Raw genomic sequence first — 55,362 nt, 5'->3', positions numbered from 1 at the left:
ACGGTGATCCAGCCCACGAATTCCGTATCCGCTTCCAGCAGTTGAGCGGGCCTGTGATGGCGAAGGCGACGGAGGATACGCTATTTTACCGCTATAACAGGTTGCTTGCCGCCAACGAGGTCGGCAGCGAACCCGGCAAGGCGCCCGACGGTCCGGACGGATTCCATCGTCGCATGGCCGAGCGGGCGCGGCTGCAGCCGCACGGGCTGTCGGCAACCGCCACCCACGATACCAAACGCGGCGAGGATGCGCGCGCAAGGCTCTATGCGCTGAGCGAGGGCGCGGATGTGTTCGTGCAGGCGCTGGCGCGCTGGCGTGAGATGAACCGGCCGTGGCTGAAGGACCTGCCGGATGGCGTAGCGCCGGAGCCGAATATCGAATGGATGCTCTATCAGGCGCTGGCCGGCATCTGGCCGGAAGATTTCGACAGAGGACAGATGGAAGAGCTTCGTCAGCGCTTGACCGATTACGCGGTCAAGGCAGTGCGCGAGGCGAAACTCCACACTGATTGGGTGGAACAGGATTCCGCTTACGAAGAAGCGGTGACGACCTATGCAGCGGCGCTGGTGTCGCCCGAGAATGACGCCTTCCTTGAGGATTTCGAAAGGGTGCTGCAGCCCTTCATCGCAGCCGGCTACCTCAACAGCCTGTCGCAGACGCTGCTCAAGCTGACGGCGCCGGGCATTCCCGACATCTACCAGGGCACGGAAGGCTTCGATTTCAGTCTTGTCGATCCCGACAACCGACGCCTGGTCGATCATGCACGGCTGACCGCCTGGCTTGATGAAGCCGGACCGATCGCCAAGCTACAGGCGGCGGCGTTAAAGCAGCGCATCGTCGGGATCGGCCTGCAGCTGCGCCAGCGGCATCCGGACCTCTTTATAAGAGGCGACTATCTGCCGCTGAAGGTGACGGGCAGCCGGCGCGATCATGTGCTGGCTTTTGCCCGGGTGCATGCCAGTGATTTTGCCATCGTCGCCGCACCCCGGCTGATGTTCGGCTGGCTCGACCCGGGCGTGCTGTTTGCCGGCCCGGAATTTTGGGAGGATACGGCGATCGCCGTCCCCTCCCCTCTTCACGGGCTGAAGGCGGATCTGGTGACCGGAAAGACGATCGAACCCGGCGGCAGCATCTCGGTCGCCGCCCTGCTCGGCAGCCAGCCGGTCGGGTTGATCAGCCCGATCTGAGGATCGGGCTGCAGACAAAAATCATCTCCGTCAAAATTAGCGCTTGACCTTCCAGTCGCTGGAAGGTGGATAAGCCTCTCCAACTGCCCCTCGGGCATAGGAGATGGCAATGAATATCAAACACGATCACGACCATCATCACGGCAACGCCCATAACGGCGATCACAGCTGTTGCGGCCATAGCCCGACTACCCCCGCGCCGGTTCGTGACGCCGTCTGTGGTATGACCGTCGATCCAGAGGCCGGCAAACCCTCGCTTGATCATGCGGGCCGCCTCTATCATTTCTGCTCCGAAGGCTGCCGGACGAAGTTTGCAGCTGCGCCGCAGGATTACCTGACCGCGAAAGATCCGGTTTGCGGCATGGACGTCGATCGTTCGACGGCAAAACATTTTCTGAAAGTCGAGGGTGAGAAATACTACTTCTGCTCGGCCGGCTGCCAGACAAAGTTCGAAGCCGATCCCCCAGTCTATCGCGACGGCAAACGCCCTCCGGCAAAGCCGGCACCGAAAGGCACGCTCTATACCTGCCCGATGCATCCGGAGGTCATCAGCGATCGCCCCGGCGACTGCCCGAAATGCGGCATGGCGCTGGAGCCGGCAGGCATTCCTCCGGCCGACGAAGGTCCAAGTCCGGAACTTGTCGATTTCGTCAGACGGCTTTGGGTCAGCGCCATCCTGGCCGTGCCGCTGCTCGCCCTCGGCATGGGTCCGATGCTCGGCCTGCAGCTCCGGGAAATGATCGGCGAACCGCAGGCGACCTATGTCGAACTGCTGCTGGCAACGCCGGTCGTGCTTTGGGCGGCCCTCCCCTTCTTCCGCCGCGCATGGGCCTCGCTCGTCAACCATAGCCCGAACATGTGGACGCTGATCGGTCTCGGCGTCGGCACCGCCTATGTCTACAGCCTCGTCGCCACGCTTGCGCCCGGCATTTTCCCGATGAGCTTTCGTGGCCATGGCGCGGCTGTGCCCGTCTATTTCGAGGCGGCGGCCGTCATCGTCGCCCTGGTTTTCGTCGGCCAGGTGCTGGAACTGAAAGCACGCGAACGCACCGGCTCGGCCATCCGCGCTTTGCTCGACCTTGCGCCGAAGACGGCGCGGCGTATCGATGCCGATGGCGGCGAGAGCGACGTGCCGGTCGAGCAAATCCAGACCGGCGACCGGCTGCGGGTGCGCCCCGGCGAGCGGGTTCCGGTGGACGGCTCCGTCCTCGAGGGCCAGTCGACCGTCGACGAATCGATGATCTCAGGCGAACCCTTGCCCATCGAGAAATCGACGGGCGATGCGCTGACTGGCGGCACGATCAACAAGAACGGCTCTCTCGTCATGTCGGCCGAGAAGGTCGGCGCCGACATGGTGTTGTCGCGCATCGTCGACATGGTCGCCAAGGCGCAACGCTCGCGGGCGCCGATCCAGGGTGCGGTCGACCGGGTGTCGGCCTTGTTCGTGCCGGCGGTCGTTGCCGCGGCCATCCTTGCCTTTATCGTCTGGGCAGCGATCGGTCCGGAGCCAAGCTTGGCGAATGGCCTGCTTGCCGCCGTCGCCGTTCTGATCATCGCCTGCCCCTGCGCGCTCGGTCTTGCGACGCCGATGTCGATCATGATCGCCACAGGACGCGGCGCTGGGGAAGGCGTGCTGATCAAGGACGCCGAAGTGCTGGAGCGTTTTTCCAAGGTCGATACGCTGATCGTCGACAAGACCGGTACACTGACCGAGGGAAAGCCGAAGCTTACCGACATCGTCGCTTTCGGCGGAATCGAGGAAACCCGGCTGCTGTCGCTGGCGGCAAGCCTGGAGCGCGGCTCCGAACATCCGCTGGCCGACGCGATCGTTTCCGGCGCCGAAGAGCGCGGTGTCGCCTTCGTCGAGATCACCGGTTTCGAGGCGAAGACCGGCAAAGGTGTTCAGGGCCTCGCCGGCGACACAAACATAGCGCTCGGCAATGCGGCGATGCTCGCCGATCTCGGCATCGATCCGTCGGCGCTTGCCGAGAAGACCGAAGCCCTGCGCCGCGAGGGCAAGACGGTGATGTTCGTGGTATTGGATGGCGCGCTTGCCGGTCTCGTCGCCGTTGCCGACCGGATCAAGCCGACGACATCAGCCGCCATCAAGGCGCTGCATGACAGCGGCCTGAAGATCATCATGGCGACGGGAGACAACGAGCGCACGGCGCGTGCGGTGGCAAAAAGCCTCGGCATCGACGAGGTCCGCGCCGACCTGTTGCCGGAGGGCAAAAGCGCGCTGATCGACGAGCTGCGTGCAAAAGGCGCGGTCATCGCCATGGCCGGAGACGGCGTCAACGACGCGCCGGCGCTTGCTGCCGCCGATGTCGGCATCGCCATGGGCACCGGCGCGGACGTTGCGATGGAAAGCGCCGGCATCACCCTGGTAAGGGGCGATCTCACCGGCATCGTCAGGGCGCGGCGGCTGGCGGAGGCGACGATGCGCAACATCCGCCAGAATCTCGGCTTCGCCTTCGGCTATAATGCGCTCGGCGTGCCGGTCGCAGCCGGCGTGCTCTACCCGATCTTCGGGTTGCTGCTGTCGCCGATGATCGCGGCGGCGGCGATGAGCCTCTCGTCCGTCTCGGTGATTTCAAATGCGCTGAGACTGCGTTTTGCAAAATTATAGGAGATGGCGATGAATATCGGCGAAGCATCGGAACGCTCCGGCCTGCCTTCGAAGACCATCCGCTACTACGAGGATATCGGCCTTATCCGCCCTGAAAGGGGCGGAAACGGCTACCGCGATTATGCCGCGACCGACGTTCACAAGCTGCGCTTCCTGCAGCGCTCGCGCGGCCTCGGCTTTTCCGTCGACGAGTGCCGGCAATTACTGGCGCTCTACGAGGACAAAAGCCGGGCGAGTGCCGACGTCAAGGACATCGCTGAGAGCAAGCTTGCCGAGATCGACCGCAAAATCCGCGATCTCTCGGAATTGCGCCGCACGCTGGAACACCTCGTGCATGCCTGCCATGGCAATGACCGGCCGGACTGTCCGATCCTCGAAGGGCTTTCGGACGGGGGCTGACATTTCAGGAGGGCGGCCGGCGCGCTTCAGGAAAGCTGCGGCATGTTCTGGTTGGCCGCCTGCGCCGATTGAGCCCGCTCGTCGGGCTCCTCGTCTTCGCCGTCATCCAGCACGCCGTCATCCAGCCGATGTTTGATCGCAAGCGCATAGATCACGTCGAGAATATTGCGGTCCCTGAGATGAGGATCGGTCAGGGCGAGAAGCGAGGCCCGGACGATCTTCCTGCTGGTGGCCTTTGGACAACGCGCCTTGACGAAATCATAAAGCGCCTGATCCGTCAGCCCTTCCATGGCGCCGTCTACGAGAGCTTCGTAGACCCGCTTCTTTTCCTTCATTCTTGAATTTCCCCTTCAAATCAGCGGCGTCATGATCTGTCATGTAATTGTCATAAACAACCGCGGATTTCGGGCGCCGGTCCGCTGGAGAGGCTAATTGAAGACGGTATTCTCGGCCGGCATGATTTTTTTATTCTCGCCGGGAATAAGATCTGCCGCACTGACGTATACTCAATCATGGAACGCAAAGAACGCCCCTTCGACGTCATCGGACAGCTTGCAGCGCTCAGGCGCTACGCACGCTCGCTGGTGCGCAATTCGGACGAGGCGGAGGATCTGGTGCATGATGCGCTGGTGCGGGCGCTGGAGAAGAAGAAGAGCTTCCGCAGCGGCGGCAATCTTCGCACCTGGCTGCTCTCCATCCTGCACAACGCTCATATCGACCGTCTGCGCCAGAACCGGTCGCTGACGCGCCGCCACGACGAGGCGGCTGTCGAAGCCGAGCAGTCGCTGCCGGCCGGCCAGGAACATGCCGTGCGCCTGCGGCAGGTGCGCAACGCCTTCTTCGGCCTGCCGGAGGAACAGCGCGAGGCCCTGCATCTCGTTGCGATCGAAGACCTGTCCTACCAGGAAGCCGCCAATGCGCTCGGTATTCCGGTGGGGACGCTGATGTCGCGCATCTCCCGCGCCCGCGCGCAATTGCGCGAATTCGAGGAGAAGACGCCGCGTGTTTCGCATCTGAGAATTATCGGAGGGGACGGCAATGAAAGCAATTGATCCGATCCTCGATGCCGATCTCGACGCCTATGTGGATGGCGAGCTCGATGTCGCCCGCCGCATCCAGGTAGAATCGTATCTTTCCGACCACCCGGCGATTGCCGCCAAGGTCATGGCCGACCTCAGCGTGAAGGGCGAGCTGCGCTTGGCGCTTGCCGGCGAAAGTGCCTTCGGCCGCCCCGAGACCCGCGACGCCGCCCGCCGGCTGGAACGTGGCCTTTCCTACGGCCGCATTTTTCATTCCATGCAGCGCATTGCCGCTGTCGGTATCCTGATTACCGCCGGCTGGGTGGCGCACAATTCCTTCGGCGCTTTTTCGGCAACCGAGGTATCGGCCTCCGTCCCAGCGCCCGCCTATGTCGAGGATGCCGTCCGCGCCTATCAGACCGCCGCATTGCGCCAGTCGATGCCGCCGCAGACGCCGGCCACCTATAGCGCTGACGATATTCGCGCCGCCACCGCGATCGTGATGCCTGAACTGCCGAAGGACTGGAAGGTCGCCGACGTGCAGATCTTCCCGTCCGAATTCGGCCCCAGCGTCGAGATGGCGATCGAGGTGCCGGAGGGAAAGCGGCTGTCGCTTTTCGCCGTCCGTCCAGGCGCCTTCGAGGTCAAGCCGGTCAGCCATCTCGCATTGGCAAAAGCAGAAGCCGCCTATTGGCAGATCGGCGAGGTCGCCTATGCGCTGATCGCCGACGAAAGCGGTCTCAATCTCGACCAGGCGGCCGAACGGCTCGCCCGCTCGCTCTATTAGTTCAAACCGAGGAGATCAGCATGAACCCGATCAATCCCCGCTACGGCGCCGTGGCCGGCACCCAGGCCGTCTTCGACGAAGGCCTGCGCCAGCACATGCTGCGCGTCTACAATTACATGTCTCTTGGCCTGGTCATAACCGGCCTCGTCGCCTTCGTTGTCGGCTCGACGCCGGCCCTATACGTGCCGATCTTCGGCTCGCCGCTGAAGTGGGTGGTGATGCTGGCACCGCTCGCCTTCGTATTCTTCTTCTCGTTCCGCATCCAGACGATGTCGGCCAGCACCGCGCAGATCACCTTCTGGGCCTTCTGCGCCGTGATGGGCCTGTCGCTTGCCTCCGTCTTCCTGGTGTTCACCGGAATGAGCATCGCGCGGACCTTCTTCATCACCGCCACGATGTTCGGCGCCACCAGCCTTTACGGCTATGCGACCAAGCGTGACCTATCGCGCATGGGCTCGTTCCTGATGATGGGCCTGTTCGGCGTTATCATCGCCAGCGTCGTCAATATCTTCCTGGGTTCGAGCGCGCTGCAGTTCGCCATCTCGGTGATCGGCATCGTCGTCTTCGTCGGCCTCACCGCCTACGACACGCAGAACATCAAGGAACAATATTCGGAAAACTTCGATCAGGAATCGAACCAGAAGCTCGCCGTCTTCGGCGCACTCTCGCTCTACCTGAACTTCGTCAACATCTTCCAGCTTCTGCTCAACTTCACGGGCGAGCGGGAATAGGGACCGCGCTTCTGGGGGCAAAGGAAGCGCAAGAGCGCCCGGTCTGCACTCTGTGACAGGATGGCAGACCGGGTGTTCACCTAAATGCCTATCGCCCGGAAGTGTGCAGCGGTTCCGGGCGATAGGCATAAGTAAAGAGCTGGAGCGGCCGGGTCATCCCCGGCCGCTCTTATTTTCAGATGATGCCCCACGCGCGGTAGCGGCCGCGGCCGGTGATTTCACGAATGCCGATCTCGTTGACGAGGTTCAGAGCGCCGCGCGGCGTGATGCGCAAATGGCGGGCAACCATCGCCGCCGAGACCATCGGCCGCGACAGGATGAAATCGGCAAGGTCCGGCAGGCTGCTGTTCGAACGGCGGCCGCGAAAGCGCAGTTCCATCTGTGTACGGGCGAGCGACAACCGGTCGAGTTCCTTGAGTCCGGCCGCAGCACCGAGATGCATCGCCTCCAGGAAGGCCTGCAGCCGTGTGGCCCGGTCGCGCGCCCGGCGACGTTCATGGCGCACCAGCTTCAGCCCACCGTAAAAAGAGAAGAGATGCGAGGTGACCTTGCCGCGGGCGCGCAGATGGCTTGCGACCAGAAGACCGCCGAGCCAGTGCTGACGTCGCAACGGCTCGATCCTTTCCCAGGCTTCGAAAAGGATGACGGCGCCGAGAACCGGCGGCAAACTTTCGGCCAATGGCTGTACGCTCCGCCACTCCGCAAGCCGCTGTTCCTCATCCCATTCGTCATCACCCAGCAAGCCGAGAGGATCGTCATTGCGCCTTGCCGGGGCAACCGCGGCCGTTTCGCTTGCCGGGGCTTTGCCGGTATGGATATCGAGCAGCTTCTGCGAGCGGGCAAGAAGCGCATCGATCTCCGCCATCTCGGCCGCGAGCGGCCCGTCCTCATCGCCGCCCTCTTCTTCGGTCTCGAGCGTAACGGCGAGGCTGTTTACCTCCGGCACTTTCCCCTCCCCTTCCCCGAGCGTCGCGGTTAGCGTCGCAAGTCCCGAAGCTCCCAGCGCCCAGGTCGGCTCGCCGGTCCAGATGCGCCGACGTGCCCGCAGCACCGAGTGAGCGATCGTCAGTTCGTGGCTGGGTGCCCGGCTATCCATATGCGCATCGTGCAAAACCAGATCCTCGACATGCACGAGTTCGCCGGCCACCCAGAGCGCGCCGGCAGCATCGAAGAAATGGCTGCGTTCGGCAAAGCCCTCACCGACCGGCGCGCGCAACACCCGCTCGTCCAAGCGTGCCACGGCGTCCTCCGCCGCAGCAAGGGACGGAAGCAGGGTTTGAAGCATCACACCGTCGATATCGTAGCGCATTGTTAAGCTTTACGGTTTTTCACAAATGGAAGCAAAACCTATGTTTCCTTCCGCCATCTATGACATGGTTAACGGCGCTTTTCAACAAAAGGCCACGAGGAAGCGGTCGAGTTTGCCTGGGCGACCGGCAGCATTCCCTTCTAGCTGTTGCACCTGGCGCGAAACGTTTTCAGCCCCGCTCATCCGGTTTTCCTTGCTGCCGGACCACTTGCCCGCATGAGCGCCATCAGCATCGGCCCAAGCGAGAATTCGCCGCGCTCTGCCCGCCGCGTCAGGTCTCGCAGATAGCCGCCGGCCGAGTTGATATGCCCGCCTCTTTCCAGGATGCAGGCGATCACCGTCGCGGCGTTCTCCGGTCCCATGACCTCGCAAGCCAGCTGATAGGCGCTGGGGCTGACGCCGAGCGTCGAGCGGACGATGACGGCAGCCGCCATCAGATCCCGCCAACTGCCGATCCCACCGCCTGGCCCATAAGCGACGATCTCCGGGCAGGCCTGCAGCACCATGGCAAGCGGGAAGGACTTTGGCGTCTCCCGCCACGGCTGCGGTTCTTCCTCCGGTTTTGCGCCCTGCTTCGGTTCGAAGCCTGGTTCAAGTTCAGATAGAGAGTGTGGGTTTGAATTATGTATGTGCCGACCGTTTTGGCCATCATTGGCGTCTGGTTTATGTGATTTCGTCTTCAATTCCAGCGTCTTGATGATCATTTCGCGGAAGGCTTCGAGATCAGTCAGCAGGCTCTCCATCTCGGCGGACGACGGGCGCCGCGGCAGGCTTGCCGAGAGAAGATTGAAATGCTTCTGCATCTCGATCCATTCGCCGGCAATTTCTTCTTCCAGCGCGATCTCGATGAGTTTGGCGATGTCACGCCGGCAAAGTGTCAGACGCTCCCGCAGGCGCTTCCATTCGAGCTTGCCGGCAAGCACCTGAGCCGCCTGCGCCTCGATCTCGCCAGCGCGCACCAGGAGCGGCGCCAGGCTGAAGCCGAAGGCCTCTCCAAGCCCGCCCTGACCGTTACGACGGGCAAAACGTTTACCGTTCGGGCTATCCCGCCGGATAATCAGGCCGGCCTCCACCAGCATCGCCAAGTTCCGCCGCAGCGTCGTGCCGGCCATGCCATGCGTGCGCAGCGACAACTGCTCGTTCGACGGAAAGACGACGAAACCGTTGGCCTCGGCAATCTCGTTCTTCGGATAAAAGGTCAACAGCGCGTTGAGAACAGCGAGCGCACGGTCCGATACGCCGACCATGTCCTTTGCTTCGCAGAGCGCGCGAAAGATCTTCCACTTATCGACCGATGCGTCCGGATCGACCTTACTGGCATTTTCCTGGCTTGCCAGCATGCCAAGCGTCATCGATCGCCGCCCAAAGGGCGTCGATACATATTGAGGCTCCATGTCCCTCACCTTTTCTCAAGGCAAAAGAAATCTGCCACCCAAAAGGATGCCGAAGATGCTTGACAGCGATTCGAGGAAGTGCGATTCTCAGATTGTCCAGATATGAGAAAGGCTTCCGCGACGGCAACGTTCGGAGGCTTTTTCTTTTGCGGCCTACTCTCCTGCTTGCAACTTGCCGGCCCGATAGGCTTCGTAAAGCTCATCGAGACGACGTGAAATGTAAGCGCCGAAATCCGGCGCATCGCCGGTTTTCAACGCAATCGTAAAGGAATTGCCGGCGCTCTTGATTCGGCCGGCAATCTTGCCGCCGCTCTTCGGCTTCCAGTCATATTCCGTGGGTTCGGGCTTCGCCTCTTTCCTGGCGAGCTCGGCAACCAAAAGCTCGAAGCGACGGTCGCTTTCCTCAGCCGTGAACCGTTGCGAACCGATGAGCTTGGCAAGCCGCGCGGCTGTCATTCCGTTCCAGTCCTGGGCAAGCGCCATCCATTTACGACGCCCGATACCGGGTGCGGCTCCGACCGACCTGACGATGTCGGCCGGGATCGCTTTGGCGACGGAGATCAGCTTCGACAGCTCGGTCTTGTCGGTCGACAGTGCCTTCATGATGACGGGACGCTCGAACCCCTTGAGTTCGAGATTGAGGGCAAAGACAGCCCGCTCGATATAGGAAAGGTTCCGGCGCGCTGAATTCTCGATGCCTTGGGCGATGACGACATCGGTATCGTCGAGCTTACGGACGATCGCCTGCACCTTGCGCCCCAGCAGCTTGACGGCCTGCAGGCGGCGGTGACCGTAAGCGATCTGATAGCGCTCGTCGTCATCGGGATGGCGGCGCACAAGAACCGGCACTTCCTGACCGTTCTCGGCAATCGACTGCACCAGCTCGTCCTCGATATCGAGTGGATGATCGGCGAGGCGATCGCGGACGAAGGAGGAATCGATCAGATCTGGATCGAGCTCGACGATGCGTTCGCCGGAGAGCAAAGCCTCCTGCATCGCCCTGCTCTCTTCCTCCATGCGTCCAAGCGTCAAGGCCATCGTCCGAACCGGCCCGGCCGATCCGCGCAAAGACGTCTCTTCGTAGTTGGCCGCGGCCAACTCCTGCGCCGTATCGTCGAAAAGACCTTTCAGGCGATCGCGTCTGCTCATGTGCGGCCCCAGGCTTTGTGAATACCGGCGAGAACTTCGCCGTTGGCGGCATTGACCGATTCCAGCGCCCGATCATAGGTCGAGCGGCGCACCTGCCCCTTCTCGATCTCGAAGAGCGTCTGCTTGGTCAGGCCGGCATCGGCGATCGCCGTCGATTTGAGAATTGTCGCCGTCAACACGTCATCGCTGAACAGGCTGCGCAGCAGCGCGACGATCTGCGACTGCGGGGCATCGAAGGGTTCGTGACGGGTCACGACATATTTGATGAAATCGTGTTGCAGATCGCCGCCCGCCTTGCGCACCACGGAGAGCAGATCCGAGGTCATCAGCAGGAATTGCGACATGGAGGCGACGTCAACCATCTGCGGATGGATGGTGATAAGCAGCGACGTGGCGGCACAGACGGCGCCGAGCGTCAGGTAACCGAGCTGCGGCGGGCAGTCGATCACCACGACATCGTAATCGGCCTCGACCTCGGCAATCGCCATGCCGACGCGGCGGAAGAACAGTTCGCCCGGCCGCTGGCGATCACTGAGCGCCCGCGGCGTCTCATGCTCGAATTCCATCAATTCAAGATTGCCCGGCACCAGATCGAGACCATCGAAATACGTCTTGCGGACAATGTCCTTCAGCGGCTTGCGATCGGCATCGTAGCGAATTGCGCCATAAAGCGTATCACCATCGGAAAGATCGAATTCGGGCTGGACGCCGAGCATCGAAGAGAGTGAGGCCTGCGGATCAAGATCGATGGCCAGCACCCGATAACCCGCCAGCGCCAGATACTGGGCCAGATAAAGCGTGGTCGTGGTCTTGGCCGAGCCGCCCTTGAAATTGGTGACGGCAACCGTCTGCAGCTTCTCGCCGGGGCGCCGCCAGGGAAGGTAGGACAGCGCATCCTTCGGCTTCAGCTTTGCCATATAATGGCGCAATTCATTGATCTGGCCAAGCGTATAGGAACGCCGGCCATTCTGGGAAAGTTCCGGCTGCGGCCCCTTGCCATCCAGCGAAAGCTGGCGAAGATAGCCGTCGGAGACGCCGATCATCTGAGCGGCCTCGCCGGAAGAAAATGTGCGCAGCGTCTTTTGCGACAGCGGCGGAAACAGCTTTTCGCGCAACAGCTTCAGTTGCCGCGAAAGCTGGTTCGCATGCCGCTCGATCCGCACATCTGTCGTCGATACGCTAATGTTGTCCAAAACACTCAATCCTTTTCGATGCGCTTTTTCGTCAACATAGCGTCAAAAAGCGTATTGAAGGTGACACGATTCGCAATTTGCGGCAACAATAGGGGCGGAGAAGCCGTTTCGGCCCGGTTGGCCGCGGCCAACTCTCTGCCATCGCCCTTGCGGAGCACCGGCTTTTTCGGCAAGACCGCCGGGACTCATGGGGACTATCGGCTTGAAGCACATCCATATCATCGGCATCGGCACAGGCAATCCGGAGCACGTCACCATACAGGCGATCAACGCGATGAACGCCGCCGATGTGGTCTTCTTGCCGGTCAAAGGGACTGGCAAGGAAGAGCTTGCCGAGATCCGCCGCGAGATCTGCGAACGATATATCACGCGGCCAGACACCAGGATTTGCGAATTCGCGGTGCCGCAGAGGCAGACGGCAGACAGAACCTATCCGCAAAGCGTCGATGCCTGGCACGGTGAGATCGCCCGCATCTATAGGGAGCTGATCTCCGGCCTGCCGGAAGACGGCGGCGGCGCTTTTCTCGTCTGGGGTGATCCCAGCCTCTACGACAGCACGATCCGCATCATCGAACGCGTGCGGCAGGAAACCGGTCTGGATTTCGATTACGGCGTTATTCCCGGCATCACCAGCATTCAGGCCTTGGCGGCCAGCCACAAAATTCCGGTCAACCTTGTCGGCAAGCCGATCGAGATCACCACTGGGCGCAGGCTGGCGCATGACGGGCTTTTGACCGACAGCACGATCGTCATGCTCGACGGCGAACAGGCTTTTGCAAAGATCGACGAAGCCGACGCCGAAATCTTCTGGGGCGCCTATCTCGGCACCAAGGACGAGATCGTCAGATCGGGACGGCTTGGGGATATCGCCACGGAGATTCTGGCGCTCCGCGCCGAGGCCAGGCAAAGGCACGGCTGGATCATGGATATCTATCTGCTGCGCAAAGGACGGGATTTCGAGGAATAGCTGGCCGGACCTTTTCCACATGTTTTGCCGGGCCGGCTGCGATCATGTAAGAAATGGTCAGAGGATCAGGAATGAGCATTGAGGCCGAAACGGCGATCGACAGAACAGGTAAAGCGGATCTGCACGGCCGCCCGGCGGCGGCGATGCGCAGGCGCGGCGCCTGCCCCGCCCTGGCAGCGCCTATGCCGACCGGCGACGGCCTGCTGGTGCGGCTGCGGCCGGCCGGCGGCGCGCTGACGTTGGCGCAATTCGCCGGACTTGCTCGCTCGGCCGCGGCACATGGAAACGGCATCCTCGAGATCACCGCGCGCGGCAATCTGCAGATCCGCGGACTGCTGGCCGAGACCGTCGGACAGCTTGCTGCCGATATCGATGCCGCCGGGATCACCGTGCCGGACGGGCCGGCGATCGAGATCTCGCCGCTGCATGGTATCGACCCGGAAGAGAAAAACGACCCGGCAGCAATGGAAATGGCCTTGCGCAGCACGCTCCACGATCTCATCACCTCGCCGCGGCTCGCGCCGAAGCTGTCGATCGTCGTCGACGGCGGCGGAGCCTTCGGGCTGTCGGCACTTTCCGCCGATATCCGCATCGTCGCGCAATCCGACGCAGATTGGCTTGTCGCGATCAATGGCGATGGTGAGACAGCAATGCCGGTGGCAATCGGTCCAGCCGAGACGGCGGTATCAGCCGTCGGCGAGGTTCTGAGCGTGCTGGCAGCCCTCGGGCAGGGCAGGCGGGCAAGGGATATCGACCCGGCGCTTCTGCGGGCGCGTTTTCCGGCTATGGATAACATCCGCTTCATTCCGTCGCGGGCGGCAAGCATACCGTTTCCGGGCCCGCATCGGCTTGCGGACGGCAAAATCGTGCTCGGCGTCCGGCCGGAATTCGGACAGATGCGAGCGTCGGATCTGATCGCTCTGCTCGATCTCGCCGACGCCCATGGTGCAACGGCCATCCGGCTGACGCCCGGTCGCGGTTTCTTTTTCATCGGCCTGCCGGCAGATACAGTGCCGGCTATGCAGATCGCCGCAGCCGGCCGTGGTTTCAGCGCGCAGCCCGGCGACAACAGCGAGCACATCGCCGCCTGCGCCGGGGCCGGCGCCTGCGGCTCCGCCTTCTACGAGACCAGAAGTCTGGCGCGCCGCATCCTTGCCGCAGCACCGGGCCTTTTCGACGGTTCGCTGATGCTGCATCTGTCCGGCTGTGCCAAGGGTTGCGCTCATGCGCGGCCGGCGCTGACCCTGACGGGTTCGGCGGCAGGTTACGACCTGATCCTCAACGGGTTGGCGGCGGATCGGCCGGACGAACGGATCGCTGGCGGTCGGATCGATTTCGCTATAGAGAGGCTCGCCCGGTCCATCGAAGACAACAGAGGCGCTGGCGAATCGGCTGCTGCCTGCCTTACACGGCTTGGCGCAACCGGTGTTTCGAAGGCGCTGCGACAGGAATAGGAATGCCAGACTACGATTATATCCGCAGCGGCGACGCGATCTACGAGCGTTCCTTTGCGATCATCCGCGCCGAAGCCGATCTTTCGCGCTTCACCGAAGATCAGGCCGAAATTGCCGTGCGCATGATCCATGCCTGCGGGCTGGTCGAGGCGGCCGAACATTTCCTGTTCTCCGCCGATCTCGTCAGTGCCGCGCGCGACGCGCTGAAGGGCGGGGCGCCGATCTTCTGCGACGCGGAAATGGTATCCCAGGGCGTGACCCGGGCGCGGTTGCCGGCGCTGAACGAGGTGATCTGCACGCTGCGCGATCCCGCCACCCCGGAACTAGCGCGCGAGACCGGCAATACGCGATCGGCCGCCGCCATGCATCTCTGGCTCGATCGGCTCGGCGGAAGCGTCGTGGCGATCGGCAATGCCCCGACCGCGCTGTTTCATCTGCTCGAACTCCTGCGCGACGGCGCTCCGAAACCCGCAGCAATTCTCGGCATGCCTGTCGGCTTTGTCGGCGCGGCGGAATCGAAGGATGCGCTGGCGGAGAATTCCTACGGCGTACCCTTTGCCATCGTGCGCGGCCGGCTCGGTGGCAGCGCCATGACGGCAGCCGCCATCAATGCATTGGCGAGGCCGGGCCTATGACCACAAGCGGCCGTCTTATCGGCGTCGGCACGGGTCCCGGCGACCCCGAGCTTCTGACCCTCAAGGCCGTACGCGCCATCGAAAGCGCTGACGTGATTGCCTATTTCGCCAAGCAGGGCAGGGGGGGCAACGGCAAGGCGATCGTCGAACCACTGCTGAAATCCGGCGTGACGCTGCTACCGCTTTACTATCCCGTCACCACCGAGATCGACAAGAACGACGAACGCTACCAGAGCCTGATCACCGAATTCTACGACCGGTCCGCCGAAGCCGTCGCCGGCCATCTCGATGCCGGGCTGACCGTCGCCGTGCTCAGCGAGGGCGATCCGCTGTTTTACGGCTCCTATATGCATCTGCATATCCGGCTTTCCCAGCGCTACCCGACCGAGGTCATCCCCGGCATCAGCGCCATGTCGGGTTGCTGGTCCCTGGCGGGCATGCCCATCGTCCAAGGTGACGATGTGCTTTCCGTACTGCCCGGTACGATGGCGGAGACCGAGCTGACGCGCCGTCTCGCCGATACGCAAGCCGCCGTCATCATGAAGGTCGGCCGCAATCTGCCGAAGATCCGCCGGGCCTTGGCGGCGGCCGGCCGGCTTGCCGAAGCCGTCTATGTCGAGCGCGGCACCATGGCGAATGCGGCGATGGAAAAGCTTGCCGACCGGACCGACGGCGACGCGCCGTATTTTTCGCTGGTGCTGGTGCCGGGCTGGGAGAAGAGCCGATGAGCGGCAGGCTTTTCGTGATCGGCACCGGCCCCGGTAATCCCGAGCAGATGACGCCGGAAGCGCTGGCCGCTGTCGAAGCGGCGACGGATTTCTTCGGTTACGGACCCTATCTCGACAGGCTGCAGCTCCGCGACGATCAGCTGCGGCATGCCTCGGACAATCGCGAGGAGTTGGGCAGGGCAGGGGCCGCACTTTCGATGGCGGCAGACGGCGCCATGGTTTGCGTCGTCTCCGGCGGCGACCCCGGCGTCTTTGCCATGGCTGCTGCCGTCTGCGAGGCGATCGAGAACGGCCCGGGAGCATGGCGGGCGGTCGATCTCACCATCCTACCCGGCATCACGGCGATGCTGGCCGTGGCGGCAAGAGCCGGGGCGCCGCTTGGCCACGACTTCTGCGCCATATCGCTGTCTGACAATCTAAAGCCTTGGAATATAATAGAAAACCGCCTTGAATTGGCAGCCAAGGCCGGTTTCGTGATCGCCCTCTATAATCCGATCAGCCGGGCGCGGCCTTGGCAGCTCGGCGAAGCCTTCAAGCTGCTGCGCGACCATCTGCCCGCAACGACGCCGGTTATTTTCGGGCGCGCGGCCGGGCGGCCGGACGAGCACATTGCCGTACAGCAGCTGTCGCAGGCCGATGCGTCGATGGCCGATATGGCGACCTGCATCATCATCGGCTCTGCCGAGACGCGGATCGTCACGCGGCCCGGCAGGCTGGACCTTGTCTATACGCCGCGTTTTATGGCGGGGGGAACGAGGTGATCGATCGTCGCCAGCGCCGCCTCGACAGTGTCGACCGTCTTGACTGTGGACGCCGAGGCGCGTGCCACCATCATTACCTCGATGCCGAGCAGGCGGGCTGCCTCAATCTTCGCATAGGTCGCGGCCCCGCCGCTGTTCTTGGCAATGATGGCGTCGATGTGGTGCTGCTTCAGCAAAGCGCTTTCGCCTTCCAGCGTGAACGGGCCGCGATCGAGGAGATAGTCGACATTCGCGAGCGCAAGCGGCCGTTCGACAGGATCAACGCTGCGGATGAGATAGAAATGCTGCGCCGCCGCCTCCGCGTGATGCGCACCCTGCCGGCCGGTCGCCAGAAAGACATGGCGGGGGGAGGGGCCGAGCGCTTCGATGGCAGCCGGGATGCTCTGCACCTCGCGCCAGCGATCGCCCGGCTGGCGTTGCCATTCGGGACGGCGCAGAGCGATTGTGGTTATGCCGCTGGTCTCGGCGGCAAAGGCGGCATTGGCGGAAATGCGCTCGGCGAAAGGATGCGTGGCGTCGATCAGCAGATCATATCCGCCGGCCTTCAGAAAATCGGCGAGCGCCGCAGCACCGCCGAAACCGCCGATGCGAACCGGAACCGGCTGCGCGGCCGGTTTTTCGGTGCGGCCGGCCAGCGACAGAAGAACATCGCAATTTCCCCGTGCCGCCAGGCTTCCGGCGAGCAGACGCGCCTCGCTGGTGCCGCCGAGGATCAGAATGCGAGGTCTTCCCATGTCTGATGTCTCTCCTCGTTGCGGCCCGCGTTGGCTGACTATTATCGGCATCGGCGAAGATGGTCTAGCAGGGCTCGGTGAAGAGGCGAGAAGCCTGATCGCGACCGCCCCTGCCGTCTTCGGTGGCGCGCGCCACCTTGCGCTTGCTGCATCGCTGATATCGGGCGAAAAGTTTTCCTGGCAGAGCCCGTTCGAGCGCTCAATCGATGCCGTCCTTCAAAGGCGTGGAACCCCGGTCGTCGTGCTTGCCTCCGGCGACCCGTTTCTCTACGGCGTCGGCGCAACGCTCTCCCGCCATGTCGCGACGGAAGAGATGCGCACCATCCCGGCGCCGTCGGCCTTCAGCCTAGCCGCGTCGCGTCTCGGCTGGCCGCTGCAGGACGTCGTGACGATTTCGCTGCATGGTAGGCCGATCAACCTGATCCGGTCGCATCTGCACCCCGGGCGGCGCATCATCGCGCTGACCTCGGACGAGGACGGGCCGGGCGATCTGGCTGCCCTGCTTGCCGCCGTGGGTTTCGGTCAGTCGCAGCTTACCGTACTCGAGGCGCTTGGCGGTGATCGGGAACGGCAGAGAAGCACCATGGCAGCCGATTTCGATCTCACCGACGTCGACCCGCTGAACGTCTGCGCACTCGAAATCGCGGCAGGAGAGGGGGCGCGCATTCTGCCTTGTGCCGCAGGAATCGAGGACGCGCTGTTCGAGCATGACGGGCAGATCACCAAACGCGAAATCCGGGCGGTGACGCTGTCGGCGCTGGCGCCGCGTCACGGCGAACTGCTCTGGGATATCGGCGCCGGCTCGGGATCGATCGGCATCGAGTGGATGCTGGCCGATCCGTCGCTGAAGGCAATCGCCATCGAACAATCGCCGGAGCGGGCCGCACGGATTGCCCGCAACGCCTCCACCTTCGGCGTACCGCATCTCGCCGTCGTCGAAGGCACGGCGCCCGATGTACTGACGGGCCTGCCGGAACCGGATGTAATCTTCCTCGGCGGCGGCGGCAGCGAGCCGGGTGTTGTCGATGCCGCGATTGCCGTGCTGAAGCCGGGAGGCCGGCTCGTTGCCAATGCGGTGACGCTGGAGATGGAAGCCGTGCTGCTTACCGAATATGCCAACCGCGGCGGCTCGCTCACACGGATCGAAATATCGCGCGCCGAGGCCATCGGCAGCATGAGCGGCTGGCGGCCGGCGATGCCGGTGACGCAGTGGCGCTGGACGAAAGGATAACGGGATGACGGTGCATTTCATCGGCGCGGGGCCGGGTGCTGCGGATCTGATCACGGTGCGTGGCCGCGACCTCATCGCTCAATGCCCGGTCTGTCTCTATGCCGGTTCGATCGTCTCGCCGGAACTGCTGCAATATTGCCCGCCGGATGCGCGTATCGTCGATACCGCGCCGATGTCACTCGACGAGATCGAGGCGGAATATCTGCGCGCCGCTGCGGCCGGACAGGACGTCGCCCGGCTGCATTCCGGCGATCTCTCGGTCTGGAGTGCGGTGGCCGAGCAGGTACGCCGGCTGCAAAAACACGGCATCGCCTATACGATGACGCCTGGTGTTCCGGCCTTTGCGGCGGCCGCCTCGGCGCTCGGGCGCGAGCTGACAATCCCATCAGTGGCTCAAAGCCTGGTGCTCACCCGCGTTTCCGGTCGCGCCTCGCCGATGCCGAACGACGAAACACTGGCGAAATTCGGCGCAACCGGAGCGACGCTGGCGATCCATCTGGCAATCCATGCGCTGAAGCAGGTGGTGGAGGAATTGACGCCGCTTTACGGTGTCGACTGCCCGGTGGCGATCGTCGTCAAGGCCTCTTGGCCGGACGAGCGCATCCTGCGCGGCAGGCTTTCCGATATCGAGGCAAAGGTTGCGGCCGAACCGATCGAGCGCACGGCGATCATCTTCGTCGGCCCTTCGCTCGCCGCGGAGGATTTTCGCGAGAGTTCGCTCTATGATCCGGCCTATCAGCGCCGGTTCAGAGGCCGGGAATAGCGGCTGCATAGTCCTGACGCCGTTGGCGGGATCAGGACGCTTTGCTCCGGTCCCAAACCCGCGCGGTCAGATAATCCATGCTGGCGCGAAGCGCGCCGGCCGGGTCCTTGACCGCATGCACTTCGGCTGCGAAGGGCTCGAAGGAGAACGGACCCTCATAACCCGCCTGCAGCAGCGCCTTGATCTGCCCGGCATTGTCGAGCCGGTCGTCGCCGTCGACGAGCACGCGATGGGAATCGCGCATATCGGCAACGGAAACGGCAGGGTCACTAACGCCGGAGATGTGCACGAGGCCGGAAAGCTCCGGGAAGGTCGCTGCTTCGCCGGCAAGGTGATGGTGGAAGGTGTCGTGGACGAGCTTGAAGGTCGATTGCGCGCCGAGTTCCTTGATCGCCTCGGCCGCCTCGCTCTTCGAGCGCAGCGAGCAGATCTCAAAGCCGAGCGGCTCAACGAGACCGATAATGCCGGCCTTTTCAAGCATCGGCTTCAGCGCCGACAGAGACTGGCGCAGATTGGCCTGCCGTTCACCGTCGGCACAGCCGGTGCCGTCGTTCTTCGGAACCAGCACGAGCGCCTTGGCGCCGCAGGCGCTGGCATAATCGATCAGTTCCTGCGCTTCCCCAGCGCGGGTTGCATTCCACTCGTTGAAACGCTGCAGGGCGTTGATCGAGATGATCGTCAGCCCATGGCGGGCGGCCGCTTGCCTGATCGCTTCGGGCCTGGTGCCGTCAAGGATGGCATTGCCGGAAAGGTCGTTGCGGATTTCGACCGAGTCGATGCCGAGCGATTTGGCCAGCGCGAAAAATTCGTCGATCGCAAGCGACGGCGCGGCCATATGGTTGAGCGCAAAGCGGATCGAAGTCATGACGGATATATCCTCCTCGTCTCCGCAGCATGAGCGGAGCAGTCCTGTGATTGGGTCGGCGAATCTCTATCGGAATTCGCGTGGCAATCCATCGGTCTTCGCCGCCGTCGGCTTTCATTTCTGAAAGAATTTCAGCCGAGATGATAGAATTCCATCATTTCTCAAATGTTCTCTGAGATATGAATATCGAAGGGCAGGAAGAACTGTCCGGGAACAGCCGTTTCGCTGTTTTCGATCGCGCTCGTCATCAGCACCATCAGCTCTTTGCAAAGCGCGGGCAGGGGCGTGCCGATCGCCATGGCGACGATATCGTCGGCAAGCCCCGCTTTGCTGTCTGGCGTCAGCTCATTGACGACGAGGACGATCTTGCCGCCGAGACTTTCTTCACGGATCGCCGAGATCGCGCCCTCCATGCCGCCGCCACAGACATAAAGGCCGACGAGATTGGGATGTTTCTGCAGCAGCGTCAGCGTCGCCTCATGCGTGATCTCGGGCGTGTCGAGGTTGATCAGCGTATCGATGACGTCGAATTCCGGTGCGTTTTCACGAAAATAGGAGCGAAAACCGATTTCCCGCAGCTCATGGCCGTGAAAGCGGTGGCTGCCGACGAAACAAGCGACCTTGCCGGGCGCTCCGGCTGTTTTGGCAATCACCCAGGCAGCGGTGCGGCCGACCTTGCGGTTGTTGACCCCGACATAGGCATTGCGCACGCCTGAGGCGAGGTCGGAGAGCAGCGAGAAGACCGGGACGCCTTTGTCCTTCAACTCCTCGATGGCGGTCGTCACCGCCGGGTAGTCGGGCGCGACGAGCGCAACGGCCTGGTTGCGGGCGCCGAGTGCCTTCAGCTTCTCGACGATCGCCGCCGGTGTCGCAGCCGAGGGAAAGTCGATCTGCGTTTGGATGCGGGCGCTGGTCACCATACGCGCTGCGGTTTCGATCTCGCGCACGAAGCTCTGGTAGAAGGACTGCGTTGGTTTCTGCAGCAGGAAAGCGAGCTTGTATTGCGGCAGATCTTCGAAGACGCGCTGCCGGATCAGGCCGACGGCGTGATAGCCGATCGACTGCGCCGCGTCATAGACCCGCCGCGCCGTTTCCTCCCGCACGCGGTGACGGGCGTTGAGAACCCGGTCGACGGTGGCGACGCTGACGCCGGAGGCGCGGGCAAGATCGGATATTGTCGGGCGGCGCATCGGCGGTCCTGATGGATTCAATCATTTATGCAAGCCACTCTTGATGGCTTTTGATAGATTGCATCAAGCCTGCATTGAGTGCCTCCCAAAGTCAACCTATCCTCGCCGGCAACAGCATAACGGGAGGCGGATGATGGCGACCCAGACAAGGAAACGTGACTACGACCTGCTCGGCGAAAGCGGCCGCACCGCCGTCGAGACCGGGCTGGCAGCAGCGCAATGGTACCACACCGACGTTGCGCGCAAGGAGATGAAGGCGCTGATGCAGCGCTCCGATGCGCCGGCGATCCGTGACACGGTCATCTGGCTCGGCAGCATGGCGGTTCTTGCCGGGCTCGGCGTCTATTTCTGGGGGTCATGGGTCGCGCTGCCCTTCTTCCTCGCCTATGGCGTGCTCTACGGCTCGGCTTCCGACAGCCGCTGGCACGAATGCGGTCACGGCACCGCCTTCAAGACGCGCTGGATGAACGATGCGGTCTACCAGATCGCCTGCTTCATGATCATGCGCAATCCGGTGACCTGGCGCTGGAGCCATGCGCGCCATCACACCGATACGGTCATCGTCGGCCGCGATCCCGAAATCGCCGTCATGCGGCCGCCCGATCTCTTCCGCGTCACCCTCAACTACTTCGGCATCCTCGACGTCTGGCATGCGCTGGTCGACATGCTGCGCAACGCCTGCGGCGTCGTCAGCGCCGCGGAAAAGACCTTCATTCCCGAGATCGAACAGCCGAAGGCGATCCGCATCGCCCGCATCTGGCTGGCGATCTATCTCGCCACGATCGCGGCTGCCATCGCCATGGGTTCGATCCTGCCGTTGATATTGGTCGGCTTGCCGCGCCTTTACGGCGCCTGGCACCATGTGCTGACCGGCCTGCTGCAGCATGGCGGCCTTGCGGACAACGTCATCGACCATCGGCTGAACAGCCGCACGGTCTATATGAACCCGATAAGCCGCTTCATCTACTGGAACATGAACTACCATGTCGAACATCACATGTTTCCGATGGTGCCCTATCACGCGCTGCCCCAACTGCACGCGATGATCAAGCATGACCTGCCGGCGCCGAACCCGTCGATCTGGTCCGGCTACCGCGAGATGATCCCGGCCTTCCTGCGCCAGCTGCGCAACGAGGATTATTTCCTGAAGCGCGAACTGCCGACGACCGCACGGCCCTATCGCGAGGAATTCCACAACGAGCTGGCCCCGGCCGCGCAATAATCACGATTAAGGGAGGACATAATGAGCGGAAATTGGATCGAGGTCTGCGGCAAGGACGAGATCGACGAAGAGGATGTCATCCGATTCGATCATGGCGGGCGCACCTTTGCGGTCTATCGCAGCCCGGACGACGAATTCTTCGCGACCGACGGGCTTTGCACGCATGAACATATTCACCTCGCCGACGGCTTGGTGATGGACGAGATCATCGAATGTCCGAAACATAATGGCCGCTTCAACTACAAGACGGGCGAAGCCAAGGGCGCACCGGTCTGCGTCAATCTCAAGACCTATCCGGTCAAGATCGAAGACGGTGCCGTCTTCATCTCGCTCTGAGGGAGGCCGGCGTGGCTCATTTCGTCATCCTGGGAGCCGGCGAATGCGGTGCGCGCGCTGCCTTTGCCTTGCGGGAAAAAGATTTTGACGGCGAGATAACGCTGGTCGGCGCCGAACCCCTCCATCCCTATGAACGGCCGCCGCTTTCGAAGGCGGGTTCTGCCGATGCCACCGATCCGAAATTCATCGCCGCGGTGGAAAAATACGCGGAGAACGGCATCGGGCTGCTAACCGGCCTGGAGGCGAGGGATCTCGACACGGCATCCAAGAGCGTGACGCTTTCGGACGGGATGACGCTCTCCTACGACAAGCTTCTGCTGGCGACCGGCGCAGCCGCGCGTTCGTTCCCCGGCGCGCCGGAGGGTAGCCCGCATTTTCGCTCGCTGCGAACCCATCATGATGCGGCGGCGCTGCGTGATGTCATGAAGCCTGGACGGCATATCGCCATCATCGGCGGCGGATTCATCGGGCTGGAACTTGCGGCGACGGCGCGGCTGCTCGGTGCCGACGTCACCGTCATCGAGGGGCTGGAACGTGTGCTGAAGCGCGGCGTGCCGGAGGAGATCGCCCATCTCATCACCGAGCGCCACCGCGCCGAGGGCGTCGATATCCGCTGCGGCGTCTCGATCGCGGCGCTGACCGACGAAGGCGGAAAAGCCGTGATCAGATTGTCGAGCGGCGACGTGATCGAAGCCGACCTCGCCCTTGTCGGCATCGGCGCGCGGCCGAATGTGGAGATCGCCGAAAAGGCAGGGCTCACGATCGAAAACGGCATTGCCGTCGACACCTACCTCCAGACATCGGCCCCTGACGTCTTTGCGGCCGGTGACTGCTGCTCCTTTCCGCTGTCGATCTATGGCGGCCGGCGGGTGCGGCTTGAATCCTGGCGCAATGCCCAGGAGCAGGGCACATTGGCAGCGGCCAACATGCTCGGGCTCAATGATGCCGTTTCATCGGTGCCGTGGTTCTGGTCGGACCAATATGACATGACGCTGCAGATATCAGGCCTTGCCGAAGGGGCTGCCACGCATCAGCGCCGCGAGCTCGGGGCAGGCGCCTTCATTCTCTTCCATCTCGACGCCGACGGACGATTGATCGCCGCAAGCGGCATCGGGCCCGGCAATGCGGTGGCGCGGGACATCCGCCTCGCCGAAATGCTGATCGCGGCGCGCGCTCATCCGGACCCGGCGGCACTTGCAGCCAGCGACATCAAACTGAAATCCCTCTTGGCCGCATGAGCCTCCCGATATTTTCAAAGGAATTGACGATGAAGAAACATAAGCGCGCGACGGTCGCCGATCTGCTTGCCGAAAAGGGCAAGCGCCAGCTCACCATGCTGCGCGTCACCTCGCTGGAAGAGGCGGAAGCTGCCGAAAAGGCGGGGATCGACATCGTCTCCGTACCGCCTTCGCTGCTCGGCCCGGTCTTTCGCGAAATCGCTCCCACCCCCTTTGCCATTCCGGGGCTCGAATATGGCGATCTTGTCTCGGCTGAAGATTATCTGCGCGCCGCCTTTACGGCGCTGAAGGCCGGCGGCGATGCGGTCTATTGCGCTGCAAGCCTGCAGACGATCCGACGCATGCGCGACGAGGGCATCCCGGTCTGCGGCCATCTCGGGCTGATCCCGTCGAAGGCGACCTGGACCGGCGGTTTCCGCGCCGTCGGCAAGACGGCGGCAACTGCGGCCGAGATCTGGCGGCAGACCAAGGCGCTGGAAGAGGCCGGCGCCTTCGCCGCCGAAATCGAAGTCGTGCCGGGCGACGTCGCTGCCGCCATCAGCAGCAACACCTCGATGCTGATGATCTCCATGGGCGCCGGCAGCGGCTGCGACGCGCAATATCTCTTCGCCGACGACGTGCTCGGCGCCAATCGCGACCACTATCCGCGCCATGCCAAGATCTATCGCGACTTCGCCGCCGAACACGACCGGCTGCAGCGCGAACGCATCGCCGCCTTCACCGAATTCGCCGAGGATGTCCGGACCGGCGCCTATCCGGAGAAACGCCATCTCGTCGGCATCGACGAAACAGAGCTGAAGATTTTCCTGGATGGGCTGGCCGGCGAGACGGGAAATAGCTGAGGGCAATGCCGATCTGATCGTTGCCTTCGCTTCCGCTCCATTGGCTTCCGTCCCGGCCTGTGTCAGGAATGACCCATTCGGAACGGAGTATTCGGTCCCCTGTGACGATCGGCTTTGCGCATGCGGAATTGATTGCGGTGCTCGTCGCGGTGACGGGGGACGAGCCGCGCGTGATGACCATCCGCTCCGGCAATGCGCTGCCATCAGGCCCTTTCGAAATGGGCCATCGCACCTTGCAATCGGGCCTGCGCGAATGGGTGCAGGAGCAGACCGAGCATCCCGTCGGCTATCTCGAACAGCTCTATACCTTCGCCGACCGCGACCGCAATAACGACATCCCGGGCGGGCGGACGATCTCGATCAGCTATCTCGGCCTCGTCAACGAACAGTCGGGTGCCGGCCGGCCGGGATGGCATGGCTGGTACGAATACTTCCCCTGGGAAGACCATCGGCAGGGCCGCCCAGTCGTGCTTGACGAGATCATGGCGCGTCTAAAGGTCTGGGCCGATGCCGATCCGGCCCGGCGCGACCATCGCCATCGCCGGGCCGATTTCACCTTCGGCCTCGACGGCGGCGGCTGGAATGAGGATCTCGCCTTGCAGCGCTACGAATTGCTCTATGAAGCCGGGCTCGTTTCCGAAGCCGGATGTGCTGGCGAAGCCAATCTCGGCCGGGCGATGTTTGCCGATCACCGCCGCATTCTAGCGACCGGGATCGCCAGGCTGCGCGCCAAGATCAAATACCGCCCCGTTGTCTTCGAACTGATGCCGGACAGCTTTACCCTCTTGCGGCTGCAGCGCACCATCGAGGCCTTGGCGGGTCTGACGCTGCACAAGCAGAATTTCCGCCGCCTGATCGAACAGCAGGAACTGGTCGAGGAAACCGGCGGCAGGGAAAGCGAAACCGGCGGCCGGCCGGCCAAGCTCTTCCGCTTCCGCCACACGGTGCTCGAAGAACGCGCGCTGGCCGGAACGAAATTACCGCTCTCCCGCAATTGACATATGCTCATCGTGAGAATATCTATTTGCCTATGATATGCTCAACTAGAGCATAATTAGGAGCCGGTCATGAACCACCCTGTTTCCGCATCCTCGCTCTACCAGCGCGTCAGCCGCGTCATTCCCAAAGCCGAATGGATGTCGTTCGAGAACGACGTCGACGCCATCCTCGAGCTGAAGCGCCGCCGCAACGCCGTCATTCTGGCGCACAATTATCAGACCCCGGAGATCTTCCACGGTGTGGCGGATATCGTCGGCGACAGCCTGGCGCTCGCCCGCAAGGCGATCGAGGTCGATGCCGACGTGATCGTGCTGGCCGGCGTGCATTTCATGGCCGAGACCGCCAAGCTGCTGAACCCCGAGAAAACCGTGCTGATCCCGGATCTCGGCGCCGGCTGCTCGCTGGCGGATTCGATCACGCCAGAGGATATTGCGCTCTTGCGCCAGGCCCATCCCGGCGTGCCCATCATCACCTATGTCAATACCTCGGCCGCGGTGAAGGCCGCCTCCGACATCTGCTGCACCTCGGGCAATGCCAAACAGGTGGTGGAATCGCTCGGCGTGCCGAAGGTGCTGATGATCCCGGACGAATATCTGGCGCGCAACGTCGCCCGCGAGACTGACGTCGAGATCATCGCCTGGCACGGCCATTGCGAGGTGCATGAACTCTTCACTGCAGAAGACGTGCGCCAGCTGCGCGAAAACCATCCCGGCGTGACGGTGCTCGCCCATCCCGAATGCCCGCCCGAGGTCGTGGCCGAAGCGGATTTCGCCGGCTCGACCGCGGTGATGTCGGACTATGTCGGCAGCCGAAAGCCGGCCCGCGTCGTGCTGCTCACCGAATGCTCGATGAGCGACAATGTCGCCGTGCATCATCCCGACGTCGAGTTCATTCGCCCCTGCAATCTCTGCCCGCATATGAAGCGGATCACGCTTGGCAATATCCGCGCCGCCCTTGAGGAAAACCGCCACGAGGTGACGGTCGATCCGGCGATTGCGGTGGCCGCGCGCCGCGCCGTCGAGAGGATGCTGGCGATATGACCGAGGTTTTCGACCATCTTGCCGGACGCACGGTGATCGTCGGCAGTGGCCTTGCCGGACTGATGACGGCGCTGACGCTGGCGCCTGAACCTTCCGTCATCGTCACCCGTGCCGCCCTTGGCGCGGAAACGTCGAGCGCCTGGGCACAGGGCGGCATCGCCGCCAGCATGGGCGCCGACGACAGCGCGGCGCTGCACCTTGCCGACACGCTTGTCGCCGGCGACGGGCTCTGCGATCCGGCCGTGGCCGCCGGCATTATTGTCGAGGCGCCGGCAGCGATCGCCGCGCTGGAACAAGCCGGGGTGCGTTTCGACAGGAATGCCGCCGGCGAACTCTCGCTTGGGCTGGAGGCCGCCCATAGCCGCCGCCGCATCGTCCATGCCGAAGGCGACGGCTCGGGTGCGGCGATCGTCGCCGCGCTGGTGCGGGCGGTGATGCAGACGCCTGCCATCACCGTGCTCGAAGGCTTCGAGGCGCGGCGGATATTGATGGACGGCGAGCAGGTGGCCGGCCTGCTCTGCGCGACCGCGAAGGGGGCGGTCATCCTGCCGACGTCGAAGGTGGTGCTCGCCACTGGTGGCATCGGAGGGCTTTACGACGCGACCACCAATCCGATGGGCAATTTCGGCCAGGGCATCGCGCTGGCGGCCAGGGCAGGTGCAGATCTCGCCGACATGGAATTCGTCCAGTTCCATCCGACGGCGCTCAATTCCAGCCGCAGGCCCTTGGCGCTCGTCAGCGAAGCGGTGCGCGGCGAGGGGGCCGTGCTCGTCAACGAACGCGGCGATCGGTTCATGGCCCGCATATCAGGCGCCGAGCTGGCGCCGCGCGATGTGGTGGCGCGCGCCATCAGCGCCGAAATCGCCCGCGGCGGCAAGGTCTTCCTCGACGCCCGCGATGCGCTCGGCAGCCGGTTTGCCGCACGCTTTCCCGTCATCTCGACCCTTTGCGGCGAGGCCGGCATCGATCCGGCGAAAGACCTCATTCCGGTGCGCCCGGCCGTTCACTATCACATGGGCGGCGTTGCCACCGACGCCAATGGCCGCAGCTCGGTCCCCGGTCTCTGGGTCGCCGGAGAGGCGGCCTCGACCGGCCTGCACGGCACCAATCGGCTCGCCAGCAATTCGCTGCTGGAGGCGGCGGTGATGGGCATGCGGGCAGCGCGCGACATATCGGGCTTGCCGGCACGGGGGACCAGCGCCGTCCTCGCCGAGGAGCTGCCGGTGCCGACCGATGCATCGCTCGTCCGGCCGATCGTCTCGCGCCATCTCGGCGTGTTGCGCAATGCCGGCGCCGTGCAGGGCGCGATCGCCGCCTTGCTGCCGCTTGCCGAAGGCGACGGCCCTGCCGCCGATCCTGGAACCGTCGCGCTGCTGATCGCCGTCTTTGCCAGCCTGCGGATGGAATCGCGCGGCGCCCATGCCCGCACCGATTTTCCGCTGAGGCTCGGCGCTGCCAACCGGCGAAGCATGCGCCTTTCCCAAGCGCTGGAGATCGCTCGTGCCACCCCGCCCTATGCCCTTGCCAGGAGTGCCTGAGATGAGCCTCGTTCCGCTTCCCCGCCTGATCGTCGAACCCTTGGTCCGGGCGGCCCTGCTCGAAGATCTCGGTCTTGCCGGCGATATCACCTCGGCGTCGGTCATCCCCCGTGATCATCGTTCGACGGTGGTGATGGCCGCCCGCCAGCCGGGCGTAATCGCCGGTCTCGATGCGGCCGAACTCGCTTTCACTCTCGTCGATCCGGAGATCGTCATGCGCCGCCAGCTCCAGGACGGCGATGCGGTCAAGCCGGGCGACGTGATCGCCACCATCGAAGGTCCCTCACGCGGCCTGCTGACGGCTGAGCGCACTGCGCTGAATTTCCTCGGCCATCTCTCCGGCATTGCGACGGTGACGGCAGAGATTGCCGGCGCCATCCGCGACACCAAAGCCTCCGTCGCCTGCACGCGCAAGACGACGCCGGGGCTCCGGGCGCTGGAGAAATATGCGGTGCGGGCCGGCGGCGGCATGAACCACCGTTTCGCGCTCTATGACGCGGTGCTGATCAAGGACAATCACGTCGCAATCGCCGGCGGCGTCACCGAGGCGATCCGCCGGGCACGGGCCGGCGTCGGCCATTTGGTGAAGATCGAGGTCGAAGTGGACACTCTCGACCAGCTGCGCGAAGCGATGGAGACTGGCGTCGACGCCGTTCTGCTCGACAATATGACGCCCGCTCAACTGCGCGACGCCGTCGCCATCGTCGCCGGCCGGGCGATCACCGAGGCCTCCGGCCGGGTCACGCCGGCAACGGCTGCCGCAATCGCGGCTTCCGGCGTCGACCTCATTTCCGTCGGCTGGCTGACGCACAGCGCCCCGGTGCTGGACATCGGGCTCGATTTCGTCGGGGCGGCGGTGAACTGACGATCATGACACCATAAATAGCAGTTGCGCGAAATCGGATGCCGATATAGAACAAACAAAGAACGTTTCGCAAATCGGAGGTTTACGTGATCGATCACACCGGAATCACCGTGAGCGATTTCGCGCGCTCCCAAGTATTTTACACCGCCGCTCTTATGCCGCTCGGCTACAGGTTGCTCAAAGATCTGGGTGTTGCTGCCGGCTTCGGTGTAGCAGAAGGTTTTGGCCGCAGCTTGGATCCGGGCGGTGATTTCTGGATTTCCCGAGTCGAACTGCATCATCCCCGCGTCCATATCGCCTTCGCTGCAGAACGTCGTGCTGTGGTGGACGCTTTTTACAATGCCTCTCTGTCCGCCGGGGGGACGGACAACGGTCCGCCCGGACTGCGCCCGCATTATCATGCAGATTACTATGCTGCCTTCGTCCTCGACCCTGACGGCTACAACATCGAGGCGGTTTGCCACCTTCGATAAAGCAGAGACGATCGGCGGCTTTGTCCAGCTGCAGCCGCAGTCCCACTTTCGGTTGAAGGTGTAAACTATCGAGTGCCTTGATCCGTGTCAGGTCTTTCGGGCGCCATCTACCTCGCGGTTGCAAGAGCATGGCCGCATCGGGGCGGACGCGGGCAGCACTCTCGACAACGCGATCGTCAGCGCCGATGTCCTTCGTCGACGCACATTAAGCTGACAGTAGTTCGCTCACGGCAAGGACCTTACCGTAGCCAGCAGCAAGCGCGCCCATATATGCGGCATGAACCTGCGCGGCCGAGATGAGCTGGCCATCAAAACTGAGATCACGGGTGGCGCAGGCGTCATGGACGATGATGGTGTCATAGCCGTAATCAACAGACGCACGGCTGGTGGCATCGATGCACATATGGCTCATCGCGCCGACCAGCACGACCTCCTGGATACCTTCTGCGTCCAGCTGCTGCTTCAGGTCCGTTTCCCGGAATGAGTTCGGATAGTGCTTTGTGATGACGGTTTCACCGCTCTTTGGTTCAACGGCTGGTATGAAATCGACACCCGTTGTGCCCCTCGCAAAAAACGGAGCATCGGCTCTGCCTTCGTGGCGTATATGGATCACCCTGTCCCCGGATGCGCGTGCGGCGTCTAACACTTTGACTGCATTGGCAGTTGCCTGATCAATTCCGACAAGAGCGTGTCTTCCCGATGACAGATAATCCTTCTGAAGGTCGATGGCGATGATTGCACGCTTGCTCATGTGATTGTTCCTTTTCAATTCGTCAGGTGCCCTGGATATCCGCTTCTCCCTTGTGATAGGAGTGGCGATATCGACAAAGTTCGGGGTGATATTGCCATGAGACAGTTTCCGACAGAAATCGGTATCCTGGTCTATCCAGGCTCGCAGGCGGCGGCAGTCCTGGGCATGACCGACCTCCTGACTTACGCTGAGAGACAAACCAGACTGCAAACCGATGGCAAAATGCCTTCGCTAAGGATCACGCATTGGCAAAAAGAGCCGAACGACAGCATTCCAACGTGCATTTTCGACACCTCGCCCGGGAAAGAGAACGCCCCGAGCGTCCTCGTTATCCCACCCGGTTTAGGAGAGCTTGCTTCGAAAGAGACTGCGAGTGAATATTCCAAATGGCTGCATGCGCTTCACGCGCAAGGCACCTGCCTTGCCTCAGTGTGCAAAGGGGCCTTCCTACTTGCAGAGACCGGATTGCTGACCGGTCGAACCGCAACCACGCATTGGGCTTATGAAGAGGAATTCCGATTGCGGTTCCCGAAAGTTGTCGTCGATACTGATCGGCTCATCATCGATGACGGTGATTTGATAACGGCAGGCGGCGCCATGTCATGGATCGACCTGACCCTCAGACTTGTCGACCGTTTTCTCGGCCCATCCATCATGATCAGCACAGCGCGCGCATTTGTGATTGACCCCCCGGGGCGCGAGCAAAGGAACTACAGCGCCTTTTCACCCAGGCTCGATCACGGAGACCTGGCTATTTTGAAGGTTCAACATTGGCTTCAGGCGCATGATGGCAAGGAGATGAGTCTTGCCGCTTTGTCCGCTCAAGCAGGACTTGAGCGGCGGACGTTCATTCGTCGCTTCCAAAAAGCGACGGGACTCACAACGGGGGATTACATCCAGCGGCTTCGCGTCGGCAAGGCACGCGAGCTTCTGCAGTTCGGCAAGCTGCCTGTCGAAAAGATCGCGTGGGAGGTCGGTTACAACGATCCGAGCGCTTTTCGTAAAGTTTTCGGCAAAATTACAGGTCTTTCTCCCGGTGACTATCGACAGCGCTTCGGTGTCAAAGGGGCCGAACAAGCGCCTTACAAAATCAGTGGCAGGCCGACTCCATATTGAAATATATTTGGTGACAGTGCCGCATCGGCACGCGAATCGTCTCTCATGGAAAATATCGGCAAAGCATCTTCTCGGCGAGCGACACGTGAAAATGCAAATATTCGCTGAAACTTCTTCTTTTACCGCTATGCGCGGCGCTCTTATAGTTCTAACATCATTTCTGCGGCGGCTGCGTTTGCGCGCCTTGGCTTTCAGGGGTGAGAACCGGGATGCAACGGACATCCGGACAGATGTCGACGAACAGGCTGTGCCTGCTCGGAAGACCGAGGCTGCTGGCAGCGGGGAGGGAACTCCCCTTGCCGGAGAAGTCTTATTTTCTCCTCGCCATGCTCGCCGCCGAAGCCAATCTCGAACTGGACCGCGAAACCGTCAGGCGACAGCTCTGGCAATCGGAACTGCCGGAAAAGCGTGCCGGCAGCCTGCGCCAGCTGCTGTCGCGTATCGAACAGAGCATTCCCGCCGACCTTCCGCCGCTGCTTGCCGCAACCCGAACCCATATCGGGCTTGCGGACGGCTGGGAGGTCGACGTTCATCTCCTGAAGCAGAAAGCGCCGCTCGCCCCCGAAGACAGCGATATGCTGAACGGCGAATTGCTGGAAGGCGCCAAATCGCCGACGCAGGGCGCCGAGGACTGGCTGACCTTTGAGCGCCAGCGTATCGACGAATTGCGCTCCGCCCATCTCACCCGGCTGATCGAGACGTCGGAAGACAGGTCGGACGAGGAGCAGGTCGCACTTGCCAAGCGCCTGCTGGAACTCGATCCTGCCAGTGAGACGGCCTATCGCGCCTTGATGCGCACCCATGTCAGGATGAACGATCCGGCTGCGGCCCGCCAGGCCTATCTGAAGTGCAAGAGCCAGCTGAAGGACGACTTCGACACCGAGCCGGAGGAAAGCACCACAGCGCTCGCCCGCGAACTCGGCCTGATCCCGGCAGCACAAGCGGCAGTGCCGGAGCGCCCATCGGCGCCGGGAATGTTTGCCGATCTGCTTGGCCAGCCGCGCATCATCATCCTGCCGCCGGAAAGCATCTTCACCGATCCGCTGATGGAGCGCGTCGGCAGGGCGCTTCTCGAAGACGTCACCATCGGCCTCAGCCAGCAGCGCGGCTTCAAGGTGATTGCGGCGCATACGAGCCTGGAGATCCTCAGCCGCTCGATCGATCCCGCGCGTGCCGTGCCCGGCCCGCTCGACCTCAGCTTCGACTATGCGGTCTACGTCACCATTCAGGGCCGCGACGAGGATGTCTTTGCGACTTGCCGGCTGACCCGGACGACGACGTCGGAGGTGATCTGGGCCATCGAACTGCCGCTGGTCATGCAGAAGATCAGCGAGTCCTTCACCCATCTGACGCGGCGGATCGTCTCCTCGCTCGCCGACACGATCGAGCGCCACGAATTGGCGATGCCAATTGGCGAGGCGCCGGCCTCTGCCTATCGTCTCTATCTCGAAGGCAAGCGGCTGATCGCCCATACCGACCTGCAGCATCTGCGCCAGGCGCGCAAATGGTTCAAATCCTCGCTCAATCGTTATGAGCATTTCTCGGCCGCCCATGCCGGCGTGTCACGCGCACTCGGCATGGAATGGCTGATCCGCGGCATGCGCGACAAGGAACTGCTCGATGAGGCCAACGGTGCCGCCCGCCTTGCGCAGCAGTCCGACCCGAACAGCGGCCGGGCCTACCGCGAGCTTGGCTTTGTGGCGCTTTATCGCCGCCGCTTCGACGAAAGTCTGGAATATTTCCAGCAGGCCCAGGATCTCAATCCCAACGATGCCGACATCCTCGCCGATTTTGCCGACGCGCTTTCCCATGACGGCGATTTCGACCGGGCGCTGGAGCTCAGCCGCGCGGCCTTCAAGCTCAATCCACTGCCGCCGGACTATTATTACTGGAACCTCGGCGGCATCCACTTCATGCGCGAAGAGTATGAAAAGGCGATCGAGGCGCTGGAACCGGTGAAGACCAAACAGGCGACGGCGAGACTGCTTGCCGCCTCGCATGCGATGGCGGGCGACAAGGGCAAGGCCGAGAACTATGCCCGGACGGTGCTGGAAAACTTCCCCGATTTTCGCAGCGAGGACATCCGTCATTTCGTCCCCGATCGCGATCCCGCCTTCACCGAACCGCTGATAAAAGGCCTGCAACTCGCCGGTCTTCCCTGATTGCATCGCCTTTTAACGAAGCCTGTAACGCTTAAATGACGCGGGCAATGTTTCTCTCCAATGGTTAACGGCAGCGAGCTGCCCGACCAATTGGAGATGGAACATGAAGACGAATGCTGAAACCACCGCAGTTCAGACACAGTCCCTGCGCTTCTCTGCAGCTGCCAGAGCAGCGATGAAACAAGATGAACTCAACGTTTCCGCCAATGCGCTCGAGAGCCTGACGCATGCGCTGAGGTTCCGTTAAGGACGAGACCGGTATGTCCGCTTTCGCCGATCTAGAGCAATTCCAGCAAAAGTGTGAAGCGGTTTTGCGTCCGGAATTGCGTGAAAACAAAAAGATAGAACATTTTCTTGATTCGAAGAAAAACGGAAATGCTCTCGAAACGCTTGCCGGTGACCTCAAACGATCATCGGCCGGCGTCAGCGATTATCATGACCGCGCCGTCACGCCTGCTCAGACACTTGCAGCCATCAGGCCGCATCTGCGCGAATTCGGCATCACGCGCGTCGGCCTGCTGACCGCTCTGGACGTCTTGAACATCCCGGTCGCCTTCGCGACGCGGCCGAACAGCCATACGCTCTCGGTCTTCCAGGGCAAGGGTATCGACAACGATGCCGCCATGACCTCGGCCGCCATGGAAGCGATCGAGACGCGGATCGCCGAAATCCCACCCGCCGATGTGACGCTGGCGACGACCGCAAGCATGCGGGCGGAACATGCCGCCATGATCGATCTCGACAATGTCGCCCGTTGCGCGCCAGACGAGATCGGCAACGGTCTCATTCCCTGGTGCTCCGGGCTCGACATCCTTTCCGGCAGCACTGTCTACGTGCCCTGGTGGCTCGTCGGCCTCGACCATTGCGGCGAAAGGCCGCCGGGCTTCGAGCAGTCGAGCGATGGACTTGCCTCCGGCAACACACCGTCCGAAGCGGTCCTGCATGGACTTTGCGAGCTGGTGGAACGTGACGCCTGGGCCTTAACCCAGCTGAAATCGCCGCAGCAACTGAAGGAAAGCCGCATCGATCCCGCCTCCTTCGGCGATGCGGTCATCGACATCATGACCGATCGGATCACCCGCGCCGGCATGCGGCTGCTGCTGCTCGACATGACCACGGATATCGGCATTCCCGCTTTTCTGGCCGTCATCATGCCAGGCAATCTTTCCGACCGTGTCGACGCGCGCTGGGCGCATGTCTGCGGCGGCTGCGGCTGCCACCCCGACCCCGTGCGCGCGGCGCTGCGCGCCATCACCGAAGCGGCGCAGAGCCGGTTGACCGCGATTGCCGGCAGCCGTGACGATTTCTCGCCGCGCATCTATCAGCGGCTCGACCAGAGTGCGGCGATGCAGCAGGTGGTCGAGCTCTGCGAGGGCGACGGCCGGATGCGCGCGTTCCAGGCCCGTCATTGCCGCGCTGCGACGATCCAGGAAACCATCGGCGAGATTGTCGAGCGGCTGGCGGCAAGCGGCATCGAACAGATCATCGTCGTGCCGTTTGCGCATCGGACCCTGCCGGTCTCGGTCGTCAGGGTGATCGTGCCCGGCCTGGAGGTCGATATCTCGGGCCAGTACATCCAGCTCGGCATGCGGGCAGTCAACACCATGAGAGGAGCCCAGCCATGAAGGTGCTGTTCGTAGGCCCCAGCCTTGGCAGCGATCTTGCCGCGGCGAGAGCCATGTCTCCTCGCATCGATTTCCGGCCGCCGGCCGCCTGCGGCGATATCCTCAAGGCCGTTCACGACGGCGCCACCGCGATCGGCCTCGTCGACGGTTATTTCGGCGATCTGCCCTCGGTCTGGCACAAGGAAATTCTGTTCGCGCTCGAACATGATGTCGCCGTTGCCGGCGGCGCCAGCATGGGCGCGTTGCGGGCGGCCGAATGCGCGCCCTTCGGCATGGTCGGGCTTGGCTCGATCTTCGAAGATTACGAGGCCGGGCGGCTGCTCGACGACGAAGCCGTCGCGCTGGTGCATGCACCGCAGGCGCTGGGTTGGCTGCCGCTCTCGGTGCCCTGGGTCGATTTCGAGCCGACGATCGATGCGCTTCTTGCCAATGGCGAGATCTCGTCGGGCGAGCGCAAGAAACTGCTGCTTGCCGGCCGTTTCCTACATTTTTCCGAACGCACCTATGCCAAGGTCGTCGACGAGTGCCATTTCCGCAAGCCGCGCCGCGACCAGATCCTCGCCGCTGTCCGCCAGAATCGCGTCGAGCGCAAGCGCAGCGACGCCCGGCTGGTGCTGGATTGGCTGCGCCGGGACGAATTCCTGCCCGTTAACCGTGACTGGCGCTTTGCCGCGACCTCGCATTGGGAGCTGCTGCACGCCGAAGTCACGCGCAATGCGGTTCCTGTAACGCTTGAATAACGGTAACGGCAGAAAGATGCAGTGGTGATGGAATCGTAGGGTTTCACGGCCAAAGGGGCGGGAACGATGTTTGAACAACGCAACGAAGCTACAGGCAGCGAATACGCAAGGATCTTCCGGCTGCTGTCGGCAGCCAAGGAGGAGGCTGAAAAGCTTCAGCTGCGGAATCTGATGCACCTGACGAACATGGCGCTGCTGCAGGTCGTCATCGATTGGGACGGCATAGATCCCGACAGGGAGCTAGACGTCAATCTCGAAAAGCTGCTCGGCAGCAAAGCCAAGATCGCAATGAAGGACGCCAGCGAGAATCTGATCCTGATCGATCGCCACTGACCCTTATGCGGATCGGCTTAAGGACAACGGCCTATTCGGCCGCTTCGCTATCCAGCTGTTCGGTGTTGGCAATCGCCTGAACGAGCTTCAGGATCTTCTTGCGAAGAGCTTCGTTCTTGATCGAAAAGAACGCCGCATTGAGAAGCACGCCTTCGCGCGAAATAATGAATTCTTCGCTCGGAGCCGGGTTGTCGTTGGCCGTATCGGGGGCCGACAGGTCGTCGAAAAACGTCCTGACATCGACCTTCAGCGCGCCGGCGATTTCAACCAGCATGCTGGCGGAAACGCGGTTGGAACCCTTTTCGTATTTCTGGATCTGCTGGAACGTTACACCAACCCGATCGCCCAGTTCCGTCTGAGAAACTTTCCTTAGCAGACGCTGGATACGGATGGTCTTTCCGACGTGAACATCGACGGAATGCGGTTCTTCTTTCATTTTTTCCCTCCTGAGGACATCGGATTAGAAGTATTCGCCAAATCCGTGTCTGACAACTTTTACCTGAGATGGCTAAAGCTAGCAATTGCTTGGTGGTAAGTCGTCCCAAACCGAAACACTGCGTCGCTTCGTCCTTACACAAGCAAAAGACATGCCAAAGTAGCACTTTTATAAGGCACAGCACATCACGTGATTTCGTGACGTCAAAGCGACCAGAGACGCTGTGCATTGGCGGAAAGCAGCTTGGACCGCTCCGTCTCGCTGCTGCCGGAAAGCACGGCGTGGGTCGCCGCGACCCAGGTAGAGAGGCCGCCGCCGAGCGTGCAGACCGGCCAGTCGCTGCCCCAGACGACACGATCCCAGCCGAAACTTGCAATCACATGTTCGATATAAGGCCGCAGAGTTTGCGCCGTCCATGTCTCGGCATCGGCATAGGCAACGACGCCGGACACCTTGCAGACGACGTTTGGCCGCCGGGCAATCTCCGATAGGCCGACTTTCCATGGCTCGAAGGCATCGGAGCGGATATCCGGCACGCCGCAATGGTCGAGCACGAACTGCACATCCGGCGCGAGATCGACGAGGGCGCTCACGCGGCCTGCCTGGTGCGGCAATGTGCAGAGGTCGAAGGTCTGGCCGCTGCCGCCAAGGCGGCGGATATTTTCGCGAAACAGGGCGCCTTCCGACACGTCGTCGGGCACGACATGCAGCACGCGGCGGAACCCCTTGACGAAGGAATCGGCCTTTTGCCGCTCGAGATAGGCGGCAAAGCCTTCCTCTTCCGGCCGGCAGGAGACGATGGCGCCGGCAATCAGGCTGCCTTCCTTTCTGGCGATACCGGCGATGTGGTCTGTCTCGCCCTGCATCGCGGCGGGATCAACGTCGACCTCCATGTGCAGCGCCGTGGTGATGCCGCAGCGCCGCGCCTCGGCCGCATAGGTCTCATAGAGAAAATCATGATCGAGATCGGGCACCTGGGAAAGCCAGGGATAGGGCAGTGCTGAGCGATCGATGATGTGCAGATGGGTGTCGATGAGCACGCTTTTCTCCTCCAAGGCAGGCTGTACCGCAAGCTATCCCCGGTGAATGGATTGTTCAAATAAAAATTATCGCCCGTCAGGCGGGGCTTGCGACGTCGGCGCCGGCAAGCAGCGAAAGCTGGTTGGCGGTCTTTTGCACCTGCATGATCGCCTGGGTGATATCGGGAGCCGTGGGTGCATTGACAAGCGCAATGAAGGGGCAGGTGAGGGCGGCGATGCAGCGCCCATCCGGCCCGAGAACGGGCGCGGAGAGATTGTAGACGCCGGATGTCTGGGCGCTCGCCATCATCTCGTAGCCGCGCTCGCGGATCTGGTCGAGACGATCGTAGAAATCGGCGCCGAGCTCGATGTCGGCGCGACTGCGCACATGTTCCGAGATCATCATCTCCCGCTCCTCCTCACTGCGGAAGGCGAGCAGCACATGCCCCGAACCGGTGTCGAACAGGCTGATATGGGCGCCGATGCGGATCGAGAATCCCCAGTAATCCGGCGCCTCCTGCTGGGCAATGACGACAGCCGCGCCGCGATCGAAGACGGCAAGGTGATTGGCCTGGCGCGTGCGATGGGCGAGATCGCGCATCAGCGGTGTGGCGTAGGAAGCAAGCCGGCGCACCGGCGTGTGCAGTTGCGCAAGACCGAAAAGCTTCAGCGTCAGCGAATAACGGTCGCCATCCAGCCGGGTGACGTAACCGCGGCGCACCAGGCGGTCGAGCATGCGATAAAATTCGTTGGGACTGCGGTCGAGCCGCTTGGCAATTTCCGCCTGGGTGAGACCGCTGTCGACGCTGGCGAGCAATTCCAGGATATCGAGGCCCTTATCGAGCGCAGGAGCGCGGTAGCGGTCTGACTCGTCGGTCTCCATTCCTTCCTCCTGTGAATATCAATCTGCATATACGCAGAACCACGGTCGGAAAAGGAAAAGTTTACGCTTGACCCTTGGCTGATCGTCTGTTTGTCTATAAACAGACAAATCATCACTGAAGACGCAGCTCGGTATCACGCGAGATATCGCACGCTTCCGGAAACCAAACCAGGTGGCAGGCTGCCAGCACTATCTTGCCGGAGGGCGGTCAGAGCGCGCAAAGTGGGAAAAGGCGTATGCCTTAATGCATGTCGCCCGGAAGTGTGCAGCGGTTCCGGGGTAACGACATGCATAAAAACAAAGGACTAAAGCGCGTCGCATGAACCAAGTTTGATGCGACGCGCTTTAGTCCTCGTCAACACAAATTGCATTCCATCGTCCAGCGTAGACACTTCCAGAAAAGGCCCGTGACATGACAAACAGACTTTCCGGCAAGACCGTGCTCATCACCGCCGCCGGCCAGGGCATCGGCCGGGCGACGGCGGCAGCCTTTGCCGCGATGGGCGCCAAGGTCCACGCGACCGACATCAATACCGAGGCGCTGGCGACGTTAGCTGCGGAAACCGGAGTTTCCACCCATCAGTTGAACGTGCTCGATGAGGATGCGGTCAAGGCTGTCGTTGCCGAGATCGGCGCGGTCGACGTGCTGTTCAACTGCGCCGGCTTCGTTCACGCCGGCTCGATCCTCGAGATGAAGGATTCCGATTTCGAATTTGCGCTCGACCTCAACGTCAAGGCAATGATCCGCACCATCCGCGCCGTGCTGCCCGGCATGCGCGAACGCAAGGACGGGTCGATCATCAACATGGCCTCCGTCGCCTCGAGCATCAAGGGCGTCCCGAACCGCTTCGCTTATGGCGTCACCAAGGCGGCGGTCATCGGGCTGACCAAATCCGTTGCCGCCGATTATGTCGCCGAGGGCATCCGCTGTAACGCCATCTGCCCCGGCACGGTGGAAAGCCCGTCGCTGCAGGACCGCATGCGCGCCCAGGGCGATTATGACGCAGCCCGCGCCGCCTTCATCGCCCGCCAGCCGATGGGCCGGCTCGGCTCGCCGGAGGAGATCGCCGATCTCGCCGTCTATCTCGCCGGCGCCACCTACACGTCAGGCCAGGCAATCGCCATCGACGGCGGCTGGACGATCTGACCTCAGCTGATGTTGCGGCCGGCAGTCGTGCCGGCCGATCGGGCTATTGCAATTGGGAGAACAACCATGACCCGCATCACCGACCTTCGTGTCTTCGATCTCCGCTTTCCCACCTCGCAAAGCCTGGATGGGTCGGATGCGATGAACCCCGATCCGGATTATTCGGCCGCCTATGTCATTCTCGACACCGATGCGTCTGATCTTGCCGGCCATGGCCTGACCTTCACCATCGGCCGCGGCAACGATATTTGCTGCATGGCGATCGAAGCGATGCGCCATCTCGTGGTCGGCGCCGACCTCGGCGACGTGCTCGCCCATCCCGGAAAATTCTGGCGACATCTGACCAGCGATAGCCAGTTGCGCTGGATCGGCCCGGAAAAGGGCGCCATTCATCTGGCAACCGGCGCCGTCGTCAACGCCGTCTGGGATCTGCTTGCCAAACAGGCGGGAAAGCCCGTCTGGCGGCTCGTCGCCGAGATGTCGCCTGAGGAGATCGCCGATATCGTCGATTACCGCTATCTCACCGACGTGCTGACGCGTGAGGAGGCCGTCGAGATCCTCAAGCGCGCCGAGGCAGGCAAGGCCGAACGTATCGCCATCCTCGAAAAAGAGGGCTACGCCTGCTATACGACCTCGGCGGGCTGGTTGGGTTATGAGGACGAAAAGCTGCGGCGCCTCTGCAAGGAGGCGATCGACGCCGGCTTCAACCATATCAAGATGAAGGTCGGCCGCGACCTGGACGACGATATCCGCCGCTTGAGGATCGCCCGCGAGGTGATCGGTCCCGATCGTTACTTGATGATCGACGCCAACCAGGTGTGGGATGTCGGCCAGGCGATCGACTGGGTCAAGGCGCTTGCCCCGGCCAAGCCCTTCTTCATCGAGGAACCGACAAGCCCCGATGACATTGCCGGCCACCGCAAGATCCGCCAGGCGATCGCGCCGGTGAAGGTCGCGACCGGCGAGATGTGCCAGAACCGCATCATGTTCAAGCAGTTCATCGCCGAAGGCGCAATCGACATCGTCCAGATCGATTCCTGCCGCATGGGCGGGCTGAACGAGGTTCTCTCCGTGCTGCTGATCGCCGCCAAGTTCGGCCTGCCGGTCTGGCCGCATGCCGGCGGCGTCGGCCTCTGCGAATATGTGCAGCATCTGTCGATGATCGACTACATCGCGGTATCCGGCACCAAGGAAGGCCGCGTCATCGAATATGTCGATCACCTGCACGAACACTTCCTCGACCCCTGCCGGATCGAGAGCGCGGCCTACATGCCGCCGACCTTGGCGGGCTTCTCCATCGAGATGAAACCAGCCTCGATCAGCAACTATACGTTTCGGAGCTAAGGAAACTTCGCCGGCGCTGACGTATCCACTGCCGGTGGCAGGATAAAATTCCTGATTCGACAGTCTTTCCTGCCGATAATGGGCTTCCAATCTGAGGGGACTGCTCCAATTCACTTGGAGGCGGGCGAAGCTTGCTTTTTTTAGCAGTGAGGAATATTTTCAAACGATGAATGCGGAGGGGGCCTAGCACCAGCAGGCCAGCAAATTTTATTGAACTTAAACAATAGAATGTTTGCGATCGAGCCATGCCCAAGTTCCACAATGCCTGGAGACTATGCGCTTATCTGCTGACCGTGGCGGCAATACTGCTGTCGATCGGCGTCGCGCATGCCGCCATCACGCAAGAGAGCGGCCGCCGCGTCGCCCTCGTCATCGGCAATTCGGTCTATAAGACGCTGCCTTCGCTTCCCAACCCCGCCAATGATGTCGAAGAGGTCGCAGCCACGTTGCGGGCGGCCGGTTTCGACGTGACGATCGGCATCAATGTCGATCGCATCGGGCTCGAGGATACGGTGCGCCGCTTCCTGCGTTCGACCAGCAATGCCGAGGCAGGGCTGATCTATTATTCGGGCCACGGCATCCAGGTGGGCGGGCAGAATTTCATCGTGCCGGTCGATGCGACCTTGGAAACGCCCTATGACGTCGAGACGCAGACCATGCCGCTCGACCTCATCCTGAACCATCTCAAGCAGAATTCGCGGGTGCAGTTGATCTTCCTCGATGCCTGTCGCAACAATCCGTTCAACGCTCAGAAATTCTGGATGGCGGAAAAACTGGAACCGGTCGGCGCCACCCGCGGGCTTGCGCGCATCGACAGCGATCTCGGCAGTCTGATCGCCTTTTCCACGGAACCCGGCCAGGTGGCGCTCGATGGCGCCGGGGCGCTGAGCCCCTATTCCGAATCCTTCATCAAACGCGCCAGCGAACCCAATAAGGAAATCCGCCAGGTGCTGACCGATGTGCGCCGCGACGTCATCGCCATGACCGGCGGCAAGCAGGTCCCCTGGGAAAACTCCTCGCTGATGGACAGCTTCTATTTCATTCCGGCGCCGCCGCCGCCAAGCGTCGAGTCGATGCAGCAGGTGAGCGTGCCGGAAGGTGCTGCCGCCACCAAGCTGCCGATCGCCCCGCCGCATGACGAAACCGGCTCGACGCTGCTCGTCACCCTGACCCAACTTCCCCAGACCGGCAAACTCACCTTCGACGGCAAGCCGGTCGAGCAGGGCGCCAAGATGCCCGCCGCGGCGCTGACGGCGCTGACCTATGATTCCTCAGGTGTTACCGCCGGAACCGTCGGCCTGATCGGTTACACCGTGAGTGATCCCTATGGCCAGGCGACGCAGGGCGTCGTCGCGATCACCGTCTCGGCGGATGCCGGCGCCAAACTCGCCCAGCTCGAACAGCAAAAACAGGTGCGGCTTGCCGATGCCGACGCCTATCTGAAGACCCTGTCGCGCGACGTCGGCACGACGATCGGCGTCGGCCCCGTCGCGGCCAGCCTGCCGGTCGTGCCGGCATCGGCGGCGGAAATGACCTTCAAGGTCGCAGCCCTACCCGACAAGGGCACGCTGCGCGCCGGAGACCGGGTAATCGGGCTCGGCCATGTGCTTGAGGCAGCCGATATTCCGGGCCTTTCCTACGAGCCGCAGATCGGCACGGAGAATCAGCCTTTCGCCCTGACGCTGCAGGCCGCCAACGACGATCTGCCGCCCGCCACCGTCACCTTCAAGCCGGTGCTCGACGCCTGCGACACCGCAGCCGCCGCACCCCTCGACCTGCAGGGCGTGACCGCAGGCAAGCTGCCGAACGAAATCGACCCCGATGATGCCCTGCCGGCCTGCACCGAGGCGATAAAGGCCTATCCCGAGGTGGCCCGCTTCGTCTACCAGCTCGGCCGCGCCCAGCTTGCCAACCGCGACACCAAGACGGCTTTCGCAACGATCAAGCAGGCGATGGATGCCGGGCATGTCCGGGCAATCTACGAATTGTCGAGCCTTTACGAGTCCGGCGCCTCCGTTCCGCGCGATGCAACCAAGGCAAGCGAGATCGCCAAGGCTGGTGCGGCCAAGGGCGATCCCTTTGCCCTGCACAGCTACGGCAAGGCCCTCTACTACGGCCGCGGCACCAAGGCCGATCAGCAGCTGGGATTACGCTTGATGCTGCAGGCCGCCGATCTCGGCCATACCTACGCGATGAACGAGCTCGGCTATATCTTCCTGAACGGCGTCAACGTTCCGGCTGATCCGGAGCGCGGCATCCGCTTCTACGAAGCCGGCGTCCAGCGCAACGACATCTATTCGCTGAACAATCTTGCGCTCGTCTACCGTTTCGGAAAAGGCGCCCCGGAGGATCTCCCGAAAGCGCTCGACCTTTTCACGCGGGCTTCAGAGGGCGGTCAACCCTATGCCCCGACTAATCTCGGGCGCATGTACCGCGACGGCATCGGCGTTGCCGCGGACAAGGCGGAAGCTGCGAAGTGGCTGGAGATGGGCGCCGAACGTGGCGACTATTGGGGTGCACTCGACCGCGCGATACTGGCGAAGGAAGACGCTGCGGACGCTGACAACCTGGTAACGGCGGCCCGTTATTTCGCGCTGGCGACCGCCGTCAACATGCCAGGCAGTGGCGATCCGAAGAACCAGGCAAAGGCGGCGCTCAAGGCCTTGCCGAATGCCGCCAAGAAGAAAGTGGAGGAGACCTTTGCCGCCGAGCTGACCGCTCAGGAACAAAAGGCGCTTCCAAAAACCAAATCGCTCGATGACAGGCTCGTTCAGCTCGCCAAGGCGACATGGGTAAAGCGAAATCCGAGGTACGATCTCTTCTAAACGGCGATCCGGGGGCGCCCTACATGACAAGAAAGCTCATCATCCGTGTTCTGCTTTGCTCGACCTTCCTTGCAGGTTCAGGCGCAATCTTGCAGAGTTGCATCTTCGACCCTGGCGCCAAGACGCTATTCGCCAGTGAGGAGCCCGCCAGGAACGTTACGCCTGGCAGGAAAACCACGCCCGCCGTTAGAAAAGTGGCCGTAAATAGCAATCAACCGGCTTTCGCCCGCTCCGAGAACAGTTCCAGTGGGAATTCCAGCTCTGGCGGCGGCATGGGCGGCGGCTCTGGTTCCAGCAGCTCTTCCAGTTCAAGCAGTTCATCGAGCTCCTCGGGTACCTCGTGGTCTGATCGCCGCCTGAAGACCGATATCCGCCGCCTTGGCACTTCGGCTGAAGGTATTCCAATCTATGCTTTCCGTTACATCTGGGGCGGGCCGATGTTCATCGGCACGATGGCGCAGGACCTGTTGACGATCAGACCCGATGCGGTCATCGCTACCGGATCGGGCTATTACATGGTCGATTATGACAAGCTCGACCTTGCGATGATCTCAGTGCCGGAAGAGCGGTCACCGTTCACAGTTGAAGCAGCGTTGGCGCAGGCGGTGAAGGCGGCGCGGAAACGCTCCGTCCAGCCGGCAATGTGATCGAGAAAGCCGAGCGCGTGCCGATATCGGAGGACAGGGATACCCTCACCAGGAGTCCCCTGGTCACTCAAGCTGCGACCCTTGCCGGCGTTCTCGTCGGCATTGCGCTCGCGACCTATCTGCGGCTTGATCCTGGCAAGGCGATGGCGCTTTCGGTCCTCTGTCTTCTCCTGGCGTGGATCGTCGTCGACGGCACACCGGCTGCGCGCCGGGCCTGGGCATTGCGAGAGAGGCGGCATGAGGCTCCCGCCGCTTCCTGGCGGCGCATCGGAACCAAGATTGTCGGACTCGCCGCGCTTTTGGGTGCGGTCGTCATCGCCTGTTCCATCTTTCCGTTTTTCACGCAGTCGTCGGCGGTTCGATGGTTCATCGAGGCCGGCCATACGGCCATCCCCATCTCCATCGCTCTTGTCGGCGCCACCATTCTTTACGTCGCGGTCACCGATCTCGTCGCCGAGGAGCCCGACGATTATCTCAACCAGGTCGGCCGTGCGGTGCTGATGCAGGATTTTCGCGAAGAAGACGTGCTGTTCGCATTGCGGCTGCTCGCGATCAAATGCTTCTTCCTCGTGCTGATGTTTTCAAGCGGCATAGCCGCACTTTCCGATCTTGCCGAAAAGCCGGCCTGGCTGTTTCCCTCACTTTCAGCCGCCTGGTTCGAAGGCTTGCTGCGGCTCGTCTTGCTTCTCGACGTCATCCTGGCGGCCGGCGGCTACATCGCCACCTTCAAGCTTTTCGGATGGCATGTCCGGGCGTTGGAGACGACGGCGCTCGGCTGGCTCGTCTGCCTGATCTGCTATGAGCCGTTCTTCCCGGTGATTTCGCATGCCTTCGTGCCTTATGGCGACGGACCGGGTTGGGAGAGCATTATCCAGGAGGGGTCGGTGGTCTTCATCCTCTGGAGCGTCGCGACGCTGTTCTGCACGGTTATCTACGTCTGGGCGACCGTCGCCTTCGGACCGCGATTTTCCAACCTGACCCATCGCGGCATCATCACATCAGGCCCCTACCGCTTCATCAAACATCCGGCCTATGTCTCGAAGAACATCGCCTGGTGGCTGTTTGCGTTTCCGAGCTTCATCGCCAGTGGCCTGGCCGAAGGACTTGCGCGGGCTGGCATGCTGGCGATCATCAGTCTTATCTATTTGCTGCGCGCCCGCGCCGAAGAGCGCATGCTGAGCCGAGATCCCGCCTATCGGGACTATGCCGAGAACGTCGCGGCGCATCGGCTTTTGGCGATGGCCAAGCGGCGGCTGGCGCCTGCGGCGCCGCGTGTCTGAAAGACGCGCAAAGGACGTAGGCCAGGGGGAGATCGGCGATCTCTGCCCCTTGCATGTTCAATTCGCACTAATTGTTAGATGATTGGTCCGGCCGTCCTCGCGTTTTCCTGAACAGATGATGGGGAGCCAGTCCCGCATGCAAGGCAAGGTTCCGTTCTGCCTGTTCCTGGAAGAGGGCCGGGCTGCGATTGACAACAACGCGGCTGAACGGGCACTGCGCCCAATAGGCGTTGGAAGACGCAATTGGCTCTTCGCGGGAGCCGACATCCCGGTCTCGCGGATGAGTTTCGGACCAAGAGCAGCGGCGAGCCCGACATTGTCTTCGAATGCGTGGGCAAACGCGGCCTGATCGATTTCGCCTGCAAACTGGTCCGGGTCCACGGAACCGTGGTCGGCGTCGGCCTCTGCGTCGGCGGTGACGACTGGGATCCGTTCGCGGCGCTGTCGAAGGAAATCCAGCTCATCTTCGCGGTGTTCTTCAACATGACCGAGTTCGAGACCGCGCTCGCGGCACTCGAGCCGGGCCGCTATCGCCCGCAAGCGTTGATCACCGACCGGATCGGTTTCGGCGAAGTGCCCGAGACCTTCGAGGCACTCAAGCGCCGGACGACGCAGTGCAAGGTGCTGATCGCCGCCGACGCGGCCTGACAGATTGTATGAGGAGGATATTCAATGGAATTTGAAACTCTGACCCAGGATATAGACGGCGTCCGAACGGTGGTGAAGGCGATCGGTCGCGGCCCCGCGGTGCTAGCGTTGCATGGCGCGGCCACGCTCGAGGGCCATGAATGGGCGCGCGGGCTGGCGGATCGGTTCCGCGTTTACCTTCCCTTCCATCCCGGATTCGGCGAGAGCGGCGAGGCGCCGCATATTGCCGGCATGCAGGACATGGTGGTCCATAACCTCCATCTCGTCAAAGCGCTCGGCCTCGACCGGCCGCATCTGGTCGGACATTCCATGGGTGGCTGGATGGCGGCCGAAATCGCCGCCGTCTCTGGCGAGCAGTTTGGCAAGCTGGTGCTGAACGCCCCGGCCGGCCTCAATCACACGGACCATCCCGGCACCGATCTTGGCGCGGTCCCGCCGCAGGAATTGCCTGGATATCTGGCCCACAATGTCGAAGTCGCGGCGCGCTATTTCCCCGGCGGTTCGGAATGCCCCTCGGTCGAGGATTTCGTCGCGGCACGCGAAAAGGAAGGCCCGGCGCTCGGCAACATTCTCAAGGGGCATGGTTTCGGTCACCCCAATCTCGGCCGTTGGTTGAGCCGGATTCCGAATGAGACACTTATCGTCTGGGGCGACAAGGACCGCATGCTGCCGGCCTCGCAGGCGCCGATCTGGGAAAAGAGCATTCCCAATGCGCTGACGCTGATCATCAAGGAGGTCGGCCATTTCGCTATGCAGGAAGATCCGCGCACCGTCACTGCCATCGGCGACTTCCTCGCCGGGTGAAACCAAAGGAGCGGCGCCGTCAGGCGGGCTTTATGATCAGGTCTATCAAGGAGGAATTGTCATGAATGCACTAATCAAGCACGCATCAGGCTACTAGGGCACGAAGACGGACTTCGCGTCCCTCCTGGCCCATGTCGACAAGGTCGGCCCGATCCTCGACAAGAATTCCGAGGACAATGAAAAGCTCGGCCGCCTCAACGAGGAGACCTTCGAGGCGCTCAAGCCGCTGAGGATGAGCCATGTCTTCGCCGGCGAGGATATCGGTGGTGCGCAGCTGTCGCCGACCCAGGGACTTCAGCTCATTGAAGCCATCACCTATCACAGCGGCGCGGCCGGCTGGATCTCGATGGTGCACACCTGCATCGGCGCGATGTCGGCGGCCTTCCTGCCCGATACGGCGATCGGCCGCCTGTTCGACGGCAAGACCGATAACCGGTTTTCCGGCCAGGGCACGCCGACGGGCATGCTGAAGAAGGTTGATGGCGGTTATCGGCTGAACGGCAAGTGGGCCTATGCCAGCGGCATCTACCACGCCACCTATACCCATACGGCAGCGCTGCTCGACGATGGAAACGGTCACCCGGCGAAGGACGAGAAGGGCAACGTGATCGTGCTCTGCGCCCATGCGCCAGTCGGAGAGCACGAGTTGCTCGGGAACTGGAATTCACTCGGCCTACAGGCGACGGGCAGCATCGACTATGCCGCCAACGATGTCTTCATCCCTGACGACATGGTGTTCCCGATCCTGACCGCCGAGCCGCAGCGTATGAAGGAATTCTTCAGCCTCGGCGTCGTCGGCCTCGCTGCCATCGGCCATTCCGGGTGGGCGATCGGTGCGGCACGTCGCATGCTTGACGAAGCTGCCAAATATGCCAAGACCAAGACAGGCCGTGCCGGCATGCTCGGCGAGAGCGATAAGTTCTGGTTCGATTTCGGCCGCGCGGAAGCCCGAGTCCGCGCCGCCCGCGCCCTCCTGTTCGAGGTCTGGCGCGACGTGGAGGCCTCGATCGAAGCCGGCAACCGCATGACGACCCGCCAGATAAGCCTTGTGCATCTCGCCAAGTCCGAAGTGCATGAGGGCGGCGTCGATGCCTGCCATTTCGTCTACCGCGCGCTCGGCGGCGCTTCGTTGCGTTACGGCGTGATGCAGCGGATCTATCGCGAGATGCTGACGGCGGCGAACCATTTCACGATCAATCCCAACATCGTCGCCGCCGCCGGCCGCGACATTGCCGGCGTATGGAGCGATCGCGTCTGGCAGTTCTACGACCTGATCGAGAAGAAATGAGCGCGGCCGCGAGAGGCATGCCGGACAAGGTGGCGGCCGCCGAAACGGGTGCCGCTGGCGGTGGCCAAGGCATCACCGAAGCCTTCATGGCAGCGTTCCGGCATCACCCGTCGGGCGTGGCGATCATCACGGCCGATGCGGGCGAAGGTCCGGTGGCGCTGACGGTGAGCTCACTGATCTCGATCAGCGCGGTGCCGCCCATGGTGGCCTTTTCGCTCTCGGCATCCTCGTCGAGTGCGAAAGTGGTGGAGCGGGCGGCATCGGTGGTCGTCCACTTCGTTCGCCGCGCCGACATGCAGCTCGCCCGGCTCTGTGCGACATCGGGCAGAGATCGCTTCGGGCCAGATGTTCAATGGGCTCGGCTCGAAGGCGGCGAGCCCTATTATCCTCAGGTCGAGCTCTGGTTCCGGGCCGAACTTCGAGGTCGGCTGGAGACGCCGGGGGCATGTCTGGTCACGGCTGAGCTGACATCGGTCTCGCCCGGTGCACATGCCACGCGGCAGGCCGAGGCCCTGGTCTACGCCAACCGTGCCTGGCACGGCCTCGGTCCGGTGGTCGACACCGTCGCGGCACCGGTCATGCTGTGGCCGGACGATTCGGCGACATTCTGATATTCGGCGTGGCGGCACCCGCCGCCAGCCACGAATTCACATCCCCCAGATCACGGACTGTTCGTGGCGCTTGATCAGATGCCTCAGATTCTCAAAACTTTTGCGAATATGCGTCGAGAACGCCTCGATAGCCGGTGCGCCCACGTCTCCTGTGCGCCTGAGCAAGCCGAGCGCGCGTTCCGGATGCGGGATGTTGACCGGCAGGGCGGTGATCGCCTTGTCGTTGCGATAGGCGAAAACCACGCTGTGCGGCAGGATGGTGAGCGCGTCACTCTCCTTCATGTAGTTGATCGCGCTGGTCAGCGACCCGCCAGCATAGCGGATCTTGGTCTCCGTTGCGCCGAGCGAGAGAACGAGGCTGCGCAGGTCGGCAAGCAGCGGACTGCCGGGCGGCGGCGCTATCCAGGGATACTCAAGCAAATCGGACCCGGTCAGCTTGCGCTTGAGCAAAAGCGGATGGGTAAGTCGGCAGGCCACGACGTTCCGGCCCGGCAGCAATTCCTGGAAACGCATCCCCGATCCCTCGTCGAGCATATCGATCGGGCAGATGGCGAGGTCGATGCGGTCGGCGACGATCGCCGCGCGCAACTCGGGAAGATAGTCATAACTCTGTTCGATACGGACTTCGGGAAAATCGTTCTGGAAACCGGCGATCATGCCTGCGATGAGCGCGTCCATGAAGAACGGCGTGCCGCCAACGCGCACGAGCCCTGTCCGGCCGTGCCGGAAGCCTTCGACCAACGCGGACGCCTTGCGCGACGCCATGAGCATGGCCTGGCCGTGGTCTGCCAGGGCCCGGCCGAGCGGCGTCGGCTGCAGTGGCCTTCGGCCTTTGATGAACAATGGCTCGCCGAGCCGCTTTTCCAGCATAGCAAGCGTGCGCGACACTCCCGGCTGGCTAAGCCCCAGCAGCGTCGCACCTTCGGTCACGCCTCCTGCCTGGACGACCGCCGCAAGTTGCACCAGATGTCGCTCGTCGATCTTCATAACAAATACGCATACAAATCACGAAAAAAATTATCAAGCATTCAGTTCCGGGCTGCTAAGTTATCGTCATGGGAGGAGTCATGCCAGATATAACGTTCAGCGAGCGCAATTCTGCGCAGCTTGTGGCCGAGCGGCTCGACAAGCATGCGGAGGGGCCTCTGCAAGCTTTCATGGTATCCTTCATAGAACACCTGCACGAGCTCATCCGCGAGACGCGTCCGACCCATGCCGACTGGCGACGGACGGTGGAATTCCTCACCGAGGTTGGTCACGCCAGTGATGGACGGCGGCAGGAATGGGTGCTGCTTTCGGACCTTTTGGGGGTCACCGCGCTCATCGAGGAGATCAATACCCGCCGGCCGAAGAGCGCAACGCCCAATACGGTGCGCGGGCCGTTCTATCGTGCCGACGCACCCCGATTAGCGCTCGACTCCAATATCTCGCTCGACGGCGTCGGCCCCGTTCTGGCGGTGGCCGGCCATGTACAGGATCTCGATGGGCAGCCCGTCGCGGGTGCCACGATCGAGACCTGGCAAGCCAACAATGAAGGCTACTACGAGAACCAGCAACCGGACCAACAACCCGAATTCAATCTTCGCGGCGTGTTCACAGCCGACACCAAAGGCGATTTCCGCTACAAGACAGTCCGGCCGGGCGGCTATGCCGTGCCCTGCGACGGGCCGGTTGGCCAGATGCTTGGCGGCCTTGGCTTTCCACTCCGGCGCCCCGCACATCTGCACTTCCTGATCAAGGCGGATGGCTTCGAGACGATCAGCACGCATGTCTATGACGGCGGCGATGCAAACCTCGCCCGTGATGCCCTGTTTGGCGTCAAGGAAGAGCTGATCGGCGAGTTCAAGCCATCAGGCAAAGGCGAGAGTTCAACACTCGACTTTACCTTCGTCATGGTGAGGGCGAAGAAAGGACGTGGCGCGACATGACGCTGTCGTTCAGCTACCAGGGAAGTCCTGCACGCATTGTCTTCGGCAACGGAGCGAGCGCGGATGTGGGCAAATGGGTCGAGGCGCTAAATTGCCGGCGCGCGCTGGTGCTCTCGACGTCGCATCAGGCGGCGGATGCGCAGGCCCTGTCGACGCGGCTGGGTTCGCTCTCGGTCGGCACGTTCACCGATGCGGCCATGCATACGCCGGTCGAGGTTACCGAGCGCGCCGTCGCGCGCGCGGCCGAGGCCGCCGCGGATTGCATCGTATCGCTCGGCGGCGGTTCGACCACCGGGCTCGGCAAGGCGATTGCCTATCGCACCGATATCCAGCAAATCGTCGTGCCGACGACGTATGCCGGTTCCGAAGTGACGCCGATCCTTGGCCAGACGGAGAACGGCGTCAAGACCACCGTGCGCAGCCCGAAAATCACACCCGAGGTCGTCATCTACGACCCGGAGCTAACACTCGGCTTGCCCGTCGGCATGAGCATCACCAGCGGCCTGAACGCCATCGCGCACGCCGCCGAAGGGCTCTATGCGCCGGACCGCAACCCGATCACGTCAATGATGGCCATCGACGGGATGCGGGCGCTCAAGGAAGCGCTGCCTGCTATTATCGAAAGCCCGCGTGACAGTTCAGCCCGCGAGAAAGCACTTTACGGCGCGTGGCTTTGCGGCACTGTGCTCGGCCAGACCTCGATGTCGCTACATCACAAGATCTGCCACACATTGGGCGGCAGTTTCGACACGCCGCATGCGGAGACGCATGCGATCATGCTGCCGCACACGATCGGCTTCAATGCATCAGCCGTGCCGGAACTGATGAAGCCGATCTCGGACATTTTCGGTGGCGGCACGCCCGGGCAGGCGCTTTACGACTTCGCGAAATCAATCGGCTCGCCGAAGGCGCTCAGGGATTTCGGCCTCAGCGAGGCTGATCTGGACCGCGCGGCCGAGATCGCCACCAGAAGTCCCTACTCGAACCCGCGTCCGATCGATCATGGATCGATCCGCGCGCTCTTGCAGGACGCATGGAGCGGACACCGTCCGCCATATTGAATTCTTTTGGGAGGAGGAAGGCATATGTTTACGAGACGTGATCTGCTGAAGTCTGCCGCCGCAACTGGAGCAGTGGCGGCGACCTCAGGGCTGACCATGCCGGCCATCGCACAGGGTGCCCCCATCAAGCTTGGCTATGTCAGCCCGCAGAGCGGTCCGCTGGCCGCCTTCGCCGAAGCCGACAAGTTCATCATTGACGGCTTCATGGCGGCGACCAAGGCCGCCGGACTGAATTACGAAGTCGTGGTAAAGGACAGCCAGTCCAACCCGAACCGCGCCGCCGAAGTCGCTAAGGAACTGATCGTCACCGACGAGGTGCATGCGGTGCTGGTCGCGTCGACGCCCGAGACGACCAACCCGGTGGCGACGACCTGCGAGGCCGAGGAAGTGCCCTGCATCTCGACCATGGCGCCGTGGCAGCCCTGGTTCATCGGCCAGCAGGCCAATCCGGGTGACCCGTCGTCGTGGAAGCCGTTCAACAGCGCCTTCCACTTCTTCTGGGGCCTTGAAGACGTCATCGCCGTCTATACCAACATGTGGGGCCAGGTGACGACCGACAAGAAGGTCGGTGGCCTATTCCCCAATGACGGCGACGGCAATGCCTGGGGTGACAAGCAGGTTGGCTTCCCGCCGGTCCTGGACAAGCTCGGCTATACGCTCAACGACCCCGGCCGCTACCAGAACCTGACTGACGATTTTTCCGCGCAGATCAATGCCTTCAAGTCGGATGGCGACGAGATCATCACCGGCGTGATGATCCCGCCGGACTTCACCACTTTCTGGAACCAGGCGCAGCAGCAGGGCTTCAAGCCGAAGGTCGCCTCCATCGGCAAGGCTATCCTGTTCCCTCAGGCGGTCGAGGCGCTCGGCAAGAACGGCCACAACCTCTCGAGCGAAGTCTGGTGGTCGGCAAGTCATCCGTTCAAGTCATCGCTGACCGGCCAGAGCTCCAAGGATCTTGCGGACGGCTTCACAGCGGCGACAAGTCGTCCCTGGACCCAGCCAATCGGCTTCATCCATGCGCTGTTCGAAGTGGCGGCTGACGTGATGAAGCGGGCCGATCCGAACGACAGCGCGGCCGTGATTTCGGCCATCGCCGCCACGAACCTCGAGACGATCGTCGGCAGGGTCGCCTGGGACGGCGCAAACGTACCGCCTTTCGCGACCAAGAACATCGCCAAGACTCCGCTTGTCGGCGGCCAGTGGCGCCTAAAGGACGGCGGCGGCTACGACCTCATCATCGTCGACAACCAGACGGCGCCGAATATCCCGATGGGCGGCAAGATGGAAGCCATCGCCTGAGCCAACGCCCAGGCGGTGGACCTACCGCGCGATCGGCTCGGCGCTCAACCCCGGCCGCCAGTGCAACGGATGCCTGAAACCCGAGACCCTGATGCCCTTACTCGTGCTCGACCAGCTATCGAAAAGCTTCGGCGCCCTGAAAGTCGCCGACCGGGTTTCGTTTGCGCTGGAAAGTGGCGAGGCGCTCGGAGTGATCGGGCCGAACGGAGCCGGCAAATCTACCCTCTTCAACCTGATAACAGGCAACATTCGTGTCGACGCAGGCAGCATCCAGCTTGATGGCGTCGACGTGACGCGGCAGCCGCCGATGGCGCGATGTCTTGCCGGCATCGGCCGGACATTCCAGATCCCGCAGCCGTTCGAAAAGCTGACGGTCTTCGAGAACCTGCTGGTCGCAGCGGCCTTCGGCTCACGCAAGACCGAGCGCGAAGTCAGCGATCGATGCGTCGACATTCTCGTCAAGATCGGGCTTTACCCGAAGGCGAACCAGCCGGCGGGGACGCTTGGGCTGCTGCAGCGCAAGCGACTCGAACTCGCCCGGGCGCTAGCCACCGACCCCAAGATCCTGCTGCTCGACGAGATCGCCGGCGGCCTGACGGAAGGAGAATGTCAGGAGCTCGTCGAGACGATTCGGGAGATCCACGGCCGTGGCGTGTCGATCATCTGGGTCGAACATGTGCTGCATGCTCTGACTTCCGTGGTCAGCCGGCTCGTCGTGCTGCATTTCGGTCGGGTGATCGGCATCGGCGATCCCGACACCATCATGGCTTCGAAAGAGGTACGCGAAATCTATCTCGGGATCGAGGTCTAATGGCGGTGCTCGAGACACACGGCCTGACGGCCTTCTATGGCGACTTCCAGGCGCTGTTCGGTGTCGACATGATGCTGAACGAAGGCGAGACGGTGGCCGTGATCGGCGCCAATGGCGCCGGCAAGTCGACGCTACTGCGCTCGATCTCCGGGCTGATCCGCAATGCGCCAAACCATATCCGCTTTGCCGGCGCCGAGATCGGCGCGCTGTCCGCGCCCGACGTCGTGCGGCTCGGCATAGCCATGGTGCCGGAAGGCAGGCGCCTCTTTCCCTCGCTGTCGGTCGAGGAGAATTTGCTGATCGGCAAATACGGCCGCAGCGGCGACGGCACTTGGACACTGGATGCAATCTACGAGCTCTTTCCCGTGCTGAAGGAGCGGCGGCACAAGCCCGGCATGGCGCTTTCGGGCGGCCAGCAGCAAATGGTGGCGATCGGCCGGGGACTGATGTCCAATCCGCGGGTCCTGCTCTGTGACGAGGTGAGCCTTGGCCTCGCGCCCGTCGTGGTCAAGGACATCTATGCGGCCTTTCCCAAGATCCGCGCGACCGGCGCGGCAATCGTCATTGTCGAGCAGGATATCGGCCAGGCTCTGAAGGTGGCCGACCGGGTCTATTGCATGATGGAGGGACGGGTGACGCTGACGGGCACGCCGGCAACACTCAGCCGCGAGGATATCCACGCGGCCTATTTCGGAGCGCATGCGCGATGAGCTGGCTCGACACGATCATCCAGGGCATTCTGCTCGGCGGCCTGTACGCGCTCTTCGCGGCGGGACTGAGCCTCGTCTTCGGCATCATGCGGCTGGTAAATCTCGCGCATGGTGATCTGATCGTGCTGGCCGCTTTCCTGGTGCTGTTGCTGGTCTCTGCGCTTGGGCTCAATCCATTCCTTGCCGCCTTGGTGGCGCTGCCCGTGATGTTCG

General features: G+C 62.5%; 57 protein-coding genes and 1 pseudogene (2 of these 58 cut by a window edge). 44 read left to right on the top strand and 14 right to left on the bottom strand.

Annotated features, from left to right (window positions below):
* The 3 genes from treY to cueR all read left to right on the top strand — a co-directional run.
* Positions 1–1,187 carry the 3' end of a malto-oligosyltrehalose synthase gene (treY, locus tag HJB83_RS26740; protein WP_221132940.1) on the top strand. The gene continues 1,423 nt to the left of window position 1, outside the view, so 1,187 of the gene's 2,610 nt are visible here — the last part of the coding sequence; the start codon falls outside the window, past its left edge; its stop codon occupies positions 1,185–1,187.
* A 109-nt stretch (positions 1,188–1,296) separates the two neighbouring features.
* Positions 1,297–3,816 (top strand): heavy metal translocating P-type ATPase, encoded by a 2,520-nt coding sequence (locus HJB83_RS26735; RefSeq protein WP_221132939.1) that lies wholly within the window; start codon positions 1,297–1,299, stop codon positions 3,814–3,816.
* A gap of 9 nt (positions 3,817–3,825) precedes the next feature.
* Positions 3,826–4,215 carry a Cu(I)-responsive transcriptional regulator gene (cueR, locus tag HJB83_RS26730; protein ID WP_207585427.1) on the top strand — a complete coding sequence of 130 codons (390 nt, stop codon included), beginning with the start codon at positions 3,826–3,828 and terminating at the stop codon, positions 4,213–4,215.
* A gap of 26 nt (positions 4,216–4,241) precedes the next feature.
* Here the strand turns inward: cueR and HJB83_RS26725 are convergent, their stop codons facing one another.
* Positions 4,242–4,550 (bottom strand): hypothetical protein, encoded by a 309-nt coding sequence (locus tag HJB83_RS26725; protein WP_207585426.1) that lies wholly within the window; start codon positions 4,548–4,550, stop codon positions 4,242–4,244.
* A 177-nt stretch (positions 4,551–4,727) separates the two neighbouring features.
* Here HJB83_RS26725 and HJB83_RS26720 point away from each other — a divergent pair, with 177 nt between their 5' ends.
* Genes HJB83_RS26720 through HJB83_RS26710 form a run of 3 tightly spaced genes read left to right on the top strand, consistent with a single transcriptional unit; the run spans position 4,728 to position 6,752 of the window.
* Positions 4,728–5,267 (top strand): sigma-70 family RNA polymerase sigma factor, encoded by a 540-nt coding sequence (locus HJB83_RS26720; protein WP_207585425.1) that lies wholly within the window; start codon positions 4,728–4,730, stop codon positions 5,265–5,267.
* Positions 5,254–6,021, top strand: a complete 768-nt coding sequence (locus HJB83_RS26715) for an anti-sigma factor (RefSeq protein ID WP_207585424.1) — start codon at positions 5,254–5,256, stop codon at positions 6,019–6,021. Before HJB83_RS26720 ends, HJB83_RS26715 begins: the two co-directional genes overlap by 14 nt.
* Before the next feature lie 20 nt (positions 6,022–6,041).
* The gene (locus tag HJB83_RS26710) at positions 6,042–6,752 is read left to right on the top strand and encodes a Bax inhibitor-1/YccA family protein (protein WP_164012461.1); all 711 of its coding nucleotides are present in this window, start codon (positions 6,042–6,044) and stop codon (positions 6,750–6,752) included.
* Positions 6,753–6,927: 175 nt separating this feature from the next.
* Here HJB83_RS26710 and HJB83_RS26705 read toward each other — a convergent pair whose 3' ends face one another.
* The 4 genes from HJB83_RS26705 to repA form a co-directional block, all read right to left on the bottom strand.
* Positions 6,928–8,061 (bottom strand): RHE_PE00001 family protein, encoded by a 1,134-nt coding sequence (locus HJB83_RS26705; RefSeq protein ID WP_207585422.1) that lies wholly within the window; start codon positions 8,059–8,061, stop codon positions 6,928–6,930.
* 179 nt (positions 8,062–8,240) lie between these two features.
* Positions 8,241–9,455 (bottom strand): plasmid replication protein RepC, encoded by a 1,215-nt coding sequence (repC, locus tag HJB83_RS26700; protein ID WP_221115595.1) that lies wholly within the window; start codon positions 9,453–9,455, stop codon positions 8,241–8,243.
* A gap of 153 nt (positions 9,456–9,608) precedes the next feature.
* Positions 9,609–10,604, bottom strand: coding sequence for a plasmid partitioning protein RepB (gene repB, locus HJB83_RS26695; RefSeq protein ID WP_207585420.1), 996 nt, complete (start codon positions 10,602–10,604; stop codon positions 9,609–9,611).
* Positions 10,601–11,797, bottom strand: coding sequence for a plasmid partitioning protein RepA (repA, locus tag HJB83_RS26690; RefSeq protein ID WP_164012453.1), 1,197 nt, complete (start codon positions 11,795–11,797; stop codon positions 10,601–10,603). The genes repB and repA overlap by 4 nt, the downstream gene beginning before the upstream one ends.
* A gap of 202 nt (positions 11,798–11,999) precedes the next feature.
* Here repA and cobF point away from each other — a divergent pair, with 202 nt between their 5' ends.
* From cobF to HJB83_RS26665, 5 genes are all read left to right on the top strand, one after another.
* Positions 12,000–12,764: a precorrin-6A synthase (deacetylating) gene (gene cobF / locus HJB83_RS26685; protein ID WP_207585419.1), complete on the top strand. Its 765-nt coding sequence runs from the start codon at positions 12,000–12,002 to the stop codon at positions 12,762–12,764.
* A 71-nt stretch (positions 12,765–12,835) separates the two neighbouring features.
* Positions 12,836–14,218: a precorrin-3B synthase gene (cobG, locus tag HJB83_RS26680; protein ID WP_221132938.1), complete on the top strand. Its 1,383-nt coding sequence runs from the start codon at positions 12,836–12,838 to the stop codon at positions 14,216–14,218.
* 2 nt (positions 14,219–14,220) lie between these two features.
* Complete coding sequence (locus HJB83_RS26675) at positions 14,221–14,853, top strand: precorrin-8X methylmutase (RefSeq protein ID WP_221132937.1); 633 nt, start codon at positions 14,221–14,223, stop codon at positions 14,851–14,853.
* Entirely contained in the window at positions 14,850–15,581 is a 732-nt protein-coding gene (locus HJB83_RS26670) for a precorrin-2 C(20)-methyltransferase (RefSeq protein ID WP_207585416.1), read from the top strand. Before HJB83_RS26675 ends, HJB83_RS26670 begins: the two co-directional genes overlap by 4 nt.
* On the top strand, positions 15,578–16,342 hold the full coding sequence (locus HJB83_RS26665; RefSeq protein ID WP_221115590.1) for a precorrin-3B C(17)-methyltransferase: 765 nt from the start codon (positions 15,578–15,580) through the stop codon (positions 16,340–16,342). The genes HJB83_RS26670 and HJB83_RS26665 overlap by 4 nt, the downstream gene beginning before the upstream one ends.
* Here the strand turns inward: HJB83_RS26665 and HJB83_RS26660 are convergent.
* Positions 16,306–17,076: a cobalt-precorrin-6A reductase gene (locus HJB83_RS26660; protein WP_207585414.1), complete on the bottom strand. Its 771-nt coding sequence runs from the start codon at positions 17,074–17,076 to the stop codon at positions 16,306–16,308. The genes HJB83_RS26665 and HJB83_RS26660 overlap by 37 nt on opposite strands.
* Here HJB83_RS26660 and cbiE point away from each other — a divergent pair.
* Both cbiE and cobM read left to right on the top strand, forming a co-directional pair.
* A complete protein-coding gene (cbiE, locus tag HJB83_RS26655; protein ID WP_207585413.1) occupies positions 17,075–18,307 on the top strand; it encodes a precorrin-6y C5,15-methyltransferase (decarboxylating) subunit CbiE in 1,233 nt (410 codons plus the stop codon). The genes HJB83_RS26660 and cbiE overlap by 2 nt on opposite strands.
* A gap of 4 nt (positions 18,308–18,311) precedes the next feature.
* On the top strand, positions 18,312–19,070 hold the full coding sequence (gene cobM, locus HJB83_RS26650) for a precorrin-4 C(11)-methyltransferase (RefSeq protein WP_221132936.1): 759 nt from the start codon (positions 18,312–18,314) through the stop codon (positions 19,068–19,070).
* Between the two features lie 31 nt (positions 19,071–19,101).
* Here cobM and HJB83_RS26645 read toward each other — a convergent pair whose 3' ends face one another.
* Complete coding sequence (locus HJB83_RS26645; protein WP_221132935.1) at positions 19,102–19,935, bottom strand: TIM barrel protein; 834 nt, start codon at positions 19,933–19,935, stop codon at positions 19,102–19,104.
* Between the two features lie 161 nt (positions 19,936–20,096).
* A complete protein-coding gene (locus tag HJB83_RS26640) occupies positions 20,097–21,125 on the bottom strand; it encodes a LacI family DNA-binding transcriptional regulator (RefSeq protein ID WP_221132934.1) in 1,029 nt (342 codons plus the stop codon).
* Between the two features lie 133 nt (positions 21,126–21,258).
* Between HJB83_RS26640 and HJB83_RS26635 the strand changes: the two genes are divergently transcribed.
* The 9 genes from HJB83_RS26635 (at position 21,259) to HJB83_RS26595 (ending at position 29,678) form a co-directional block, all read left to right on the top strand.
* Positions 21,259–22,347, top strand: coding sequence for a fatty acid desaturase family protein (locus tag HJB83_RS26635; protein ID WP_221132933.1), 1,089 nt, complete (start codon positions 21,259–21,261; stop codon positions 22,345–22,347).
* 21 nt (positions 22,348–22,368) lie between these two features.
* The gene (locus HJB83_RS26630) at positions 22,369–22,683 is read left to right on the top strand and encodes a MocE family 2Fe-2S type ferredoxin (protein WP_207585408.1); all 315 of its coding nucleotides are present in this window, start codon (positions 22,369–22,371) and stop codon (positions 22,681–22,683) included.
* 11 nt (positions 22,684–22,694) lie between these two features.
* On the top strand, positions 22,695–23,921 hold the full coding sequence (locus HJB83_RS26625) for an NAD(P)/FAD-dependent oxidoreductase (protein WP_207585407.1): 1,227 nt from the start codon (positions 22,695–22,697) through the stop codon (positions 23,919–23,921).
* A 29-nt stretch (positions 23,922–23,950) separates the two neighbouring features.
* Positions 23,951–24,763, top strand: coding sequence for a 3-methyl-2-oxobutanoate hydroxymethyltransferase (locus HJB83_RS26620; protein WP_221115585.1), 813 nt, complete (start codon positions 23,951–23,953; stop codon positions 24,761–24,763).
* A gap of 68 nt (positions 24,764–24,831) precedes the next feature.
* Positions 24,832–25,761, top strand: coding sequence for an NrtR DNA-binding winged helix domain-containing protein (locus tag HJB83_RS26615; RefSeq protein ID WP_221132932.1), 930 nt, complete (start codon positions 24,832–24,834; stop codon positions 25,759–25,761).
* Positions 25,762–25,830: 69 nt separating this feature from the next.
* Positions 25,831–26,802 (top strand): quinolinate synthase NadA, encoded by a 972-nt coding sequence (nadA, locus tag HJB83_RS26610; RefSeq protein ID WP_207585404.1) that lies wholly within the window; start codon positions 25,831–25,833, stop codon positions 26,800–26,802.
* Complete coding sequence (locus tag HJB83_RS26605) at positions 26,799–28,340, top strand: L-aspartate oxidase (protein WP_221132931.1); 1,542 nt, start codon at positions 26,799–26,801, stop codon at positions 28,338–28,340. Before nadA ends, HJB83_RS26605 begins: the two co-directional genes overlap by 4 nt.
* On the top strand, positions 28,318–29,205 hold the full coding sequence (gene nadC, locus HJB83_RS26600; RefSeq protein ID WP_221132944.1) for a carboxylating nicotinate-nucleotide diphosphorylase: 888 nt from the start codon (positions 28,318–28,320) through the stop codon (positions 29,203–29,205). The genes HJB83_RS26605 and nadC overlap by 23 nt, the downstream gene beginning before the upstream one ends.
* A gap of 86 nt (positions 29,206–29,291) precedes the next feature.
* Positions 29,292–29,678, top strand: a complete 387-nt coding sequence (locus HJB83_RS26595; protein ID WP_221132930.1) for a VOC family protein — start codon at positions 29,292–29,294, stop codon at positions 29,676–29,678.
* Between the two features lie 205 nt (positions 29,679–29,883).
* Here the strand turns inward: HJB83_RS26595 and HJB83_RS26590 are convergent, their stop codons facing one another.
* Positions 29,884–30,429, bottom strand: coding sequence for a cysteine hydrolase family protein (locus HJB83_RS26590; protein ID WP_221132929.1), 546 nt, complete (start codon positions 30,427–30,429; stop codon positions 29,884–29,886).
* 96 nt (positions 30,430–30,525) lie between these two features.
* On the opposite strand from HJB83_RS26590, the gene HJB83_RS26585 reads away from it, so the two are divergent.
* The 6 genes from HJB83_RS26585 to HJB83_RS26560 all read left to right on the top strand — a co-directional run bounded on the left by HJB83_RS26585 (position 30,526) and on the right by HJB83_RS26560 (position 36,405).
* On the top strand, positions 30,526–31,545 hold the full coding sequence (locus HJB83_RS26585; RefSeq protein WP_221115579.1) for a GlxA family transcriptional regulator: 1,020 nt from the start codon (positions 30,526–30,528) through the stop codon (positions 31,543–31,545).
* Between the two features lie 209 nt (positions 31,546–31,754).
* Entirely contained in the window at positions 31,755–33,707 is a 1,953-nt protein-coding gene (locus HJB83_RS26580) for a tetratricopeptide repeat protein (protein ID WP_221168293.1), read from the top strand.
* Between the two features lie 103 nt (positions 33,708–33,810).
* Positions 33,811–33,954 carry a hypothetical protein gene (locus tag HJB83_RS26575; RefSeq protein ID WP_165504814.1) on the top strand — a complete coding sequence of 48 codons (144 nt, stop codon included), beginning with the start codon at positions 33,811–33,813 and terminating at the stop codon, positions 33,952–33,954.
* Between the two features lie 13 nt (positions 33,955–33,967).
* A complete protein-coding gene (locus tag HJB83_RS26570; RefSeq protein ID WP_246762885.1) occupies positions 33,968–35,332 on the top strand; it encodes a YcaO-like family protein in 1,365 nt (454 codons plus the stop codon).
* Positions 35,329–36,072: a TfuA-like protein gene (locus HJB83_RS26565; protein WP_207585397.1), complete on the top strand. Its 744-nt coding sequence runs from the start codon at positions 35,329–35,331 to the stop codon at positions 36,070–36,072. Before HJB83_RS26570 ends, HJB83_RS26565 begins: the two co-directional genes overlap by 4 nt.
* A gap of 66 nt (positions 36,073–36,138) precedes the next feature.
* Positions 36,139–36,405, top strand: a complete 267-nt coding sequence (locus HJB83_RS26560) for a hypothetical protein (RefSeq protein WP_207585396.1) — start codon at positions 36,139–36,141, stop codon at positions 36,403–36,405.
* A 31-nt stretch (positions 36,406–36,436) separates the two neighbouring features.
* Here HJB83_RS26560 and HJB83_RS26555 read toward each other — a convergent pair whose 3' ends face one another.
* The 3 genes from HJB83_RS26555 to HJB83_RS26545 form a co-directional block, all read right to left on the bottom strand.
* A complete protein-coding gene (locus tag HJB83_RS26555) occupies positions 36,437–36,841 on the bottom strand; it encodes a helix-turn-helix domain-containing protein (protein ID WP_207585395.1) in 405 nt (134 codons plus the stop codon).
* A 203-nt stretch (positions 36,842–37,044) separates the two neighbouring features.
* A complete protein-coding gene (locus HJB83_RS26550) occupies positions 37,045–37,881 on the bottom strand; it encodes an amidohydrolase (RefSeq protein WP_221132928.1) in 837 nt (278 codons plus the stop codon).
* Positions 37,882–37,957: 76 nt separating this feature from the next.
* Entirely contained in the window at positions 37,958–38,743 is a 786-nt protein-coding gene (locus tag HJB83_RS26545; RefSeq protein ID WP_221115577.1) for an IclR family transcriptional regulator, read from the bottom strand.
* 412 nt (positions 38,744–39,155) lie between these two features.
* Here HJB83_RS26545 and HJB83_RS26540 point away from each other — a divergent pair, with 412 nt between their 5' ends.
* The 8 genes and pseudogenes from HJB83_RS26540 (at position 39,156) to HJB83_RS26505 (ending at position 47,438) form a co-directional block, all read left to right on the top strand.
* On the top strand, positions 39,156–39,890 hold the full coding sequence (locus tag HJB83_RS26540; RefSeq protein ID WP_207585392.1) for an SDR family oxidoreductase: 735 nt from the start codon (positions 39,156–39,158) through the stop codon (positions 39,888–39,890).
* 66 nt (positions 39,891–39,956) lie between these two features.
* On the top strand, positions 39,957–41,234 hold the full coding sequence (locus tag HJB83_RS26535; protein WP_207585391.1) for an L-fuconate dehydratase: 1,278 nt from the start codon (positions 39,957–39,959) through the stop codon (positions 41,232–41,234).
* Positions 41,235–41,479: 245 nt separating this feature from the next.
* Positions 41,480–44,059: a caspase family protein gene (locus HJB83_RS26530; RefSeq protein ID WP_221132927.1), complete on the top strand. Its 2,580-nt coding sequence runs from the start codon at positions 41,480–41,482 to the stop codon at positions 44,057–44,059.
* 23 nt (positions 44,060–44,082) lie between these two features.
* On the top strand, positions 44,083–44,706 hold the full coding sequence (locus HJB83_RS34350) for a tail fiber domain-containing protein (protein WP_246762884.1): 624 nt from the start codon (positions 44,083–44,085) through the stop codon (positions 44,704–44,706).
* 17 nt (positions 44,707–44,723) lie between these two features.
* Complete coding sequence (locus tag HJB83_RS26520) at positions 44,724–45,986, top strand: isoprenylcysteine carboxylmethyltransferase family protein (RefSeq protein ID WP_221132943.1); 1,263 nt, start codon at positions 44,724–44,726, stop codon at positions 45,984–45,986.
* Between the two features lie 160 nt (positions 45,987–46,146).
* Positions 46,147–46,251 (top strand): annotated as a pseudogene (locus tag HJB83_RS26515) (transposase); the annotation flags it as partial.
* Positions 46,252–46,316: 65 nt separating this feature from the next.
* Positions 46,317–46,634 carry a hypothetical protein gene (locus HJB83_RS26510; protein WP_405049116.1) on the top strand — a complete coding sequence of 106 codons (318 nt, stop codon included), beginning with the start codon at positions 46,317–46,319 and terminating at the stop codon, positions 46,632–46,634.
* A gap of 24 nt (positions 46,635–46,658) precedes the next feature.
* A complete protein-coding gene (locus HJB83_RS26505; protein ID WP_207585383.1) occupies positions 46,659–47,438 on the top strand; it encodes an alpha/beta fold hydrolase in 780 nt (259 codons plus the stop codon).
* An 85-nt stretch (positions 47,439–47,523) separates the two neighbouring features.
* On the opposite strand, the gene HJB83_RS34345 is transcribed toward HJB83_RS26505, so the two are convergent.
* The gene (locus HJB83_RS34345) at positions 47,524–47,679 is read right to left on the bottom strand and encodes a hypothetical protein (RefSeq protein WP_259671419.1); all 156 of its coding nucleotides are present in this window, start codon (positions 47,677–47,679) and stop codon (positions 47,524–47,526) included.
* Between HJB83_RS34345 and HJB83_RS26500 the strand changes: the two genes are divergently transcribed.
* Positions 47,671–48,726, top strand: coding sequence for an acyl-CoA dehydrogenase family protein (locus HJB83_RS26500; protein WP_259671418.1), 1,056 nt, complete (start codon positions 47,671–47,673; stop codon positions 48,724–48,726). The two genes, HJB83_RS34345 and HJB83_RS26500, sit on opposite strands and share 9 nt — an antisense overlap.
* On the top strand, positions 48,723–49,337 hold the full coding sequence (locus HJB83_RS26495; RefSeq protein WP_221132926.1) for a flavin reductase family protein: 615 nt from the start codon (positions 48,723–48,725) through the stop codon (positions 49,335–49,337). Before HJB83_RS26500 ends, HJB83_RS26495 begins: the two co-directional genes overlap by 4 nt.
* Before the next feature lie 36 nt (positions 49,338–49,373).
* On the opposite strand, the gene HJB83_RS26490 is transcribed toward HJB83_RS26495, so the two are convergent.
* Positions 49,374–50,324, bottom strand: coding sequence for a LysR family transcriptional regulator (locus HJB83_RS26490; RefSeq protein WP_207585380.1), 951 nt, complete (start codon positions 50,322–50,324; stop codon positions 49,374–49,376).
* Positions 50,325–50,404: 80 nt separating this feature from the next.
* Here HJB83_RS26490 and HJB83_RS26485 point away from each other — a divergent pair, with 80 nt between their 5' ends.
* From HJB83_RS26485 to HJB83_RS26460, 6 genes are all read left to right on the top strand, one after another.
* Complete coding sequence (locus HJB83_RS26485) at positions 50,405–51,265, top strand: dioxygenase (RefSeq protein WP_164012378.1); 861 nt, start codon at positions 50,405–50,407, stop codon at positions 51,263–51,265.
* Positions 51,262–52,326: a maleylacetate reductase gene (locus HJB83_RS26480; RefSeq protein WP_221132925.1), complete on the top strand. Its 1,065-nt coding sequence runs from the start codon at positions 51,262–51,264 to the stop codon at positions 52,324–52,326. Before HJB83_RS26485 ends, HJB83_RS26480 begins: the two co-directional genes overlap by 4 nt.
* A gap of 24 nt (positions 52,327–52,350) precedes the next feature.
* The gene (locus HJB83_RS26475) at positions 52,351–53,628 is read left to right on the top strand and encodes an ABC transporter substrate-binding protein (protein WP_221132924.1); all 1,278 of its coding nucleotides are present in this window, start codon (positions 52,351–52,353) and stop codon (positions 53,626–53,628) included.
* A gap of 91 nt (positions 53,629–53,719) precedes the next feature.
* A complete protein-coding gene (locus HJB83_RS26470) occupies positions 53,720–54,439 on the top strand; it encodes an ABC transporter ATP-binding protein (protein WP_207585377.1) in 720 nt (239 codons plus the stop codon).
* On the top strand, positions 54,439–55,149 hold the full coding sequence (locus HJB83_RS26465) for an ABC transporter ATP-binding protein (protein WP_207585376.1): 711 nt from the start codon (positions 54,439–54,441) through the stop codon (positions 55,147–55,149). Before HJB83_RS26470 ends, HJB83_RS26465 begins: the two co-directional genes overlap by 1 nt.
* Positions 55,146–55,362, top strand: the 5' portion of a protein-coding gene (locus HJB83_RS26460; RefSeq protein ID WP_207585375.1) for a branched-chain amino acid ABC transporter permease. The gene runs 647 nt beyond the window's last position; the window shows 217 of its 864 coding nt (coding positions 1–217); its start codon is at positions 55,146–55,148; its stop codon lies beyond the right edge, outside the window. The genes HJB83_RS26465 and HJB83_RS26460 overlap by 4 nt, the downstream gene beginning before the upstream one ends.

Source organism: Rhizobium sp. NZLR11, assembly GCF_019685115.1.
Taxonomy (GTDB): domain Bacteria; phylum Pseudomonadota; class Alphaproteobacteria; order Rhizobiales; family Rhizobiaceae; genus Rhizobium.
The sequence above is the reverse complement of the archived record's forward strand: the minus strand, read 5'-3'. Positions and strand labels throughout refer to the sequence as shown.

What these genes read in the sequence shown, in the direction of transcription:
- HJB83_RS26500 (WP_259671418.1), top strand. Translation starts at nt 47,671, where the DNA reads ATGAGCCATGTCTTCGCCGGCGAGGATATCGGTGGTGCGCAGCTGTCG.
- HJB83_RS26475 (WP_221132924.1), top strand. Translation starts at nt 52,351, where the DNA reads ATGTTTACGAGACGTGATCTGCTGAAGTCTGCCGCCGCAACTGGAGCA.
- HJB83_RS26545 (WP_221115577.1), bottom strand. Translation starts at nt 38,743, where the DNA reads ATGGAGACCGACGAGTCAGACCGCTACCGCGCTCCTGCGCTCGATAAG.
- HJB83_RS34345 (WP_259671419.1), bottom strand. Translation starts at nt 47,679, where the DNA reads ATGGCTCATCCTCAGCGGCTTGAGCGCCTCGAAGGTCTCCTCGTTGAG.
- HJB83_RS26495 (WP_221132926.1), top strand. Translation starts at nt 48,723, where the DNA reads ATGAGCGCGGCCGCGAGAGGCATGCCGGACAAGGTGGCGGCCGCCGAA.
- HJB83_RS26530 (WP_221132927.1), top strand. Translation starts at nt 41,480, where the DNA reads ATGCCCAAGTTCCACAATGCCTGGAGACTATGCGCTTATCTGCTGACC.
- repC (WP_221115595.1), bottom strand. Translation starts at nt 9,455, where the DNA reads ATGGAGCCTCAATATGTATCGACGCCCTTTGGGCGGCGATCGATGACG.
- HJB83_RS26675 (WP_221132937.1), top strand. Translation starts at nt 14,221, where the DNA reads ATGCCAGACTACGATTATATCCGCAGCGGCGACGCGATCTACGAGCGT.
- HJB83_RS26670 (WP_207585416.1), top strand. Translation starts at nt 14,850, where the DNA reads ATGACCACAAGCGGCCGTCTTATCGGCGTCGGCACGGGTCCCGGCGAC.
- HJB83_RS26570 (WP_246762885.1), top strand. Translation starts at nt 33,968, where the DNA reads ATGTCCGCTTTCGCCGATCTAGAGCAATTCCAGCAAAAGTGTGAAGCG.
- HJB83_RS26580 (WP_221168293.1), top strand. Translation starts at nt 31,755, where the DNA reads ATGCAACGGACATCCGGACAGATGTCGACGAACAGGCTGTGCCTGCTC.
- cobM (WP_221132936.1), top strand. Translation starts at nt 18,312, where the DNA reads ATGACGGTGCATTTCATCGGCGCGGGGCCGGGTGCTGCGGATCTGATC.
- HJB83_RS26535 (WP_207585391.1), top strand. Translation starts at nt 39,957, where the DNA reads ATGACCCGCATCACCGACCTTCGTGTCTTCGATCTCCGCTTTCCCACC.
- cueR (WP_207585427.1), top strand. Translation starts at nt 3,826, where the DNA reads ATGAATATCGGCGAAGCATCGGAACGCTCCGGCCTGCCTTCGAAGACC.
- HJB83_RS26735 (WP_221132939.1), top strand. Translation starts at nt 1,297, where the DNA reads ATGAATATCAAACACGATCACGACCATCATCACGGCAACGCCCATAAC.
- HJB83_RS26465 (WP_207585376.1), top strand. Translation starts at nt 54,439, where the DNA reads ATGGCGGTGCTCGAGACACACGGCCTGACGGCCTTCTATGGCGACTTC.
- HJB83_RS26505 (WP_207585383.1), top strand. Translation starts at nt 46,659, where the DNA reads ATGGAATTTGAAACTCTGACCCAGGATATAGACGGCGTCCGAACGGTG.
- HJB83_RS26640 (WP_221132934.1), bottom strand. Translation starts at nt 21,125, where the DNA reads ATGCGCCGCCCGACAATATCCGATCTTGCCCGCGCCTCCGGCGTCAGC.
- cobG (WP_221132938.1), top strand. Translation starts at nt 12,836, where the DNA reads ATGAGCATTGAGGCCGAAACGGCGATCGACAGAACAGGTAAAGCGGAT.
- HJB83_RS26585 (WP_221115579.1), top strand. Translation starts at nt 30,526, where the DNA reads ATGAGACAGTTTCCGACAGAAATCGGTATCCTGGTCTATCCAGGCTCG.
- HJB83_RS26575 (WP_165504814.1), top strand. Translation starts at nt 33,811, where the DNA reads ATGAAGACGAATGCTGAAACCACCGCAGTTCAGACACAGTCCCTGCGC.
- nadA (WP_207585404.1), top strand. Translation starts at nt 25,831, where the DNA reads ATGAACCACCCTGTTTCCGCATCCTCGCTCTACCAGCGCGTCAGCCGC.
- HJB83_RS26540 (WP_207585392.1), top strand. Translation starts at nt 39,156, where the DNA reads ATGACAAACAGACTTTCCGGCAAGACCGTGCTCATCACCGCCGCCGGC.
- HJB83_RS26490 (WP_207585380.1), bottom strand. Translation starts at nt 50,324, where the DNA reads ATGAAGATCGACGAGCGACATCTGGTGCAACTTGCGGCGGTCGTCCAG.
- repB (WP_207585420.1), bottom strand. Translation starts at nt 10,604, where the DNA reads ATGAGCAGACGCGATCGCCTGAAAGGTCTTTTCGACGATACGGCGCAG.
- HJB83_RS26485 (WP_164012378.1), top strand. Translation starts at nt 50,405, where the DNA reads ATGCCAGATATAACGTTCAGCGAGCGCAATTCTGCGCAGCTTGTGGCC.
- HJB83_RS26630 (WP_207585408.1), top strand. Translation starts at nt 22,369, where the DNA reads ATGAGCGGAAATTGGATCGAGGTCTGCGGCAAGGACGAGATCGACGAA.
- HJB83_RS26470 (WP_207585377.1), top strand. Translation starts at nt 53,720, where the DNA reads ATGCCCTTACTCGTGCTCGACCAGCTATCGAAAAGCTTCGGCGCCCTG.
- HJB83_RS26615 (WP_221132932.1), top strand. Translation starts at nt 24,832, where the DNA reads ATGACCCATTCGGAACGGAGTATTCGGTCCCCTGTGACGATCGGCTTT.
- HJB83_RS26480 (WP_221132925.1), top strand. Translation starts at nt 51,262, where the DNA reads ATGACGCTGTCGTTCAGCTACCAGGGAAGTCCTGCACGCATTGTCTTC.
- HJB83_RS26665 (WP_221115590.1), top strand. Translation starts at nt 15,578, where the DNA reads ATGAGCGGCAGGCTTTTCGTGATCGGCACCGGCCCCGGTAATCCCGAG.
- cbiE (WP_207585413.1), top strand. Translation starts at nt 17,075, where the DNA reads ATGTCTGATGTCTCTCCTCGTTGCGGCCCGCGTTGGCTGACTATTATC.
- HJB83_RS26620 (WP_221115585.1), top strand. Translation starts at nt 23,951, where the DNA reads ATGAAGAAACATAAGCGCGCGACGGTCGCCGATCTGCTTGCCGAAAAG.
- HJB83_RS26715 (WP_207585424.1), top strand. Translation starts at nt 5,254, where the DNA reads ATGAAAGCAATTGATCCGATCCTCGATGCCGATCTCGACGCCTATGTG.
- HJB83_RS26645 (WP_221132935.1), bottom strand. Translation starts at nt 19,935, where the DNA reads ATGACTTCGATCCGCTTTGCGCTCAACCATATGGCCGCGCCGTCGCTT.
- HJB83_RS34350 (WP_246762884.1), top strand. Translation starts at nt 44,083, where the DNA reads ATGACAAGAAAGCTCATCATCCGTGTTCTGCTTTGCTCGACCTTCCTT.
- HJB83_RS26590 (WP_221132929.1), bottom strand. Translation starts at nt 30,429, where the DNA reads ATGAGCAAGCGTGCAATCATCGCCATCGACCTTCAGAAGGATTATCTG.
- HJB83_RS26710 (WP_164012461.1), top strand. Translation starts at nt 6,042, where the DNA reads ATGAACCCGATCAATCCCCGCTACGGCGCCGTGGCCGGCACCCAGGCC.
- HJB83_RS26720 (WP_207585425.1), top strand. Translation starts at nt 4,728, where the DNA reads ATGGAACGCAAAGAACGCCCCTTCGACGTCATCGGACAGCTTGCAGCG.
- HJB83_RS26660 (WP_207585414.1), bottom strand. Translation starts at nt 17,076, where the DNA reads ATGGGAAGACCTCGCATTCTGATCCTCGGCGGCACCAGCGAGGCGCGT.
- HJB83_RS26705 (WP_207585422.1), bottom strand. Translation starts at nt 8,061, where the DNA reads ATGCGCTACGATATCGACGGTGTGATGCTTCAAACCCTGCTTCCGTCC.
- HJB83_RS26560 (WP_207585396.1), top strand. Translation starts at nt 36,139, where the DNA reads ATGTTTGAACAACGCAACGAAGCTACAGGCAGCGAATACGCAAGGATC.
- HJB83_RS26605 (WP_221132931.1), top strand. Translation starts at nt 26,799, where the DNA reads ATGACCGAGGTTTTCGACCATCTTGCCGGACGCACGGTGATCGTCGGC.
- HJB83_RS26555 (WP_207585395.1), bottom strand. Translation starts at nt 36,841, where the DNA reads ATGAAAGAAGAACCGCATTCCGTCGATGTTCACGTCGGAAAGACCATC.
- HJB83_RS26565 (WP_207585397.1), top strand. Translation starts at nt 35,329, where the DNA reads ATGAAGGTGCTGTTCGTAGGCCCCAGCCTTGGCAGCGATCTTGCCGCG.
- HJB83_RS26725 (WP_207585426.1), bottom strand. Translation starts at nt 4,550, where the DNA reads ATGAAGGAAAAGAAGCGGGTCTACGAAGCTCTCGTAGACGGCGCCATG.
- HJB83_RS26635 (WP_221132933.1), top strand. Translation starts at nt 21,259, where the DNA reads ATGGCGACCCAGACAAGGAAACGTGACTACGACCTGCTCGGCGAAAGC.
- nadC (WP_221132944.1), top strand. Translation starts at nt 28,318, where the DNA reads ATGCCCTTGCCAGGAGTGCCTGAGATGAGCCTCGTTCCGCTTCCCCGC.